Consider the following 56756-nt stretch of genomic DNA (forward strand, 5'->3'; position numbering starts at 1 on the left):
GTTCCGGATCGGTGACATGATAGGCGAAAACTGTCGCGCCTTCGCGACGACTCGTGCCAGATTTCATGATTTCCGGCAAGCCGTGCCCGTAGAAGATGTTGTCGCCGAGAACGAGTGCCGAGCTGTCGCCGTGCACGAAGTCGGCGCCGATGATGAACGCCTGGGCGAGGCCGTCCGGGCTCGGCTGTACGGCATAGTTCAGCGAAATTCCCCATTGCGAGCCGTCGCCGAGAAGGCGCTTGAAGGCTTCGACGTCGTGAGGCGTGGTGATGATCAGCAACTCCCTGATGCCGGCGAGCATAAGCGTCGTCAGCGGATAGTAGATCATCGGCTTGTCGTAGACCGGCATCAACTGTTTCGAGACGGCCTCTGTGATCGGATGCAGACGTGTGCCTGTGCCGCCGGCGAGGATAATTCCCTTCATGCCAATCTCCTTAAAGACCTTTATTCAAAAGGTCTTGCATGACCACCATCATGGACTGCTTCCACTCCGGGAGTCGGATTCCATATGTTCTGGCGAGCTTGTCGCCGCTGAGACGCGAATTGGCGGGACGCATCGCCGCCGTCGGATAATCCGCCGTCGGGATGCGTTCGACCTCGACCTTTTTGCCGCCGGATTTATGAAGCTCCGCGAATATCTCTTCGGCGAAGTCCGCCCAGCTAGCTTCGCCGCTGCCGGTCAGGTGAAAGGTGCCGCGGAGCGATGGCGCAGGATCCGCTACGATGCGGGTTGCGATCGCAAGAATCGCGTCGGCGATGTCGAGTGCCGAGGTCGGGCATCCTGTCTGATCGGCGACAACGCGAAGATGATCGCGCGTCTCGGAAAGCCGCAGCATCGTTTTCAGGAAATTGGTGCCAAAGGGCGAATAGACCCAGGCAGTGCGCAAGATGACGTGGTTCGGGTTCACCGCCGCGACGGCCTTCTCGCCCGCGAGTTTCGAACGCCCATAGACGGAGATCGGCGCCGTGGCATCCTCTTCGGAATATGCGGAGGCCTTGTCGCCGCTGAAGACGTAGTCCGTCGAAATGTGGATCACCGGGACCTCGATCCGCGCGGCAGCCTCGGCAACCGCCCCGGCGCCGGTCGCGTTGACTGAGAAAGCAAGCTCGGCTTCGCTCTCGGCCTTGTCGACCGCCGTATAGGCGGCGGCCGAGACGATCAGATCTGGGCGCAGAGCCGAGAAGGCGGCCGCAATGCTTGTGGGATTCGCGAGGTCCATTTCCGGGCGCCCGACCGCACTGATGTCGACGTCCGTTTCGGCGCCACGTCTGAGCAGCGACTGAACGAGCTGGCCCTGTTTGCCGGTGACGGCAATGCGCATCGCTTATTGTCCTTTGAGAACGCCGAGGCGTTCGCCGGAGTAGACGTTCTCGCGCAGCGGCCTCCACCACCATTCGTTTTCCAAGTACCAGTGCACCGTCTTCTCGATGCCGGTTTCGAAAGTCTCTTGCGCCTTCCAGCCGAGTTCGCTTTCGAGCTTCGAGGCATCGATCGCATAGCGTGCGTCGTGTCCGGGCCTGTCCGTGACATTGGCGATCAGATGTGCATGAGGTGCTTTGTCAGCGTAGACGCTGTCGAGGATCGCGCAAATGCGATGAACGACATCGATGTTCCGGCGCTCATTGCGGCCGCCGACATTGTATTTTTCCCCAGGGCGTCCTCTGGATGCGATCGTGAAAAGCGCGCGGGCGTGGTCTTCGACATAGAGCCAGTCGCGAACATTCGCGCCATTGCCGTAAACCGGAAGAGGCTTGCTCTCTAATGCGTTCAGGATCATCAGCGGAATGAGCTTTTCCGGGAAATGGAACGGGCCGTAGTTGTTGGAGCAATTGGAGACGACGACGGGCAGGCCATAGGTGCGGTGCCAGGCGACCGCCAGGTGGTCGCTCGCGGCCTTGGAGGCGGAGTAGGGCGAGGACGGATCGTAAGGCGTCGTCTCCGCGAAGAGGCCCTCGTCGCCGAGCGAGCCGTAGACCTCGTCCGTCGAGACATGCAGAAAGCGGAAGGCGCTCTTGCTGCGCGCGTCCAGCCCGTCCCAATAGTGCCGCGCGGCATCCAGCAGGCTGAATGTGCCGACGATATTGGTCTGAATGAAATCGGCAGCGCCCGAGATCGAGCGGTCGACATGGCTCTCTGCGGCGAGATGCATGACGATATCAGGGCGGAAGGACGCGAATGCTTCCTGCATCCTGGCGTGGTCGCAGATATCGGCGCGCAGGAATTGATAGTTCGGCGCCGATTCGACGGATTTCAGCGATGCCATATTGCCGGCATAAGTCAGTGCGTCGACATTCAGCACCTCGGCGCCGATCTCGCTGACAAGATGGCGCACCAATGCCGATCCGATGAAGCCCGCTCCGCCCGTGACCAGTATGCGCATCGACGATCAATCCTTGGGTTGCTGTGTTGAATAAGAAAAATGGCTTGGCAGATCGGCGAGCCGCGGCAGTGTCTTGTCTTTGTCGGACGACACTATCTCTCTCTCATCGAACGGCCAGCGAATGCCGATCATCGGATCGTTCCACGCGATGCCCCGATCATGCTGCGGGCTGTAGGGTGCGGTTACCTTGTAGCTGATAACGCTGTTCGGCTCGATCGTTACAAATCCGTGCGCGAAACCGGCCGGTATCCAGAGCTGCTTGCCAGTTTCCGGCGAGAGTTCCTGAGAGAGCCATCTGCCGAAGCTCGGCGATCCCTCGCGGATATCGACGACGACATCCATGATCCGACCGGCAAGGCAGCGCACCAGTTTGCCCTGGGCAAAGGGCGGGATCTGGAAATGCAGCCCCCGGACGGTTCCAGCCTGCGCCGAAAGCGACTCATTGTCCTGGATGAACGTGACGTTGGCCACATTTTCCCGGAACCAGGCATCCTTGAATACCTCGGAGAAGTAGCCGCGGTGATCGCCGAAGCGTGGCGGCGTGATTGCAACAATGCCCTCGATGGCTGCGGTCTCAATGCGCATGACTTACCTTTTCTGCGGCCTTCATGACGCTCATCAGCATGTCCGCCTGCGAGCGGCTCCGCATGGCCGCAAGGCCAGTCGCGGCAGTGGCATCGCGCTCGTCTGCGTCTGCGATCAGCTTGTAGCAGCGGTCGATCATGTCGTCATAGCGCTCAATTGCCAAGCCGCCGATAAAGGGCTGGAGGTCTGGATCGCGGCTATCACCTTCCGTCAGCACGCAAACGCGATTGGCGAGCAGATAGGAAATACGCACGATCTCGAAAACGCCACTCGCATAATGATGGATGTTTATGACGATCTTGGCGCGGGCAATCGCCGCATCGCGTTCCGCACCATAGATGTTAAAGAGATGCGCGACCTTGAGCCCGCTGTCGTTCAACGTCTTCAGGATATGGTGGCGGCGTTCGTTCATCGAGCCGTAGAAGAGGACGTCGATATCCTTGACGGGGTTGTGCTGGATTTGGCTCAGGCAACCGCTGTAACCGATTTCGAGGACACCGGCGTGATCGATGCCCTTGGCGGCAAGGTTTTCGCGGTTGCGCGGGCTGTAGTCGAGCACCGGCATCGCCCTCAGGATCGACATATAGCGCGAATTGATCCAGCTGCTTTCCTCGGACACCTGCTCGAGGTTGATGATGACGCTGTCCTTCGGCAGATGGGCGGCGATTTCGGCGGGGAGAAGATTGCCGCCGTAGATGATCGGCGCACGGCCTGCGAACGCGTTCATGTCGCGGACGATCGGTGCCGAGCCGCCGAGTTCCTCGAAGGCGCCTTGCAGGCCGAGCGCGACTTCGTCGAAGGCGTGGCTGTGATTGTAGTTTTCGGGCGTCACGATCCAGATGCAGTGACGGTCCTTGTGCGCCTGCCATCCGCCGGCAAAGGGCTGCAGCGGGTTGCGGAGCGGCTGCTCGATTTTCGGCGCGGCTGATATAGCGGGCCTTTCCATCCGTATCGGCTGCTGCGGCGTCGGGGTGGCGCCTGATGCCTGCGGAGCATAGGCGCGCATCAATTCGCGGCCGCCGATGAACTGGCCGCGCGGCATCCAGGCGGGCGGATCATCAGCCATCCAGATCAGATGCGGCTGCTTGATGAGCGGCTGGCGGCCTTCCTGCCACGAGGTCAGGAGCGCCTCGTCAAGGCTCTTCAGAAAGGCTTCCTTGGCGGCGAAGAGCCCATGCAGCAGACGGCCGAGGCGGATACCAAATTTCCATTCGAAATCGGCAAGGGCCGGCACGAAGGCGGCGATTTTCAATCCGGAGGCGGCAGCCTGCTGGACATAAAGCCCGAGCAGGCGCTCGATCACGAAGGGGCGCATCTTCGCATTGGCATCGCGCGAATAGTGAGCCGTGCCGGCATAGGCAGTACCCGCCGGCGTGCCGGCACGCGCTTGGTGTTCCAGCGATTCGAGAATGCGTTCGCAAAAGGCGAAATACCCGGACCAGAATTTCCGGTTGCCGCAGAAATAGTTGCAGAACGCGAAGGCAGTCTTGTCCTGAGGCGGCGCGATCGGATAGCCGAGGTTCTGGATATGCAGGAAGATCGGGTCCATGCCGGGATGACCGCCAAGCAGCGAATGTTCCCAAACGTTGCTGTAGATCGCCGCGTGGCCGATCAGCGGATTGTAAAGATAGGCGTCCGCACCTTCTGCCCTGGCCTTTTCCGCCTCCGTGACAAAGGACGGGAAGCTCGTCACCGACTTCATCTCGAATTTGCTGGAGAGCAGCCCCCAGAATACGTCGTCGCCGAGGCCGATCGCCTCGTGATGCTGATACAGGGTGCGGAAGAGTTCATATTCGCGGGTCGTGGCCTGCGTATTGAACGAGATATCGAGCGGCATGGCCGCTGCGTCGATCTGGCTGCGTTGCGAAGGGTCGAGATAAGGTTGATAGATAATGACAGATCCCGTCCCGGCAGCTTTCTCCGTGAGAAGCGCCAGATCAGGAAGACCGGCCGGCAAAGAAGAAATGGGCTGATTGATCGTCAAGGTATCGTCCTTCGCGAATGGCTGCCGTCTTCGTGATTCACGATACGGCATTCGTATGGGGGTCGACTATTGGACGTGAAGCTTGCGCCACACTGTTGACAGGAATTTCGCTGGTCAGCTTCGCAACAGGTTAAGCCCTGATGTTCGTACCAGGCCCATTTCCGAGATAGGGCCCAACCCTGGACGGCGTCATGAAAAACGAAAAGATCTACGTAACGAAGCCCAGCCTGCCGCCGCTTGAAGAATTCATTCCTTCGCTTGAAGCGATCTGGAGCAATCGCATCCTGACCAATGGCGGGCCGTTCCATGAGCAACTTGAGCAGGAGCTCTGCAATCATCTCGGCGTGAAGCACATCAGCCTCTTTTCAAACGCTACCGTTGCGCTGCTGACGGCGCTTCAGGCGCTCCGCGTCACGGGCGAAGTCATCACCACGCCTTATTCCTTCGTGGCCACTTCGCATTCGCTTCTCTGGAACGGCTTAAAGCCCGTCTTCGTCGACATCGACCCGGTGACCCTCAATCTCGATCCAGCGAAGATCGAGGCGGCGATCACACAGCAGACGACGGCGATCATGCCGGTGCATTGCTACGGCCACCCTTGCGACGTCGATGCGATCCAGAAGATCGCCGATCTCTACAATCTCAAGATCATCTATGATGCCGCCCATGCCTTCGGCGTGGAAGACGAACGGGGAAGCGTTCTCAATCACGGCGACCTCTCCATCCTGAGCTTCCATGCGACGAAGGTTTTCAACACATTCGAAGGCGGAGCCATCATCTGCCCGGACATCAAGACGAAGACCCGCATCGACCAGCTGAAGAACTTCGGTTACGTCGATGAAGTGACCGTGGTGGCGCCGGGCACGAACGGCAAGATGAGCGAGTTCAACGCTGCGCTCGGCCTGTTGCAGCTGAAATACATCAAGTTTGCACTCGAAAGGCGGGAGCTCATCGACGGTTTATACCGCGAGCGGCTCCGCGGCGTTGCGGGCATTGAATGCCTGGACCGTTCCGGCGAGACCGTCTCCAACTTCTCTTATTTCCCGATCCTCGTCCGCGCTGGCTATCCCATTTCACGCGACGGGCTCTACGAGTTACTGAAGGAAAACGGCATTCATCCGCGCCGCTATTTCTATCCGCTGATTTCAAGCTTCTCGATGTATCGCAGCCTGCCTTCCGCCCAGCCGTCGAACCTGCCGGTCGCAAGCGAAGCAGCACTACAGGTGCTCTGCCTTCCTATCTATCCGGACATGGAGATGGAGATCGTCGACAAGGTCTGCGGGCTGATCCAGTCGGTTTAAAACACGATCTTCCGGATGTCATGTCGCACCGCAGATAGAAACGATCTGCTGTGCGGTATCCCTCGCCAATAGGCCAGGCGGCCTCCCTTGTCAGCAGGATTTGGAACGCGGGCTCGGCCTGCCAAACAAGAAATTGCGAAACCGCGCATGCAGCCGGCAACTCACAAGAAAACGGCGTGACCATCGATCACGCCGTTTTCTTTATCCTGTAGACGACAGATTAGAGTGCCAGTTGCGGAGCCTGGATTTCGAGCCGCTCTGTCACAGGGCGCCGTACGCCCCGCGGCTCAATTTCGATCCAGCGCTTTTCCAGCCGCGAGCATTCGATCGCTTCCAGCAGCCGCAGTCCTTCTTCCGCCTCATCGAGCCCGAGCACATAGGGATGGGGCAAGCGTGCGCTATTGGTCTTGCGCTGCAGGAGGGCGTCCGCAAGGTCGGCATAATAATTCGCGAAGGCTTCGATGAAGCCCGAAGGATGACCCGCCTTGAACCGCTCATAGCGGCTAGCGTTGGCGATCATGATATCCGGGCTGGCGCGATCGAGGATCTGCTTGCGGCCGTTGCGGTCGTAGAAATGGGCAACTTCGGGGGTTTCCTGAAGCCATTCGATTGATGCCTTGGAGCCATAGAGCCGCACACGCAGGCCGTTGCGTTGCCCGAGGGCTGTCTTGCCGTACCACATGCTGCAATGCAGGCCGCCGGCGCATCGCACGAGCGCCTGCACATTGTCGAGCACCTGCGGGAAGTTGCCGAAACTCTGGCTGGTCGCGCAGACTTCTTCCGGCTCTCGCTGGGTAAGAAAATGAAGCAACGAGTGCACATGAACGCCGAGATCGAGCGAAACCGTCGGCACGGGACCGTCGCGCAAGCGCCAATCTTGTGGCGTCATCGGTGTCCCGTCGCGGCGGAAACGGAGGAAGCTCTCCTGCGGCATCTCCATATGGATCTGCTGCAATTCGCCGAAAACACCATGCTCGACCATGCCACGGATTTCGCGGAGCATGGGGTATCCCGTGTAATTGTAGGTTACGGCCAAAAAGGTCCCATTACTGCGCGCATTGTCGATCGTGCGCGTCTCGGCGCTCGAACCGGCAAGGGCCTTTTCCGAGATCACCGGAATACCCGCCTCGAGTGCGCCGACAACCTGCTTCATATGCTGCTGCGTCGGCGTAAGCACGACGAGAGCATCGATGTTGCCGGCTTCTTTCGATAGCAAAGTATCGAAGTCGCCATGGCAGCGCTCCGGTGAAATGCGGTACTGTTCCGCCGTCTCGCGATTGATCTCCTCATGGCGGCTGAAGCAGCCAGCGACAAGATCGAATTTCTGATCAAGCTCGATTGCATCCCGATGAGCGCGGCCTACAGCAGAATTGACGGCGCCGCCCAGAAACGCGAGGCGCAGCTTTTCCGGTACTCCTTGGCTTGATCGGCTCATGCGAAGTCTCCTTGCATCGTTTGGAGCGAAATGAAGGTCTTGAAATCCGGCACCACCTTCAGCATCTCGTCTCGCGTCTCGAAGCGGGCGTAGAGGATGGCCAGCTTGTCGAACGGTGCCGAATTCATCGGCTTGCCGGTGGTCTTGAGTTGCGCGATGCGGACATCGGATGATGGAATGGAATGTGAGAAGGAAAACGGCGTCGAGGGCGTGTCAGAGGTGATGGTGTGGCGCCCAAAAAACAGCGGCGGTTTGAAGCGCGGATTGACCGAAAATTCCTCGCCCAGCAGCAGCGTTATGACGAGGTCGGCATAATCGATGCCGAGAGACTGATCGACAAGTGAGCCGTAAAGATCACCCGGGCAGCGTCGCATGCATTCGACGATCCAGACATCGTCGCCATTTGACAGGAACTGCGTATGGATGAGGCCGTCCTGCAGTCCGAGCAGCTTGACGACACGCGCCATAATGGCACGCGTCTTCGAACGAACAGTTTCGGAGAGCCGCGATGGATGATTCGATGAATCGACCTGGTATGGGTAGATTGTGCAATATTCGTCGACGAAGACGTCGAAGACGATTTCCTGATCCTTGATGAAGGCGGAATGGCTGTGCAGGCTGCCTTCGACGAATTCCTCTATCACGATCTCCGCCGCGCGCGAGTTGCGCCGGGCGTCGGCGACGGCGTCGGTAAGTTCTGTCCTGTCGAAAACCTTCGTGACGCCACGACCGCTGAAACTGTCGCTTGGCTTCACAAGCAGCGGATAGCGCAGTGCGCCGGTCTCGACCGGCGAGTCGCCATGCAGGCGCACCGAACGTGGGGCAGGGATATCGTACTGCTCGGTGAAGCTGCGGAACGCCTGCTTCGTGTGAATGATGGTCGCGGTTTCCATGGAATCGAAGCGCGGGAATCCGAGCTTTTCGGCGACGAAGGTGGTCGACATATAGGCAACGTCGTTGCCGGTCGGCACGATGAAATCGAAATCGCCGTTCTCGACGAGGGAGAGCAACACGGTCGGATCGCTGTAGTCGATGAAATGCGACTGATCCGCATGCGCGTGGCAGGGCTCATCCGGCCGGTTTCCGCACACGGAAATATGCAGGCCGCGCCTCTTCAGGGCAAATAGAAGGGGAACTGCGCTGAAGTTGCTGCCGACCAGCAATGCTCTCTTGGTCATTCTCAAATCCCTCCCACATCCCCTGACGAGTTAGGGGCGTTGCGCATCAAACCGCTGGAGCTGCAGATCAACAGCTCTCTTCCATCCGCTTGCGGTGTTCAAAGACTCGAAAACGGACGCGGTGATCAAAATCATAAGCTGCGGGCGTTTCCCGAGGCTTGCTGATCGAGGCGGTTGACTTCCTATCGCTTCGATCAGAGTTTCAGCGCTACAGGATGACTTTCTGCAGAATCCGCTGGGGGCTTATGCCGAGGGCCTCAATCTGATCATAGATTTCCGGCGCGCTTTGCACGGCGCCGATCATGATCGGCAGGTCATCCGACAGGGCGGAATGAGGGGCGCGCACTTCGATGCCGCCGAGCCTCTGGCCGATCATTTCGGGGCGCGGATCTATGAAATAGGCGATCTTGCTCGTTTTGAAGAACTGCGACTTGCGGCGAATGATCTGAGCTTGTCCGCCAATCCCCCAAACCACAACGCCCTTAGGATGGACCGGCTCGAATGCCGTCTCCAGCACCGAAGGTTCCAACTTGGATTTCAGCAATTCCAGAGTATCCGGCGTAACCGTCAAGATCCGCTGCCAGACGAGATCGTCAAGGAATATGAGACGCGCGCCGCGAACTCTCAGCAGATGGTGAAGTTCTACGATCGACACTAACTGCTCATCGGTCACGCGATCCGTTTTGAAATCGCAGCTGATTTGGAAGTTGCAATCGGTCAAGCCATTCTCGACGATCAGGTCGGCATATTGCCGGAGTTCGTCCGAGGAGCTGTTTTCCGGCAAGAGAATATATTTTATGACGACGTTGCGCGAAGAGCAGGCAGCATAGCGGCGGAGGTTTTCGAATACTCGCTCGAAATGTTTGTACTTGCGAATCTCGTTGAAATTCTTGCTGTTTCCGGCGTCGATGCTGGTAACGATATGAGCCTGATCCTTCCGGAGAAGGTCTGCAAGGGGCTCCGAATACATTGTCGCGTTGGTGATGACGCGCTGCTTAACATTGGAAATGCCCTCAGCCAGTTTGCTGAGCAGCTCGTCGAAGCGCGGCTCGACCGTCGGTTCGCCGCCGCCCCAGACGATATATTCCATGTTCTCGAGGGCCTTGGCATCCTTTAACGTGTCAATAAATGCGCCCGCATCATAAGCAGGCTTCTTGCCGCCAAAATACGTCTCGCTGCAATAGGTGCAGCGCATGTTGCAAAGCGAGTGATGCTCGAAGGAAAGATACTTGACGCCCTGATTGAGCGGCCGCCCCCAATCCTCGAATTTCAAGAAGGGACAACCGCGGCATTCATCTGAGTTGTCTCGGTTGATCTCGAGGAACAGGGCATCCTTTGCCTGCTTGATATCGCCGTAGGTGAACTCGAAGTCCTTGCCGTTACCGCCAAAAAGAACCACATCGCCTTTCAGCTCGCCTTCATAGGTGAAGCGCTTGCAGCAGGTGCGCACCTCGCCGGGTCCGAGCAGAATGGAATGATGAAGGTCGTAGCAGCTCCAGAGCTTCGGCGCGATTTCCGCGAAGACTTTCAGCATATCTTCGGTCGTATCGCCTTTTTCCATGCCGTTCATGAAGGCATCGAAGGTGATCCGGTATTTGGTGCGGAAGCCGGATGGCGGAACCGGCAGGGGATAGACGATCTCGGCAAGCTTCATTGAGCGCACGACACGGTCGTGAAGCGTGGAGAGGATCTTGCCGGCATCCTCGAGCTTGACCACCTTGCCGGGCAGCAGCCTGAGCAGGCGAGACGCGGTCACGTTGATGATGCCCGTCAGGAAAGGATTTTTCAGGTCAGGCCACATAGGCGTGTCCGCCACGAGCGCATGCATGGCGTCGAGCGCATCGAAGAAGCCGTCGACGTGACGGGTGCTGAGAGAATTGACGATTGAGCCCTGTGTATCGAGCTTGCGGTAGATCTGCCGGTCGAGACTCTTGACCGAACGCGCGCGCATCAGCGCGTGAAACATGTAATCGACGTCCTCGTGAAGGCCGCCCCGGAACATGATGTTGTTGTCGAGGAGGAAACGGCGGCGGAACAGATGGAAGATGACTGATCGATCAACACGATCCTGAAGATAATCCGCCAGCCTGTCGGCGCCCTCGACTCGGGCGAGATCCTCGCGGATGCTGGCTTTCAGGCTATTGCCGGTTTCTGCGTCATGAAGGCTGGAGTTGAACGCGAGGATATCCGTGAGGTCTTCGACGGATGCTTGAAGCATCTCCAGAAAGTTGTTCTCGACGACGTCGTCGGCATCGACAAAGCAAATCCATTCGCCTTTTGCTCTGAGTACCCCTGCATTCCTGGCGATACCGGGTCCGCCGTTGCCGTCGAGGCGCAGGACACTAACGTTATTATGCCCACGAGCTATCTCTTCGGCTTTAGCGATCGTGTCGTCCGCCGAGCAATCGTCGACGACAATAATTTCAAATGCCGTCTGCCCCTGCTGACTTAATAGGCTCTGCAGGCATCGCCCAATGACGTTTGATGCGTTGAAGGCGGGGACGACGACGGAAAAAGACGCCTGCACGATCTGCTCGCGTCCGCCGATACCCGCCATTGTAGCATCCATCAACTGCATCATTTGAAATCCTCTGCCTGCATGATCGCTCCATGTCGACCATCAATTAAATCGTGAGAATTGTGCGAAACCTGCGGGTACCGCGAAGCTCGCCGGAATCGAGCGGCCCCAAACCGCTACGCGCTCCATCGCCCGGTATCATCAAGCAGTGTGCTCAGGCGAGCGATCCTCGCCTCAAGTTCCGGAAAGGCGGCGCGCCAATACTGGTAGACATTGATCAGATTGCGATAGGAGACCGGCAAATCCTGCGGGCTGAGGAAGCCGTTGGCGTGCGCATAATTCAGAATGTCTTCGTAAAAGATGATGGCGTAGATGAAGATCGGGTTCGTGGTATGGTTTGATTTGGAATTGGAATGTTGCCGGAAATAGGAAAGCGGGTGCGGATGGGCGACGAATGCGCCTTCCTTGGCGAGCTCCATCCAGCCTGAGAGATCAAGAAGGCCGCGGAAGATACCGTTTTCCGGTCTGAAAAGCCGGAACTCGCCGTTCTCATCGAAGCAGTCCGCCTTGCGCATCATCACGGTCGAATATTCGCCGATAAGGTTGAGGTGATGCATGGCTGTCAAGCGGATGAAATCCCGGCCTTCGATGACCTTTAAACCCTGGGCAACCTGGAAATGGTTGATCAGGTTGATGAAATTGTTCCTCTCGTCGATCACATGCCGCGGTGAAAAGGCAAGTTTCGTCCCTCTGCCGCGCGTTGCCTCCAGCGCTTCAAGAAGAAACTGCACGCAGAAAGGGCTAAGCACATCGTCATCGAACAGAAATTTGATGTATTCGCCCTCGGCGAGACCGGCGAGCCTCATGATATTGGTGTATTCGCCGGGATGGGGATTGCGGCTATAAGTAATGAGGCTGGAATACCGTGAACAGATTGCCTCGATGGCGTCCGTCGGGCAATCGTCCGAGACGATGATCTCGACATCCGTATAGCTTTGCGCGATTGCACTCTTCAGGGTGAGTTCAAAGAAATCAGGCTTGTAGGCCGGTATACAGATCGACACGCGCGGCAAATGTTTCTCCCCTTGAAACGCTTTTCTCCAGCCTCAGCCGGCGAAAGCGGTGATCGCCTCGCCGGAGGACCGAAGCAGACGGCTTGCCATCACCATAGAACTCGGGCGTTACGCGAGGCTTGCGCGGAAGGACAGGCAAAATCGGCAAAAGACGCCGCGGATCTCGCCAGATAGATAAATGATTGCTGGGAGAAAGGTGGCACGCCCTCGGGCATTCGCAACTCCGCGTTCCACGAGCATTGGGCCTGCGCGGTGGACTCTCTGCGTTGCGTTCCCCGCTTGGCTGAATTCCCTAACGCGAAAACTGAATGATCTCGCCGTTGTACTGCGTGCGCGTGGTCTCGCGGAAACCGAGCTTGGCCGCGACCCGCAGCGAGGCGTAGTTCTCGGGACTGATGATGCAGCTCATCGGCTGTCCCGGAAAATGCGCCTCCGCCCAGCCGATCAGAGCCGTCAGCGCCTCTGTGGCATAACCGCGGCCGTGGGCTGCGGGCAACAGCGCCCAGCCGATCTCCATCGTTCCCTCGATCGACGGTTCCATATCGCGCCGGGCTTCGAGGAAACCAGCTTCGCCGATGAACCTGCCGCTTTCCTTTTCCACGATGGCCAGAAAGCCGAAACCCATATGGTGCCACATGCCGGCGATGCGCAGCATGCGGCTCCAGCTCTGCTCGCGTGTCGACGGCGCGCCGGTAATGAAGCGAACGACGGTTTCATCCGCCCACAGCGCCGCATGCGCCTCGAAATCGTCGAGGCGGTGAGGGCGAAGCGTCAGCCGCTCCGTTTCTAGGGTGGGGATGTCGATCACGATAGGTCCTTGGGGTATCGCGTTCAGGCGCCGGGCTCGCCGTCCCAATAGTCGAGATCGCCTTCAGTCTTTCCGATATGGCGGAAGCGCCCGGTTTCTGTCGCCTCCCTGTTGGTCTTGGCAAGGAACTTTCCGGAATCGGGATATTCGACGATTTCGGTTTTCGCCATCGTCGAAATGCCGAGATAGACGAGCGTGGTTGTGCCGGTATTGATAAGCTGATGCGCCGTTTCCGGCCCGCCCGCGGGTGCGCCGAGTACGTCGCCCGCCCGGACCGGATGGCGCTCGCTGCCGAAGCGGTATTCGCCGGCGCCTGCGATCACGTAGAACAACTCGTCCTCGACGTGGTGATTGTGGAAAGGGCAGCTCGATTTGCCGGATGGCACCTCATTGTAGCTGATGCCGAGGCCCGCAAGGCCGAGCAGCGCGCCGAACGAGACGTCGGCGCCTTCGTAGAACTCGCCCTGTTTCCAGTGGTCGAGCTTGAGATCAGCGATATTGATGATCGCTTTCGATTCCGCCGCCATGATGTCCTCCTGTTGCAGGAAGAGAAGCTATCATCTTGCCGGAAAATTCAATGGCAATCGCGCGCTGACCCGGGAAAATCCTCGGCATGGGCGGAGAGGAGAACGCCGCCCATGCTTCGAGCTTGCAACAGGTTGTGATCTCAGCGGACGTAGAAAGTCACGCTTCCGTCCGCCGCCTGTTCGGCGTTGACGATGTTGCGTACATCGACGCCCTCATTGTTCAGACGGTGTGCAAGCGATCTGTTGGCATGGATCGAGGCCTGGATTCCGTGTATCGCCTGGCCGGAACGTTCCGGGGCCGAGCGCGGACCTGTCGTCTCGTCGTCGAGATTGTGCCAGTTTCGGACCTGCTCGACATTGAAGTCATTGCCCCGGAAGGTCCTGAGCGTCTGCTCGATGCCCTGGGCGGAGTTCATTCTGAAGCTCTCGGCCCGACTGACGCCGGCAAAAGCGAGTGAGGAGAGGGCTGCGGCGATGGTTATTGTGACAACGCGGTTCATGATTTAATCCTTTCATCTGCTTTGACGGTCGGCTGTCGTGCAGGGGATCGTCTGCGTCACGAGATGGAATTGGCGTTGTCACTTTCGCGATTCAATGGGATAAGTACCTGAAAAAGAATTAAAAATTCGTCATGAAAACCGCCTTCGAATTGCCGTTTTCCACGCCCCCGGAAAAGCGGATTTCGAAGGCTTGGCAGGCTCGGCAGGGACGGTGCGGCTATCCCGCTGTCGATATTTCCTCTTTCGCTTTTGCAGCACTGGCCGAAAGTGCTTGCCATTCTGATGAAGGCATGTTTTGACCGCGGGCTGTCGAGTGGAAAAATTCCCGCCAACCGAAGGTAAACAATGTCGAGAGAGACCGCTCCCCATATTTTGATCGTCGAGGCCCGCTTCTATGACGACATGGCCGACGCGCTGCTCGAAGGCGCGACCTTTGCGCTCGAACAAGCCGGCGCCACCTATGAGGTTGTCACCGTTCCCGGCGCGTTGGAAATTCCGGCAGCGATTGCCATGGCGCTCGATGGGGACGACAATGGCGGCACGCATTATGACGGCTATGTCGCTCTCGGCATGGTCATTCGCGGCGAGACCTATCATTTCGATATCGTATCGAACGAATCCTCGCGCGCGCTGATGGATCTCGCGGTCAGCGAATCCCTTGCCATCGGCAACGGCATCCTGACCGTCGAAAATGACGAACAAGCTTGGGCGCGCGCCCGCCGTTCGGACAAGGACAAGGGCGGGTTTGCCGCCCGCGCGGCTCTGACGATGATCGCGCTGAAGCAGAAACTGGGTGCATAACGAATGAACGACGACAAGACGGAACGGCCGGTCAAGACTGCGAACCAGCGGGGCGCTGCCCGCCTGGCGGCCGTTCAGGCGCTTTATCAGATGGATGTCGGCGGCACCGGCGTTCTGGAAATCGTCGCCGAATACGAGGCGCACCGCCTCGGTCAGGAACTCGACGGCGCCACCTATCTGAAGGCCGATGCCGCCTGGTTCCGCTCCATCGTCTCCGGCGTCGTGCGTGATCAGGTTCGTCTCGACCCCCTGATTGCCGCGGCATTGCAGGATGATTGGGCGCTGTCGCGCCTCGATAGCACGGTGCGGGCCATCCTGCGTGCCGGCGTTTTCGAACTCCTCGATCGCAAGGACGTCCCGGTGGCGGTCATCGTCACCGAATATGTCGAGATCGCTCGAGCCTTTTTCGATGACGACGAGCCGAAGCTCGTTAATGCCGTGCTCGACCGCATCGCCAAGCAGGTCCGCGGCGAGGCGAAGAAGTAACTCTTTAGCCGCCGAACAATCTCCCTACGTCTTTCTTCGTACCGCAATGGTTTTCGGCCTTTGCGGGCTTGACGCCACGTGATCGACCACGCAATCTCCGCACCGCTTAGCTGTGCATTTCTGTGGAGAGGAAGGCGAGTCGGCGGCGTATCTGCCGGAGAAGGAGTGAGCTCCGGCCTATGGGAGGAAAGAGCGAAATGACCATTCTTTTATGCGTAATCGCATCCGGTCTGCTCTCGGTGGTCTATGCCGCCTGGGCAACCCGGTCGGTGCTTGCCGCCGATCAGGGCAACAGCCGGATGCAGGAGATCGCGGGCTACATCCGCGAGGGCGCCCAAGCCTACCTGACGCGTCAATATAGAACCATTGCGCTTGTCGGCGTCGTTGTTTTCATCGCAGCCTGGCTGCTTCTCTCCGCCACTGCCGCCGTCGGTTTCCTGATCGGCGCCGTTCTGTCAGGTGCTGCCGGTTTCATCGGCATGCACGTCTCCGTCCGCGCCAACGTGCGCACCGCCCAGGCGGCGTCCGCCAGCCTTTCCGCCGGTCTCGACATCGCCTTCAAGTCGGGCGCCATCACCGGCATGCTGGTGGCGGGCCTCGCGCTGCTCGGCGTCTCCATCTACTATACGATATTGACAGTCGGGCTCGGACACGAGAGCGGCTCGCGCGAAGTCATCGACGCGCTGGTGGCGCTCGGCTTCGGCGCCTCGCTGATCTCGATCTTCGCCCGTCTCGGGGGCGGCATCTTCACCAAGGGCGCCGATGTCGGCGGCGACCTCGTCGGCAAGGTGGAGGCCGGTATCCCCGAAGACGATCCGCGCAACCCGGCGACGATTGCCGATAACGTCGGCGACAATGTCGGCGACTGCGCCGGCATGGCGGCCGACCTGTTCGAGACCTATGCCGTCTCGGTCGTCGCCACCATGGTTCTCGCCGCGATCTTCTTTGCCGGCGCGCCGATCCTTCAATCAGCAATGGTCTATCCGCTGGCGATCTGCGCTGCCTGCATCATCACCTCGATCATCGGCACGTTCTTCGTCAAGCTCGGCTCGAACGGCTCGATCATGGGTGCGCTGTACAAGGGCCTCATCGTCACCGGCCTGCTGTCGATTGTCGGTCTCGGCGCCGCCACCTCGCTGACCGTCGGCTGGGGCTCGCTTGGCACGGTCGCCGGCGCCGACGTCACCGGTACCAACCTCTTTGTCTGCGGTCTCGTCGGCCTCGTCGTCACCGCGCTGATCGTCGTCATTACCGAATACTATACCGGCACCGGCAAACGCCCCGTCGTTTCGATCGCCCAGTCTTCGGTGACCGGTCACGGCACCAACGTCATCCAGGGCCTGGCAGTCTCGCTCGAATCGACCGCTCTGCCGGCCATAGTCATCGTCGGCGGTATTCTGGCCACCTATCAGCTCGGCGGCCTTTTCGGCACCGGTATCGCCGTCACCGCCATGCTCGGCCTCGCCGGTATGATCGTCGCCCTCGATGCCTTCGGTCCGGTCACCGACAATGCCGGCGGCATCGCCGAAATGTCCCATCTGCCGCCGGAAGTGCGCAAGTCGACCGACGCGCTCGACGCCGTCGGCAACACCACCAAAGCGGTCACCAAGGGCTACGCGATCGGTTCGGCCGGTCTCGGCGCACTGGTGCTTTTTGCCGCCTACGCCAACGACCTGCGGTATTTCGCGGCTCATGGCGACCAATATCCCTATTTCGCCAATATCGGCGAAATCTCGTTCGAGCTGTCGAACCCTTACGTCGTCGCCGGCCTGCTTTTCGGCGGCATGATTCCCTATCTGTTCGGCGGCATCGCCATGACAGCCGTCGGCCGCGCCGCCGGCTCGATCGTCGAGGAGGTTCGCCGGCAGTTCAAGATGAAGCCCGGCATCATGCAAGGCACGGAAAAGCCGGATTACGGCAAGGCCGTCGACTTGCTGACCAAGGCCGCCATCCGCGAGATGATCGTGCCTTCGCTGCTGCCGGTGCTCGCCCCCGTCGTCGTCTATTTCGGTGTGCTTCTGATCTCCGGCTCGAAGGCCTCGGCCTTTGCCGCCCTCGGCGCATCGCTGCTCGGCGTCATCATCAACGGTCTCTTCGTCGCCATCTCGATGACCTCGGGCGGCGGCGCCTGGGACAATGCCAAGAAGAGCTTCGAGGACGGTTTCGTCGACAAGGACGGCGTGCGTCACATGAAGGGCTCGGATGCACACAAGGCCTCCGTCACCGGCGATACCGTCGGCGATCCCTACAAGGATACAGCCGGCCCCGCCGTCAACCCGGCAATCAAGATCACCAATATCGTCGCGCTGCTGTTGCTGGCCGTTCTCGCCGGTTGATGGTCCAAGCACCGCGGTGCGCCGCGGATGCTACCCCGAACATATAAAAACCCGCCGGAGCGATCCGGCGGGTTTTTGTTGGAAATCTGTCCGATCAGCGCAGGCTGCTCGGATTTTGCGGCGTGCCGCCGGCGCCGCCGCCGAACAGGCTGCGGGCAGCACTTGCTGCGCTGCCGCCGGAGAGCATCTGCTGCAGGAAGGTGAGTTCCTTGCCGCCGGTCGGCGTGACGCGCGAGACCGTATCGAAGACCTTGCCGTCCTGCAGTGTGTAGTTGGCGCGGCGGGTGACGACGCCGTCCTTGTCGAAATAGATGGCCAGAACGGTCTGGTCGACGACCTTCAGCTTCTGGAAGGCGACGGCGCGCGTGCGCCGCTGTGAAATATAATAGAAGACCTCGCCGTCGAAGGTCGCCGTCGTCGATGGCGTGCCGAGCGAGAGCAGGACCTGTTCGCGGCTGGAACCTTCCGGAACGAGATTGAGCGACTGCTGATCGACGACATAGCCGCCGTTGAGCACGGTGCCGGTCTGGCAGCCTGAAAGAGCTGATGTGGAGGCGATTATGAAGGCAATGGCCGCGCTGCTGAAGAATTTCATGTCAGACTTGAAATACCGTTTCTTCAACGACATCTACTCCCTTGGGTGTCGATAGCAGCCATTTTGTGCCTTGCACGCTTTCCTCCTGCAAAACCATTGTGGCCATTCCGGGTCGAGTTTCCCGAATTCGCTTCGCTGGCGGCTCGAAGGCGTCGTCCCGAAGCAGGCCACGAACGGCATTGCAATTCGCGCCTGCTTCGGTAAACCAGCTTTCGAAATCATGCAACAAGGCCGGACGCTAGCCGGCGTGAAGAATGAGGCATTTCCGGAAAAAACAATGATCCTCGGGCTCTTCCGCAAGAAAAACAACAATCAGGCGATCGTCGACAGGCAATATGCGACGCTGACCGCAGCCGCGCGCATGCCCGATCTCTACGAGCGGCTCGATGTACCGGATACGGTCATGGGCCGCTTCGAAATGCTGTCGATCGTGATGATTCTGTTTTTTCGCCGCACGCGCGCCTCGGCCGTCAGCGGCCAGGAGATTGCTCAGGAGATCGTCGATGCCTTCTTTCAGGACATCGACTATTCGATCCGCGAGCTCGGCATCGGCGACAACAGCGTGCCGAAACGCATGAAGAAGCTCGCGGGCATGTTCTATGGCCGGCTCGAAACCTATTCGAAGGCGATGGACGCCGGCGACGCCGAGGCGCTGGCGCTTGCATTGATGCGCAATATCCACCCGGAAACCGAGACACCGGCGGATATGTCCGGCCTGGCCAGCTGGATGATGGCCGCAGAATCCCATCTGTCCGCCGTTCCGGAGGAACTGATCGCCAGCGGTTCGGCAACGCTGCCGCCGGTCGCCTGAAGGAGGAAACGATGAAGAACGATCGGGACGATGTTCCCTTCTCCTATCGCGTCAAGGTCGGCCACATCTCGGCCAATCCCGTCGAGGTTCATATCGAGGCCGATGCCAGCGAGTTGAAGGCGCTTGCCGAGGCCTGGAGCGTTGTCTCCGTCGACGATCTCAGCGCCGATCTGCAGATCGCCCGCTGGAAACGCGACGGCGTGCGTGTCAAGGGCCGCGTACAGGCGAAGATCGTCCAGTCCTGCGTCGTGACGCTGGAACCGGTCGAAGCCGTGATCGACGAAAGTTTCGAGCAGATCTTCGTGCCCGAGGGTTCCAAGCTTGCCCGCCAGCCCGGCAACGACGCCGGCGAGATGCTGCTCGATCCCGACGGTCCCGACCTGCCCGAGGCCTTTGTCGGCGACACGATCGATGCCGGCGAGGTGGTTGCCGAATTCGCCGCGCTCGCCATTGATCCCTATCCCCGCAAGGAGGGTGTCGAGTTCAAGGGCCATATCGAGGATAGCGGCGAGAACGATAAAAAGCCCTCCGCTTTCGCGGTCCTCAAGGACTGGAAAAAGGACTGAAGCACCTCTGGCATTTGACATAATTCAGTTGTATGCGACGCCAAAACCGGTATTTTGGCCGAAATTTCGCCCCTCGGCGAAAAGAAGGATCAGGGACGCGTGATCAGAATATCTCTCGACCTCATGGGTGGCGACTTTGGTCCCCAGGTTGTCATCCCCGGCGCCGCCAAGGCGCTGGACCGGCATCCGGATATTTCCTTCGTTTTCTACGGTCTTAAGGAACAGTGCGATTCCGTTCTCGCCAAGTTCCCGAAACTCAAGGAAAAATCAGTCTTTCACGACTGTGAGCTTGCTGTCAGCATGGAAGAGAAGCCGAGCCAGGCGCTGCGCCGCGGCCGCTATGTCTCGACCATGTGGCGCTCGATCGAGGCGGTGAAGACGGGCGATGCCGATGTCGCCGTTTCGGCCGGCAATACCGGCGCACTGATGGCGATGGCGAAATTCTGTCTTCGCACGATGGCCAATATCGAGCGCCCGGCGATCGCGGCGATCTGGCCGACGCTGAAGGGCGAGAGCATCGTGCTCGATGTCGGTGCGACGATCGGCGCCGATGCACAGCAACTGATGGATTTTGCCCTGATGGGCGGCGCCATGGCGCGCGCGCTTTTCGAGATCGAACGCCCGACGATCGGTCTTCTGAACGTTGGTGTCGAAGAGGTGAAAGGCCAGGAAGAGGTCAAGGAGGCCGGCCGGCTGTTGCGGGAGGCGAATATCGATTCGCTCGAATATTCCGGCTTCGTCGAGGGTAACGACCTCGGCAAGGGCACGGTCGACGTCGTGGTCACCGAAGGCTTCTCTGGCAATATCGCGCTGAAGACGGCCGAAGGCACCGCAAAGCAGATCGCCGAATATCTGCGTGCCGCCATGTCGCGCACACTGCTCGCCCGTATCGGCTATCTCTTCGCCAAGAGCGCCTTCGATATGCTTCGTGAGAAGCTCGACCCAAGCAAGGTCAATGGCGGCGTGTTTCTCGGCCTGAACGGCATCGTCATCAAGAGCCACGGCGGGGCGAATGCCGAAGGCATCGCCGCTGCCATCGAGGTCGGCTACGACATGGCTAAGAACGGCCTCAATCAGAAAATAGAAAACGATCTTAAGAAATATCATGCCAAGCGGCTGCCTCCCATTGGCCCGGAAGCGGCATGAGCTATGGGGTTCAATCGAATATGATCCGTTCAGTGGTTCGCGGGTTCGGAGCCGCACTTCCGAAACGCGTGATGACCAACAGTGATATGGAGGCTATCGTCGATACGTCGGACGAATGGATCGTCCAGCGCACCGGCATCCGCCAGCGTTACGTGGCCGGCGACGACGAGACGACGGCCTCGCTTGGCGAAGCCGCCGCGCGTGCGGCGCTTGCCAATGGCGGCCTGACGCCTGCCGATATCGATCTTATCATCTGCGCCACCTCGACGCCGGACAACACCTTTCCGGCCACCTCGGTCAACATCCAGAACCGTCTCGGCATGAGCCACGGCTTTGCCTTCGACGTCCAGGCCGTCTGCACCGGCTTCGTCTATGCGGTCACGACCGCCGACGCCTATATCCGCGGCGGCCTTGCAAAGCGCGTTCTCGTCATCGGTGCCGAGACTTTTTCGCGCATTCTCGACTGGAACGATCGCACCACCTGCGTGCTTTTCGGCGATGGCGCCGGCGCGATCGTGCTCGAGGCGGCAGAAGGTGAGGGCACGTCTGCCGATCGCGGCGTGCTGACCGCGCATCTGCGCTCCGACGGTTCGCACAAGGACAAGCTTTATGTCGATGGTGGACCGTCGACGACGGGCAGCGTCGGCAAGCTGCGTATGGAAGGCCGCGAAGTCTTCAAATATGCCGTCGGCATGATCACCGATGTCATTCAGGCCGCTTTCGATTCGACCGGGACAACGGCCGAAGACCTCGACTGGCTGGTGCCGCACCAGGCCAATCGACGCATCATCGACGGTTCGGCGAAGAAGCTGAACATCGATGCGGACAAGGTCGTCGTCACCGTCGACCTGCACGGCAATACCTCGGCCGCCTCGATCCCGCTCGCGCTTGCGACCGCCGCCGGCGACGGCCGGATCAAAAAGGGCGACCTCGTGATGCTCGAAGCGATGGGCGGCGGCTTCACCTGGGGCGCTGTTCTGCTGCGCTGGTAAGCACGAATCCTAAAAAACTGGCGGCGAACAAGAGCTTGACCGTGAGGCGCAAGACAAATACTCTTCGTTCGCTTTCAAAAAATATTTTGTAATGGGCGGGGAAACCATGACCGGAAAAACAGTGACGCGAGCAGACCTGGCGGAATCCGTTTTCCGCAAGGTTGGTCTTTCCCGGACCGAATCCGCTGAACTTGTGGAAACCGTCATCGACGAAATCTGCAATGCCATTGTGCGTGGCGAAACCGTCAAGCTTTCCTCCTTCGCCACCTTCCAGGTTCGCGATAAGAACGAGCGGATCGGCCGCAATCCGAAGACCGGCGAGGAGGTTCCGATCTCTCCGCGCCGGGTGATGACTTTCAAGGCTTCGAACGTGCTGAAGACGCGCATCCTCAAGGCGCATGTCGCCCGCAAGATCAAGCTGAAGCCGCAAAATTCGGCTCCCTGAGATCGGACTTCCTCCTCTTGGAGCGGTGTTTTTTTCTCGCACTGGTCGATCCCCTGTGCGCAACGTCGAGACATGACTTGAATTGTCGACGCCAAACCTTTGAAATATGGTGAGTCGCTGTTGGATCGAGCCTGCGAGGTTGCGTAGCATATGACGTTGGACAAGAGCCCCGATGCCTTTCGCACCATCAGCGAAGTCGCAGACGATCTTGATCTGCCGCAGCATGTGCTGCGCTTTTGGGAGACACGGTTTCCCCAGATAAAGCCGATGAAACGAGGTGGCGGCCGTCGCTACTACCGGCCGGAGGACGTCGACCTCCTCAAGGGCATCCGGCATTTGCTCTATGATCACGGCTATACGATCAAGGGCGTGCAGAAGCTTCTGAAGACCAACGGCAACAAGTTCGTCATCTCGGTCGGCCACGGTGATCTCGCCAGCGTCGAGGCGCTTGCCTCGGGTGCGCAGGAGATGGGCGCCGGGGAACCGCGTGTCGGCATGGCGGAGGAGGATCAGATTGTCGGCCGCGCCAAGCCGCCGATCACCCGCCGGTTCTTCAATTTCGTCGCCGGCGACGACGAGCAGCCGGAGGTCTCGATCGGCAAATCGAGCGTCGGCAAGGAAGACAGGGCGCTGCTTCAGGAGGCGCTCTACGACCTCCTGGAATGCAAACGTCTGCTCGATCAGGTCCGCTGATTATGGAGAGCCTTTCCGGGTTAGATTGAAGCATTCTGTTGGCTCAAACGGAGTCGGATGGTCGACCGGCCGGCGCGTGTCGTAGCCCGTCTCTACGGCCAAGCCGGCCGGTCGAGCAGGCGGCCCGTTTCAGCCAACCCTCCCGCAGATTTGCCTGGATCAAGACTTTGGAATCGCCGGACGCACTTGTCGCTTCGCCACGGCGAAGCGGTGCGGCCGGTGGGCCGGACGAAAACCTGCTCCGGCAGATGCTTCAAGCTGACCAGAAAAGGCTTGTCTTATGATTTCCACGCTTCTTGTTGAGATAAAGAAGCGCCGGAGAGGACGGCCATCCTTCTCCGGCGATGGGGGACGGATCGTGAAATGGCAGGTCGACGTTCTTGCGAATGCCGGGCCGAGCTAGAGTTTGATCGCCCCCATCTTTTCCTATCGTCCTGAACGGATACCTGAGCTTTGGGCTCGGATGGCAAGCATAGGAGGCGGAAAAGATGACGGATATTACCATCGGCGCGGACATCTCGAAAGACCATATCGACTTGCACCGCCTGCCGGACGGCCAAACGCTGAATGTTACCAATGACCGCAAGGGCTTTGCTGCCATTCTCAAATGGATCGGCCCAAAGGGCGCGGGGCGCATTGTCTATGAGCCAACCGGCCCCTATCACAAGGCCTTCGAGCGCTTCATGGCGATGCAGGGATTGCAGCTCTGCAAGGTCAATCCCCGCGTTGCCCGGCGCTTTGCAGAGGCCACCGGCCGGCTTGCGAAGACAGACAGGATCGATGCCGCACTGTTGGCCCGCTTCGGCGCGCTTCTTGAACCGCGCATCCTGCAAGCCAACACGCAAATCCACAATGATCTGAAAGAGTTGCATATGGCGCGGCTGGCCCTCATCAAGGACAGGACCGCCGCGAAGAACAGGGCGAAGAACCTGTCCAATCCACTGTTGAAGAGACATAACACCCACCGGCTCAGGCAGATCGAGCGCCAGATCAAGGCCGTGGACGAGGCCATCATGGCGCTCATTGCCGAAGACGCGACCCTGAAGGCCAGGCTCGAGATTCTCATCTCGATCCCTGGCGTGTCGCGGGTCACGGCCTTTACGCTGCTCATCGAGATGCCCGAACTGGGGGAACTTGACGAGAAGGCCGCAGCCGCGCTCTCGGGACTGGCGCCGATCTCCCGTCAGTCCGGACGATGGACCGGACGCGCTTTCATTGCCGGCGGAAGGGCAGCCATCGTCCGGCAAGCACTCTACATGCCGGCCCTCGTTGCATGCCGCTTCAACCCGGAACTCAGCGCCAAATACGACCTCCTCATCAAAGCCGGCAAGCCGCCGAAGGTCGCCATCACAGCCATCATGCGAAAGATCATCCTGCTGGCAAACGCACTCCTGCGGAAAAACCAAAAATGGACACCAAAAGCCGCTTGATCAAAACGGATACTCTAGCTTTCGCAAAGCTGCCTCATCGCCTGTTCGAGCTCGCTGAGCTGGAACGGCTTTCGCAGCACCGGGAGCGCGCTGGGGCTGCTGCCTTCCGGGGCGCTGCCATACCCCGTTGCATAGAGATAGGGCTTGCCACGTTCATCGAGAAGCTTTGCGACCGGCAGCGAGCTCCGGCCGGCGAGGGAGACGTCGAGAATTGCAGCGTCGAATTCTGCATCCCTGGCGGTTGCGAGCGCCCGTTCCAGATCCGGTGCGCTCGCACAAACCCGATAGCCGAGATCGCTGAGCATGTCCTCGAGCAACATGGCGATCAGCGCATCGTCCTCGACGATGAATATGTCTTTCATGATCCCGTCCACCCATTCCCCTGCCGGGCATGAAGATTTATGTGGACCGCTTGCGAAGCTCGTCAAGACGCCACGCGCGGCGGTGGTAAAACTTGTCACACAAAACACTGCAGCGGTTTTGAAACGCCGATATGTGTAAACATAAAAGTCTAAGGCGCGGCAAGCGAATCTGGAGGATCGCGCCGCGCTTTGGAAACAGCATATTGCCCGGCGAAATTCGATATGCAAAAGCTGGGATGTCGTTTTCGCGACGGCCGGGAAGGGGTGTGGAATGGATTTGTTGAGTGCCACGGATTGGCTGCGTCACAGGCCGGGCTATACCTATCCGCTGGCCGTTGCCTTCGTCGGCCTGACCTTTCTTCTGAGACTTGCCGCCAGTGATTATCTCTCCGGGTTTCCCTTCCTGAGCTTCCTTCCGGCGGTCTTGCTCGCAAGTTTCATGGGCGGCGCCGGGCCGGGCCTCGTGGCGGCCATGCTCGCCGGTTTCCTCGTCCAGCAGTTTTTCGTCGAACCGGACGATGCCTTCTGGCCGGTGAGCGCCGGCCAATGGATCGGACTTGCGACCTTTCTCATCAATGCGGTGATCATCATTGGCCTGATGGAGACGATTATTGTCGCCCATGGCAGGCAAAGTCGCCTCCGTAGCGAACTCAACAGCTTCAACGCGCGCCTTGAAGAGACGGTGGTGCAGCGCACTGCCGAACTCAGGCATGAGATGGAAGAGAATGCCGCCGCCCAGGCGCAGGTGCGACAATTGCAGAAGATGGAGACGATCGGTCAGCTCACTGGCGGCGTCGCCCATGATTTCAACAATATGCTGGCGATCATCATCGGCAATCTCGATCTCGCCCAGCGGCGGATGACCGGACATGAGGATCCCCGCCTGCTGAACTCCCTTCAGAATGCCAGAGACGGAGCCCAGCGGGCCGCGGTATTGACCGCACGGCTTCTGGCCTTCTCTCGCCAGCAGCCGCTGGCCCCCGAGGTGATTGATGTCAACAAGCTGGTCGGCGGCATGTCGGAGTTGCTGCGGCGCACGCTCGGCGAACATATCCGGATCGAGACCGTGCTTGCCGGTGGCCTCTGGCCGACCTTCGCCGATCTCAGCCAACTCGAAAACGCCATGCTGAACCTTTCCGTCAATGCGCGCGACGCCATGCCCGGTGGCGGTCATCTGACGATCGAGACCGCCAATACCGAACTTGACGAGCGATATTCGCGTATGCATTCGGAGGTCGAGGCGGGCCAATATGTGATGATCAGCATCACCGACACTGGCACCGGCATGTCGCCCGATGTAATCGACCGCGCCTTCGAGCCGTTTTACACCACCAAAGGACCCGGCAAGGGAACCGGTCTCGGGCTGAGCCAAGTCTACGGCTACATCAAACAGAGCGGCGGCCACATTAAGATCTATTCGGAGATCGACCGGGGAACGACGGTGAAGATTTATTTGCCGCGTCATGTCGGCAAGGCGGATGCCCGCCTGGCCGCCGCCGGCGCCCAGCCGATTCCCCAGGGAAGTGTCAACGATACTATCCTGGTAGTGGAGGACGACGAGCATGTCCGCACCATGACCGCCGAAAGCCTCCACGAACTCGGCTACAGCGTGTTGCAGGCGGCAAGTGGCGTGGAGGCGCTTCTCCTTTTGGAGGAGAATCCCGGCGTCGACCTGATCTTCACCGATATCGTTATGCCGCAGATGAGCGGACGTCAGCTTGCTGATGCCGTTCAAGAAAAATGGCCGGCGATCCGGGTCCTTTACACCACCGGTTACACGCGCAATGCCATTGTCCACAATGGCGTGCTCGACCATGGCGTTTCGCTGCTCGCCAAGCCATTCAGCCTGGAGCAACTCGCCCACAAGATCCGTGAACTCTTGAACGTGCCAGTGAACGCGGGAGATGAGGGGACGTGAAGTCGTGCAGGACTGCGCGTCTCCAGCCCCCAATCCCCTACTCGAGAATCTGGATCACGCGATGCGTCTTCGGCTCGACGATCACGCGCCGCTCGTTGACGACCGTATAGGCATAGCCATCGGCATTGGGCACGGTATGGACTTCAACGGTATCCGGCAGCGTCGCGCCAACGGTGATTTCGCCGTCATAGACGACGGATGGTGTGTTTTGCTCCATGACATAGGTGCGCACCTCCCCGGGCAGGACGACGGAGCCGGTTGGTGCCGGATCGGTGACAACCACGGTGCTCTGTGCGAAGGCGGCCGAGCAGATGGTCAGCATGGCGGCCGTAGCCAGCATGATCTTGCGCATGGGGTGTTCTCCTTTTTGAACTCTAGACCTCAGGGCAACGCCGGCCATACGGCATGGTTCCGCAACCGCCTTGATGTCCTGGCAGGGGCCAGCGCGCCGATTGTTTGTTGCTAAAGTGGCTTGTGCACCATACGGTTGAACCGTCCGAATCACGTTCAACGCGAGTCGTCTGGTGGCATCTGGGTCGGCTCTTTACTCTTCGTTAACCATGTCGGCGATTTATGTCAGGCGAGCGGTCGGATGGCCGTTGATTCGACGGTCCGTCGCGTTTCGGTCTGCGAACGGATATCTGGAAAGACCATTACGGCGGCTCGAGACATGCGCTTGGGGAAGACGATATCGCTGTTGGCCGTGGCGGGTCTGATGGCCGGCTGCACGTCGACAGGCGGTGTGCGACAGCTTTCCGGACCGGAGACGGTGGCGCCTGAAAAGGCGCTGGTCCTGCCGCCGCCGGGCGGCCCGTCGATTGTCAGCGTCGTCGAGCGCAAGCGCGGCAATGGCGTCGAGCAGGCGATCTCGCTGTTCACCTCCTCTTCAGTAGCCGGCCAGAATTTTATCAAAGCTGAGTTCTTTGGCGCTTCCGGGAGAAATCCCGGGATGGGCAATGCCAGCTTCAGCATGATCAACGACAGCGGCATTGCCCGCGAGGTAGCCCGTTCGGCTCCCGGCGTGCCGATGGCGACATCGGCGACCTTCCTGCAGAACACTTATGGCCCCTTCGGCTATGCCTCCGGCCGCAGCCGCGCCGGCGATACCTGCATTTATGCCTGGCAGCAGATCCGCTCGAGCGCGGCCGCCAATACCCAGGCGCGCAATTTCGGCATGATCCAGCTGCGCGTGCGCCTCTGTGACGCCCGCGCGACCGAGCGCCAGCTGCTCGGCGTTGTCTACGGCTATACCATCACCGGCACCTTCGACGGTCCGACCTGGAATCCGTACGGTAACCCGCCGCCCACCAGCGCGGCGCTCGGTCGTACCGGTGAACCGATCTACCCCGATGAGGGCGGATATCGCGCCAGCCCGATGCCGATCGGCTATGAGCCGGCGCCTGCCGTAGTCCGCCTGCCGCGGACAGCTCCGGTTCGCAGCGCCCCAAGCCAGCAACCGGCGCAGGGCGCTGCGCGCTTGCCCGCGCCCATCGGGCCGCACGTGCCGCTGCCGAGCGAGGCCCCACAGACGAACGCAGCGCCGGATCCGGCCGCGCCGCTGGAACAATCGGCAAGAGCAATCGGCGTCACCGTGCCCTCGCCGGACTGCATAGGCGACGCGGCCATGACGGCCGTCTGCCGGAGATAACGAGAATGCCAGCGGCCGAACGGTGCCCGGTGGAGCAATTTCGAAGGAACGTCGATGCGCAAAGCCCGCAGTGTCTTCATATGGGCCGTTGTTTCGCTCTGTATGATCGTGCTGATCACTCTGCCGGTTAATCTGCAGACCCAGCTCATCACCAGCATCACGGTCGTCACGGTGATGGCGCTGATTAAAATTCTGAAGGGCGAGGGGACATGGCGCCTGGTGGCGCTGGCCTTCGGCACGTCGATCGTGCTGCGCTACGTCTATTGGCGCACCACGAATACGCTGCCGCCGCTGAATCAGCCTGAGAATTTCATTCCCGGCTTGCTGCTCTACCTTGCCGAAATGTACAGCGTCGCGATGCTGGCGCTCAGCCTTTTCATCGTTGCCACGCCGCTCCCGCCGCGCCCGTCGCGTGCCGCCAATCCCGGTCGCTTGCCGCATGTCGATGTCTTCGTTCCCACCTATAACGAGGATGCCGGCCTTCTCGGAAACACGCTGGCTGCCGCCAAGGCGATGGACTATCCGGCCGACAAGCTGCATGTCTGGCTGCTCGACGACGGCGGCACCCTGCAGAAGCGCAATTCCGGCAAGTTGCTCGAGGCGCAGGCGGCGGCGGCCCGCCATATCGAGCTGAAGCAGCTCTGCCAGGATCTTGACGTCACCTATCTCACGCGCGACCGCAACGAGCATGCCAAGGCCGGCAATCTCAACAATGGTATGAAACATTCGACCGGCGAACTCATCGCCGTCTTCGACGCGGACCACGCGCCGGCCCGCGACTTCCTGATCGAGACCGTCGGCTATTTCGAAGACGACCCGAAGCTCTTTCTCGTCCAGACCCCGCATTTCTTCATCAATCCCGATCCGCTCGAACGCAATCTGCGCACTTTCGAAAAGATGCCGAGCGAGAATGAGATGTTCTACGGCATCATCCAGCGCGGCCTCGACAAATGGAATGCCGCCTTCTTCTGCGGTTCGGCCGCGGTTTTGAGCCGCAAGGCGCTCGAATCCCAGAACGGCTTTTCGGGCATTAGCATTACCGAGGATTGCGAGACGGCGCTGGCTCTCCATGGCAGCGGCTGGAACAGCATCTATGTCGACAAGCCGCTGATCGCCGGGCTGCAACCGGCCACCTTTGCAAGCTTCATCGGCCAGCGCAGCCGCTGGGCGCAGGGCATGATGCAGATCCTGCGCTTCCGCTTCCCGCTTTTCAAGCGCGGCCTGTCGATCCCGCAGCGCCTGTGCTATATGTCATCCACGCTTTTCTGGCTCTTTCCGTTCCCGCGCACGATCTTCCTGTTTGCGCCGCTCTTCTACCTGTTCTTCGATCTGGAAATCTTCACGGCCTCCGGCGGTGAATTCCTTGCCTATACGCTTGCCTATATGCTCGTGAATCTGATGATGCAGAACTACCTCTACGGATCCTTCCGCTGGCCCTGGATTTCCGAGCTTTACGAATATGTCCAGACGGTGCATCTGCTGCCGGCCGTCGTCTCGGTGATGCTCAATCCGAGGAAGCCGACCTTCAAGGTTACCGCCAAGGACGAATCGATCGCCGTCAGCCGCCTGTCGGAGATCAGCCGTCCCTTCTTCGTGATCTTTGCGGTGCAGATCATCGCGCTGATCATCACCTTCTACAGGATTTATGCCGAGCCCTATAAGGCCGACGTCACGCTTGTCGTCGGCGCGTGGAACATCATCAATCTGATCATGGCCGGCTGTGCGCTTGGTGTCGTGTCGGAACGCGGCGAGCGCGCTTTGTCCCGCCGCGTCCGCGTCAACCGGCGCTGCGAGTTTTACGCCAACGGCAAGTGGTATGCCGCCTCGATCGAGGACGTCTCCGTCCACGGTGCAAGGCTGCATATCTTCAACAAGCATCTCGATGAGCTGCTCGTCGGCGCCCCCGGCGAGATGCGCTTCCGGCCCTATAGCGGCGCAGATCTGGAAACCCTGCCGCTGATCGTCCGCAACATCGAGCCATCAGGCGATATCAGCAATGTCGGCTGTCAATACGTGCCGAAAAGCGCGCTTGATCATCGCCTCATCGCCGATCTGATGTTTGCCAATTCCGATCAGTGGACCCAGTTCCAGGAATCGCGCCGCCGCAATCCGGGCCTCATTCGCGGTACCATCTGGTTTCTCGGCCTGTCGCTCTATCAGACCAGCCGCGGCCTGGTTTACCTCTTCCGCAGCATGCGGCCGGAGCGGGAGGCGCAGCAGCGGGCGGCAAAGGTCAATGCCGGATGAGAAAGATCGTCGCCGCCGCGCTTCTCCTGTTGCATGCCCCCGCTGTCACCCAGGCGCAGACGGCGCCCTTCGATATGTCCGGCGAGCGGCCGCCCGGTGGGTCCACCGCCCCGAGATTGACGCCGCCCGCTCCGCCCGCAGCGGCGGCGCCGGTACCTGTCACGCCACCCATTTCCGTAACGCCCGCGCCCGTTCCCGCGCCGATCACTGCCGTGCCGCAGCCGGCGACGCCGGCGCCTCAGCCTGGCGCGGCGGCGAATGCCGCTTCGCAGCCGCGCCACCGCGATAGCAGGCGTTATCTTGTGCCCTTTTCGAAATTCAGCCTCAGCGGCGAATTTGACCGCCGGTCATGGTCTGTCTATCTGACGCCCGAGCAGGCGGCCGCCAAGGCAAGTTTCACCTTCGCTTACCAGAATTCGATCGTCGTCGCGCCTGAAGCTTCCGCGCTGACCGTCTATCTCAACAATCGTCCGATCGGTCAGCAGCGGGTCGGCTCGGCGGACGGCTCTTCCGCCGTCACTTTCGAGGTTCCCTCCGGCCTGCTGCAGCCGGGCGCCAATCTCGTGACCTTCCAGGCAGAGCAACGCCATCGCACCGATTGCAGCATCCAGTCCACCTATGAATTATGGTCGAATATCGATCCGGCCGGAACTTTTCTGAGCTTTGCCGGCGGGAATGCCGCGGAGCTTTCGAGTGCCGACGCGATCCGCGCCATCGGCGTCGATGGCGCCGGCAGGACAGAGTTCGATATCGTCGTCCCGGCGCTGGAGCAGCCGGGGACGACCAAGCCATTGTTGCGGCTGGCACAGGGTTTGTCGGTGCTGAGCAGCATGCCGAACCAAATATTTGCCTTCAACACCGCCTCCCTTGCAGCCGCCGGTCCTGGCAAGCTCGGGGTCCTCGTCGGGACCGCCGCGGAGCTGCGGCCGTTCTTTCCCAGCCTGCCGCCCGGCGCCGAAAGCGCGCCGCTGGCCGCTTTCGTGATCGATCCGCGCAGCGGTTCGCCCGTGCTGCTGATCAGCGGTCCCTCCTGGCAAGCGGTTTCCTCGGCGATCGATACCATTGTGTCGCCAACGGACAGGTCCGCAGATGTCCGCCGCGATGCACTGACCACCGAGCGATGGAGCGCGCCGAATGCGCCGCTGGTTTTTTCCGACACCAGCATCGCCCTCTCCCAACTCGGCGTGAAGACCACGGAATTTTCCGGCCGGCGGTTGCGCGCCAGTTTCAATGTCGCCGTGCCGGCCGACTTCTATGCCAATGCCTATGGCGAGGCGAAGGTGCTGCTCGATGCCGCCTATACCGACAATGTGCTGCCCGGCAGCCATATCGATATCTACGTCAACGACAACATCGCCTCCACCGTACCGCTTACCTCGACCACCGGCGGCATTCTTCGTCATCTGCCGATCCGCGTGACGATGCGCCACTTCAAACCCGGCCTCAATACGATTGGGATCGAGACGATCCTGATGACGAAAAACGATACAACTTGCGCTCCCGGTGCTACCGCCGGCGCCAGTCCCCGTTTTGCCCTGTTCGACACCTCCGAAGTGCACATTCCGGATTTTGCCCGCGTCGGGCAGCGTCCGAACCTGGCCGCCATGTCCGGCACGGCTTATCCCTACAGCCGGGCGACGGAGCCGACGCCGCTGTTCATCGATCGCGTCGATGCCGATACGCTTTCGGCCGCCGCTACGCTCCTTGGTCAGATGGCGGTAATGGCCGGTCATCCGATCGCCGTCGAAACCGTGGCTTCGCCGAATACGATCGGCGATCGGGACGCCATCTTTATCGGCTCGATTTCGCAGATGCCGGCAACCGCGCTGACGCAGGCCAACATCTCGGCGGCGAGCCAAGCCTCATGGCGTCCCGTCGCCGACCCGCAGCCAGGCGTCGTCGATACCGGCACGGCCTTCGAGGAGTGGAATTCCAAGGTGGGCGGCGGTATCTTGCGCAGCCGCATCACTGCCTTCCGTGAATGGCTGGGGCGCAATTTCGATATCACCCGCAGTTCGCTGCAGTTCATCCCCGTCGCCGAGAAGGTCTTCACCCCGTCCAACGCCGACACCCTCATGATTGCGCAGGGCTCCAGCCCCCTGGGAGAGGGTTCGTGGACCGTGGTGGCAGCACCCTCGGCGAAGGATCTGCGCGAAGGGCTCGAGGTGCTGACCGGTCAGCTGAACTGGCCGCAGATGTCCGGGCATATCACCACCTATTCGAGCAAGACGGGCAAGATCGATACCGTGCCCGTCACCCGCTTCGATTTCGTCGCGTCCACGCCTTGGTCGATCGCCAATTACCGCTTGATCGCCGCCAACTGGTTGTCGACGAACATCCTCTCCTATGCTTCGCTGCTCGTCGTCTTCGTGCTGCTGATCGGCGTCGCTACCTCGCGCATGCTAAAAACGCTGGGTCGGTCCAAATGAGGTGGTGGTGCGTGCTTCTGCTTGCGGCGACGGCTGCGTTCGCCCCCGCAGGCCCGTCCGCCGCCGCACAGCAGGCGATGATCAATGCCGATGCGTGGTCCGCCTACAAGGCGAAGTTTCTCGATGCGAGCGGCCGGATCATCGATAACGGCAACAGCAATATCAGCCACAGCGAAGGGCAGGGCTACGGCATGCTGCTCGCTTATCTCTCGGCAAGCCCCGCGGATTTCGAGCAGATCTGGTATTTTACCCGCACCGAGTTGCTGTTGCGCGACGATGGCCTGGCCGTCTGGAAATGGGATCCCAACGTCAAGCCGCACGTGACCGATACCAATAATGCCTCGGATGGCGACATATTGATCGCCTATGCTCTGGCGCTTGCCGGCACCGCATGGAAGCGCAACGACTATATCCTCGCCGCCTCTCGCATGGCGCAGGCGCTGCTTGCCGAAGCCGTCGTCCGCTCGGCGGGCCGGACCCTGCTGATGCCGGGCAGCGCAGGTTTTGGAGCCGCCGATCGTGACGACGGTCCTGTCGTCAATCCTTCCTACTGGATTTACGAGGCAATGCCTGTCATGACGGCGCTTGCTCCCTCCGATGCCTGGAAAGAGCTGTCGGACGATGGCGTAGCGCTGTTGAAGACGATGCAGTTCGGTCCGCGCAAGCTTCCTGCCGAATGGGTCAGTCTCAGTGGCCCACCGCGACCGGCAGAGGGTTTCGATGCCGAATTTGCCTATAATGCCCTTCGCATCCCGCTCTATCTCGCGCGCGGCGGCATCACGGATAAGGCGCTGTTGAACCGCCTGCGAACGGGGATGTCGCAGAATGGCGTTCCGGCCACCATCGATCTGACCACAGGCCGGCCGAAGACCGTGTTGCTGGACCCGGGTTATAGAATTGTTAACGATGTTGTGGCCTGTGTAGTCGACGGGACCAGGCTGCCGGTCTCGGCTCTGCAATTCGCACCCACACTCTATTTTCCGTCCACGCTTCAACTGCTGGGGCTGGCCTATATCGGGGAGAAGCATCCGGAGTGTCTGTGAAATCTTCTCTCGTGGCGATTTCAGCGGCAGTCGTGGTGGCGACCCTCATCACCGGGCTGAAGGATCGTGGCGCCCTGCAGCAAAATTTAGGCCTCGGCTCTGCAGCCAGGCCGGCGCCGGAGCTGCTGCTGATGGGTCGCATCAAGCCGGACGACGCTCCCGCGGGCAATTCCGAATTCAATGCCGAGACCGTCGCCGACAAGATCGAAGCGATCACTTCGTCGCCGCCACCGGCACCGGGCAGCGGTGAGCCAGCACCACAACCCGACGTCCCCCGGACAGCTGCAGAGCCGACTCCGGTCGCACCGCCGATCGTCTCCAATCCGCCAGCGCCTCAACGGGCCGCCGCGTCCGCGCCGCCTGCCGTCGATGAAAGCGCGCTTCGCTATTTTGCCAGCCGCGGCGACAAAGTGCGCCTGCAGGCTGAAATCTCCCGCCTTCAGGCGCTTTATCCAAACTGGGTTCCGCCGGCCGATCCGCTTGCCGTGCCGCAAAACGGCGACAAGCAGCTCGAGGCTATGTGGAAGCTTTATTCCGATGGCCGCTATGCGGAGTTGCGCAAAGCGATCGCCGACCGCCAGGCTGCCGACGCCGGGTGGCAGCCACCGGCCGATCTGCTCGAGCGGCTTGGTGTCGCCGAAGCCCGCTCTCGCCTCATCAATGCTTCGGACCTCAAGCAATATGCGACCGTGGTCGATATCGCCGCCGCGACGCCGAGCCTGCTCACCTGCAGCGAGGTCGACGTGCTCTGGCGTGTCGCCGAGGCCTTCATCCGGACGGAGAGGCCGCAGCGCGGGCAGGATGCTTATGCCTATATCCTGAAGAACTGCACCGACGCTGCCGAACGGCAGGCGACGGTCGAAAAAGCCTCGACGCTGCTTGACTACCAGCCGATGCAGGCGCTGCTGGCGCTGGAAGAGCCAGCTGTCGACGGCAGCAGGGAATTCGATGCAATTCGTGATAATCTTGCCCGACGCTTCGTCGCTGAAAGCAATGACGATCCGAAGCTCGCCATCGCGCCGAATTATATCGCTCACCTCGAAAAGCTCGCCGAAAGCCAGGGGCTGGCCTCCGATGCGCTGCTGCTCGGCTGGCACCAGCTTCGCCGCAACAATCCTGCCGATGCCGAAAAGTGGTTTCGTGCCGCCCGCGACAGGGAGGATACGGCGGCCGCCTCGCAGGGGTTGGCGCTGGCGCTGATCGCCCGCAAGGCGCCTCAGGAAGCCGAGGACGTGATGTTCCGCTGGCGCGCCGTTTCCGATGATGCGACCGCGACCTATCTTGCCGCTACCGCCAATCTGATGGCGCTGCAGCCGCCGGCCGATCTCAGCGAGGACGTGCTTCATCGGATCGCAGCCGAGGTCATCGCCCGGAAATATGTGCCGACGGCGCAGCAGTTCGGCTGGTATGCCCGTTCTCTCAACCAGTTCCAGACTGCCGCGCGCTGGTTCGAAACCGCGCTTGCCTGGAAACCGGATGACGAACCGTCCGCCTATGGCCTTGCCGTCACGCGTGAGCAGCTGAACGACCGCAAGGGTGTCCTCGACCTCCAGCGCGGCTGGGCCGGCCGGTCGGCGCGCATCGCCAATCTTCAGGACACTTCCTTGTCGGTATCGAGCGCCGATACGCAGTCCGCAAAGGCGCCGCTCGCGCCGCAGCAGCCGGGCCAGCCGGTAGAGACGCCGCAGCGTTCGGCCGCTTCCATGGCGCCGCTTCCGGCCGAGCCGGAAGCTATGCAGCAGCCGGAACCGGAAGTCGCCATCCGCGCCGCAAGGCCGGCGATGCAGACGGTGACTGTCAAGCGCGGTCCGCGCCAGGCGCGGGACTGCTCGACGACCATCGACGCATCACGACTCGGGCCCGGCGAGGCGCTGTCGCGCGGCTGGTGCCTGATGGATATTAACCGGCCGATGGAGGCGGTCTCGGCGTTCGAGACGGCGTTGCAGAGCCCGGTCCGCAAGATCCGCGAAGACGCAGCCTATGGTCAGAGCCTCGCCTATCTGCGCGCCGGTCTTTCCGGCAATGCTGCCGTTGCGGCAACCAAGGCGCCGCAGAGCCGCCAGCGCGCTGCCGAACTGCAGGTGGCGATCCTCGCTGATCGCGCCTTGTCGGCCTTCGACGCGGGGCGTTACCGTGAAACCCTCATCTATCTCGATCAGCGCGCCCAGCTGCAGCAGGAGCGGATCGATCTGATGGTTCTGCGCGGCTACTGCTATCTCAATCTGAAAATGTACGATGACGCGATGCGAATCTTCGAAGCCGCCGCTGCGACCGGCAATCGCGACGCCGCACGTGGTCTGGCCGATGTTCGCAACGTCACGCATCCTGATGTCAACGACTGACGTTGACGCCGTCGCTGCTCTCGGCTACTCGCCTGCCGGAGAGGCCCCCACTGCCTCGTGCTCGCAAGGAAACACCCGTGCCCGGTCACCACGACGTCCTCGACAGATCCTATGACGCCTTCCTCTTCGATATGGACGGAACGCTGCTGAATTCCATTGCCGTCGTCGAGCGCGTCTGGAGCGAATGGGCAAGACGCCACGGCTTTGAGCCGGAAGTTTTCCTGAAAACGATCCACGGCATCCGTGCCTCCGACGTGATCCGCGGCCTCGGCTTGCCCGATGTCGATCCGGTGCACGAGGCGGATCTGCTGCTGGCCGAGGAGATGGAGGACGTCTCCGGCATCGTCGAAATCCCCGATGCCGTCCGCTTCCTCAACGCCATCCCCGACGGCAGATGGGCGATCGTCACCTCGGCGCCGATCGAACTCGCCGAGCGCCGCATGGCAGCGGCCGGCATCCCGATGCCGAAGGTGATCGTCAGCGGCGAAACGGTCAAATCGGGCAAGCCGAGCCCCGAGGGTTATCTGCTCGGTGCAAGCCGCCTCGGGGTCGACCCCGCGAACTGCCTGGTCTTCGAAGATGCCGTTGCCGGCATTCTTGCCGGGGAGGCCGCCGGCGCCGACGTCACCGTCATCACCGACACCCACGCCACGCTTTTCGAAACCCCGCATTTTTCGATTGCCAATTATCGGGCGTGGCAGCCTCGCCAGACCGCCGAAGGTCGGCTGAAGGTCGCCGCGATCTGACCGTTGCAAGCGAACTGCTTGCTTTTTGTCGGATGCAGGTTTTTTCTGCTTGCATTGCACGCGCCGAAAAACTAAACGATGCAAGCCGTTTCGGCAGGTCGGGGCGTAGCGCAGCCCGGTAGCGCACTTGACTGGGGGTCAAGGGGTCGCTGGTTCGAGTCCAGTCGCCCCGACCATTTAACTCCTTGAAGACCCTAGTCACAACATCACGTTAACGGTGAGTGCAGCGCGTGCCTGGCTGCGGTAGAGAACGGGTTGTCAGTGCGGTTTCTGCGCGATCGCGATCATCGATTTTGCCAGAAGCGGAATTCTCCCGACATATTCGAAGTCGACGTCTTCGAAACCTGTGTCGAGCAGCAGCGTGCTGAGCGTCCCCGGGGACCAGAATTTGATGTGGCCGTGCTCCTTGAGCGGCATGAAATGATCATCCATCTTTCCGCTTACCGCCAAAGCCAGATTTTTCCAGTAACCGTGAAAAGGCGTCGATACGACCGCGATGCCCCCCGGTTTCACCAGATCGTACATGGTCGCCGAGAAAGCCTTCGGGTCGTAAACATGCTCCACGACCTCTATGCTGATCACCGCATCGAAGGTCCCGTAGCGGCTGGAAAGATCGTCGTAGCCGGAACCGATTTCCAGCGGAAGACCGGGATGGACCGCTTTCGCTTTCGCAATGCCGTCCTCCGACGGATCGACGCCGACGACATCGTAGCCTTTCTCCACAAGCACCGAGGCAGCGCCGCCGGTGCCGCAGCCGAGATCAAAGACCGCCGTTTCGTTTGCCTCGTGGAAACTATTTTCAAGAACGTCGACAACGGCCGGCAGGATATAGGAATGAGCGGTCGTCGGCTTGGCGTGAACATAGGTAGTAGCATCCAGTTCAATAGACATTTTACCTCCTGAAAAAATTGAACGCGCCGAGGCAATGGTACGGCGGACTTTGACGCCAGTGTGGTGCCGTTATGGTAATAAGGTGATCACGCCGGTCGGCATTCGCCGCTATCCTCCGATGCCCAACGGCCGAACCGCTTTAAGATCCTCTTCACCACGACGCGATTGAGGGTCATGCTCGCGCCGGGAATATCCCGAAGCTAATTGACAGGGTGGCGCGAAGATGCTGAAAACGGCCGGACTTCGGGTCTATGCCATTGGGCAGAGAAAGTGATCAGTGTATCGAATTCGATTTTGACCATTTGAAGTAAATTATCCAATGAAATACACTCTTAACGGGAGTGCTTGGAAAATATTTATTCTTGTCCATTTTCGGGGTCCATCAATAATATGGACTGATATTTGTACATTTTGTTAAGGATATACAGAATTCTACGCTGGATAGTCTGCTTTTAAATTTCAGAGAACCTTTTGGTGCTTCGCATTTTTGCGAATATGTGTAGATTAGGATTGTTCCTCTCAGTGATGGCCTGGTGCGAGCGCATGGCGGATATGAACCAGAACCTAACTTGCAGGCAGGCCCTTGCCGATGCTTTCCAAGCTCTGTCGGACGAGGCGGTCAAGGCCGGCTGGCCAGAGGGCGACGTTGCCCTCGCGCTTGCCGAACTTGCCGAGGAACGAGTGATCGAGCTGACCGCCAAGGTGATCATGGAAGGCTTCATCGATCCGCCGTTCATCGCCGCTGGAGGCCGCCGCAACGGCTGAAGAATGTTGCGGTAACGCCAGATCAGGATGAAGCCGAACGGCGAATCTGAAAAATCGCAACACGCCTGAGCCGATTCGGATCCCTGCTGCAAAATGCGCCAGACGCGCGGAAGAAATTTTATTCCGCAGGAGTTTGCGCAGTTGCTAAAGTTCGGACCCTCACGCATAATAACTTCATTGCCGGTTGCGGAGGGCGGCCGGCGATGCAAGCGTGTAGGCGTTTGCCCTCGGAGGGAAGTGCGGCGTGATGTTACGGTCATCAATTCATCCGCATGATTTACCGCTCTTTTCGGAAGATCTCGATCTGCTTTCGCAAGTGCTCGACAAGGTCTGCGACGAACGCGGCCTGGTCAGAACGACGCCGGAAGCCGAGAGGATCGGTGCGGTTATCATTCAGCTTTACAGACAGGGCGTGAGAGACGGCGGCAAACTCGCTGACCTTGCCAAGGCCTATCTCTGACCCGTGGTTCCCGCGATAAGGGATCAGACAGCGAGACGCGACGGACCAATCTGGTCAGTCGTCATTGGCGGCATTGAGATTTTCCGGCCGGATGCCGTCATCGGTTGATGTGCGTGCCCGCAACCGGATGCCGGGGCCGCCTTCATCCTGATTGCCGCTCGACAGGAAGATGATGCCGTGCGCTTCGAGAGTGCTGCGCACGTCGAACAACGCATGCGGCTCACCCTCAAACTCGCCCTTTTCCAAAGCCGTCACGATCTCGACCGGCAGGCCGCTTGCGGCGGCGAGCTCTTCGATGCTCATTCCGATCATGGCGCGCGCGCCGCGTATCTGCGTTGCTGTGATCATGACGCAAAATCTAGCGCATTTGCCGCGCTTCGCAAGTGGCGCAGCGGCTGATTGCGAGCTGCTGCGATCTTCAAGCGTCCTGCAATTTTACACCGAACAGATCGTCATGCATGCGCTCGACGGCGATACCCATGCCTCCCATGAGAGCGGCGCGGTTGCCGAATCGGCTGATCTCGATGCGCGGCGGGTAAGGGGTGCAACGCGGCAGAAAAGCGCGGATGGCGTTTACGAGCTCCGGCCTTGCACCGATACTGCCGCCGGTGATCACCAGTTCCGGGTCGAGAGTTGCTCCGATGGTGGCAATAGCGATCGCCACCAGCCTCGCCGTCTCTTCGATTGCGGCGATGGCGCTCGTTTCGCCTGCATTGAACGCAGCGAAGAGGTCGGCCACGGTAGAGGCGTTGCGCCCGCCGAAACCGGTATAGCGCCGCAGCATGGCGACGCTGCCGACCGCGCTCTCGAAGGTTCCCAGTGTAAAACCGCCTGGATCGAAAGCATCGCCGCCGAGTGGAAGATAGGCGATTTCGCCGGCCGCGCCGCGGGCACCGCGCAACAGCGCGCCATTGGCGATAATGCCCATGCCAACGCCCGTCCCAAGCGCCACGAAAGCGAAATTGCCGACCTCGATGCCGTGACCCCGCCATCTCTCCCCTTGCGCGGCGAGGTTGACGTCATTTTCAATGATCACCGGTATGCCCATCTTGTCGCTGAACGCTTGCCGCAGATCCATTGCGTCCACGCCGGGAATGTTCGGCGCGACGTTGATATGTCCGGTAGCCGGATCGAGGACGCCGGGACTGCCGAGAACGACGAGACGCAGCTTGTCGGCAGTCGTCCCCGCCGCAAGCGCGAGTTGAGTGATCAGGTCGCTGAACTGGTTGACGAGATGCGGTCCGCCGCGTGGGTCAGTGGGCACTTTGGTTTCCGCAACGACGTTACCCAACAGATCGCAGATAGCCGCAGCGATCTTGGTGCCTCCGAGATCGATGGAGACAGCCAGGCCCGCTCTTGCGTTGATTTCATAGATGATCGCATTCCGGCCGGGACGACCATCGGTCTGCCCGACAGCTTTCAGCCACCCATCATCCTCAAGATCGCGCACGACATCGGAAATCGTCTGTTTCGACAAGCCTGTCAGCTTGGCAATATCGGCGCGAGAGATCTTCCCCTTGGCTAACACGGTCCGGATCACCGTATTGGTCGAGATTTTTCGTGCGATGGGAGTCTGTACGATAGACGACGTCGTTGCCATCCGGCTGCGCGTTCCAATTAGTTCGAGGCGTATCCCTAATGTAAGGTCGGTCCGGTTCTCAACCATCGCGAAATGATGGGTTTAGTGCTCAATCCCCATCTCCGTAGCCCAGTTCAGTACACGGAAGCCGACAATTTGTCTACGTCCTTGACAAGAGAGGAGCCGCCTGTAGGCTGGGATCAACGCGTAGTCAAATGCGCGATTGAAACAGGGTCGAGGACAAGTATGCACCGTACATATTGTCTGGGTCGGCGCGTACGCGCCAAGATCGCCCAAAGAGGAACCGGCTCAGGCTGGTTCAGCTGTTTCTTCGTTTCGCATTCTGCAGGTTCCTCAATGCGGCTGTCGGGGACCTGTCTATGATTAAGCCCTCGACCAACGGGCAGCTTTCAGCCGACGCCGGTGTCTTGCTGCCTATAATGGCGCCACGCCTCCAGGCGGATGTTCATCCGGACGGATATGCCGATCTTGCCCTTTGGGGTGCCGGCAGCCTGGGGCGTGTGCGGTTTTCTCCGATCGCCGGCCCCTATAGCTACGCTCCGAACCGACTCGTCTCGAAACAGGGCGGCGTTTTCGTCGCGCAGTCGCTGCCGGTGATGCTGATCAATGGAGTGAGCCTGCAGGGCGTCTATCCAGCGCGCCGTTGCGCCTGGTGGCACGAGCCGGATGGGCGAGACGCGAAAGCGAAGGTGTTCCGCAGCGGTCATCGGAAGATTTTCGAAATGGGCTGGGGCGTCCTTATCGTGGAAGCTCGAGATGCCGATCTGCGGATTGCCTGCGGCGCCTCGAGAGACGAAGCCGAGAGAGCGCTCGATCTCAGCAGTGAAGCCATTGTGACCCAAGCCGCGGAATATGTGGCGCGTTGCGACATGATGCCTGAGGCCGACCCGCTGATGCGCACTATGGTCAGCCAGGGGATCCATGCGGCCCTTTCCAGCATAAGGCGCGACGAAAATGGCGCCTTCGCCGGCCTTGCCGCCGGACAGGCCTATAGCGCTCCGGCGCGGACCTATTACCGCGACGGCTATTGGACGATGCAGCCTCTTTTGACGATTGCTCCGGAGGCGGTGCGCGACGAGATCCGACTGCTCGCCAAGGGAATACAGCCCGACGGAGAGGCCCCGAGCGGAGTTATCCTGACGGGACCGGCGCAATCGGATGCCTGGCAGCGCTTCGTCGCCGACTGCAAGGCTAATCCCAAAAGCCATAAAAGAGCCGTTCCGGAGTATCATAACCGTCCGCAGGATTGGTGGAGCGACCACTTCGACAGTCCGCTTTTCTTCATTCTTTTTCTGGATGACTATTTCGGCGTGACGAAAGACGCGGCCGAGGTGCAGCTTCATTGGCCGACAGTGAGGGCGATCATGGATCGCTATGTCAGTATGGCCGGTCCCGACAGCGTTCTGCCGCTGAAGCCGCGCAACGACCGAGATTGGGCCGACAATGTCTTCCGTGACGGCTTTGTCTCCTACGATCTCGGCCTTTTCGTCGGCGCTATGGATGCGGTGGCGAGACTGGGCGAGGGGCATGATCCGACCCTTGCCGAACATGCGCGCAAGACCGCAATTCTTGCTCGGCGGGAAATCGAAGCCAAGCTCTTCGTCCCGGCAACGGGAGGATATCTCGACTACGGAACGCCTGGCTCTTTTGTCGAGGATCATCTGGCTCTCGACAGCCTGACCTTATCGCGATTTAGTGCTATTTCAGAGGAGAAGGCTGTCGGCCTGCTGAGAGCGTTCGAAACCAGACTTGAAACGCGCAACAATCAGGAACAGCCCTATGGCAGCTGGGGTGTGATGTGCGCCTATCCACCATTCAAGCGGCAAAGTGATTTGCGGTCCAAGACCGCTTTTCCCTACCGCTACCATAACGGCTCGGACTGGCCTTATTGGGACGGCGCTTATGCCGAAGAACGCCTTCGCCACGGGCTTGGAGGCGCCCGCTACGCATTGACACGCTGGTGGGAAACCTGCCTCGACAATGGCTGGATAGGCGCAGTGGAATACTTCTCGCCGCCTTATGGACGCGGCTCCCTGCTTCAGGGCTGGAGCGCCATGCCGGCGGCCGTCGCTTTGAAATATGGGATTCACGCTGCAAATGCGGAGCCGATGTCATGAGCGGTTTGGCGCCGGCGGTTTCAACGGGATCCCTGATCGATCCGCATAGCAAAGGCGACGGCGCCATCGCGTTCGAATTCGGAAAAGCCAAGGTGACGGTAGAAGCCTTTGGCGCGTTCGTTTGCAGGGTCGACCCCGAGATGCACGGCCGTGACCCCATGATTTCGAAGTGCCTGCAGCTCGGTGTCGATCATCTTTCGTCCCCAGCCGCTTGCCTGAAGGCCGGGAAGGACGTTGATGTGGAGATGCGCCGGGTACTGGTGCTGAAGCCAGACCGTTCCACTGCGCGGATTTTGGATTCGTTCCAAGACGTCGGCGTCGCGCGGACGGGTCGGCGCCAGTCCGGCGACCTCTCGGCGCACCAGCGGCCACCAGCTTGCCGCCAAGTCCTGATCGAACCGGCTGGTGTCGGGTGCGGCCACGACATAGCCGGCCGGTCGGTCGTGCTGGACGAGAACAAAGGCAAAGTCTTTGGCGAACTTGAGATATGGCACCGACCAGATGTAACCGGGCAGACGCGGGTCACTATAGAGAGCGCTGGCATCGTGACCGCCATTCGCAGTTTTCAGGCAGATTTCAAAAAAGGCTTCGATATCCGCTTCAGTCGCGGGACGGATGAAGCAACCGGTGTCCATCACTTTGCCACCTCCTGCGTGGCGCTTTGTCGTTTTGGGTCGCGAGAGGAGCTGATGCACTGACGATTACCTCAGATTCGCCGGTCAGGCAAAGCTCTGGGGGAAGAAAACGTTCGGCGGCGCCTGGCGCAAGGCTCGAGCGGGGAGTGGAGAATAAACCAAGTGAGGTGGAGCAGATGAAAAGAAGCGTGAAATCGATCAACATGCTGCCGGCATTTCAAATGAAAACGGCCGTCGCGCTTGCTGGTGCAGCGCTTATGAATCTTGGCCTTTCGGCAGCCGTCAGGGCTGACGATCTGGCTGTTTGGGATGACCAGACCTACGAAGGTCAGAGTGCGGTCATAGAGCAGTTGAACAAAGAGTTCGAGGCTGCGCATCCCGGCGTTACGATCAAGCGTACCGCCCGCACCTTCGATGACATGAAGTTGACGCTGAAGCTCGCGGTTTCGGCAGGGAACGGCCCGGTCGTCACGAAAGTCAACCAGGGCGCCGGCGATATGGGCGCAATGGTCAAGGAAGGACTGCTCCTGCCGGTTGACGACTACATCAAGAAATACAGCTGGGATAAGCGCCAGTCCGATTCCGTCCTGGCGCGAGATCGCTGGGATGGGCCAAAGTTCGGGGTCGGCAAAACCTACGGCATATCAGGCCTCGCCGAGATCGTCGGCCTCTATTACAACAAGAAGATCCTCGACGACGCCGGCATAGCACTGCCGAAGACCTTCGAGGAGCTTTTGGCCGATCTCGACAAGCTGAAGGAAAAAGGCGTGGCGCCCTTCATGATGGGCAGCGCAAAGCAGCATCTCGCCCTGCACATGATCGGTGCCATCGATCAAGCCCATATCGACGCGGGCAATCGCGCCGAACTTGACGATCTGATTTACGGCAGGGGCGGTTCCTGGAATACCAAAGGCAACATCGAATCCGCAAAACTGGTGCAGAAATGGGCGCAGGGCGGCTATTTCTATCCCGGTTTCGAAGGCATTTCGGGTGACGACGCCGTTCAGCTTTTCATATCGGGGCAGGGCGCCTTCCTGATCTCGGGAACCTGGTATTTCGGTGATATGCAGCACAACCAGGATATCGGCTTCATGGCCATTCCTGCCCCGAAAGGCATTACAAAGCCGCTGAGCGTCGGAGGCGTGGATCTTGCCTGGGCAATAACAAGCCTTGCCAAAGATCAGAAAACGCAGGACCTGGCCGGTGAATATATCGACTACATGGTTTCGGAAAAAGCTGCCGAAGCCTGGGCCAATGCCAGCTATCTTCCGGCAACGTCGCTTGCGGCGGATGCGAAGCCAAAGCTCACGCCGCTGCTGAGCTCCGGCATCGAGATGTGGAAGACGCTCAACGCCAACGACGCTCTTGGCCACTATCCCGATTGGTCGAGCCCGACGATGCTGAAGACAATCGACGATAACACGCCGCTTCTCCTGTCCGGCAAGATCACGCCTGAAGCCTTTGTCGACGCTATGGACAAGGATTATCAGGCTTACCTGAAAGGTCAGAAATAAATGGCGCGGACGCAGGCCGCGACCGTCCGCGGCCTGCGTCTCGTCGACATCATCTCAAGAAATCAGCGCCGCGATCTCAGGCTTGCTGCACGACGACGATAGCGTTGGCTTCATGGAGTACCGGAATGAAGCGCTCCCCACTTGATGGCTCCGAACATACCAATTGGATCTATCTATTCCCCGGATTGCTGCTTTACGCGGCCTTTGTCTTCGGGCCGATTGTCGCGGCTTTGGCGTTGAGCCTGACCAGTTGGGACGGCTTGACCGTGCCCAAGTGGGTTGGCCTCGGCAATTACATCGATCTCTTTTCCGATGATCGTTTTTACATCGCCTTGCGCAACAATGCCGAGCTGATGATATTCTATTGCGTCCTGCCGCTCGGGCTCGGCATAGGTCTTGCCGCCTGCGTCTGGAATCTGAAGCAACGGGAACAACTCGCCCTGCGGACATTCCTGTTCCTCCCATATATCATGCCGACTGCCGTGTTGGGCATCATCTGGGCATGGCTCTACAATCCTGCATTCGGTCCGTTCAACCAGTTTTTGAGAGCGGTGGGCTTGGGCATGTTCGCACTCCCTTGGCTGGGAGATTTCAACTTCGTGCTTCCCGCGGTCGGGATCGTTGCCACCTGGTATTTCTTCGGTTTTTGCATGGTGATCTTCCTCACGGGAATCCAACGCATCGATCCCTCGCTCTTTGATGCTGCGAAGGTCGATGGTGCTTCGGCGCGAAAGACGTTTGTCTGGATAACGCTGCCGCTTCTCATGCCGGAGATCAGGGTGGTTTTGCTGCTGACGGTTATCGCGTCGATCAAAAGTTTCGACCTGATTTTCACAATGACCCGCGGCGGGCCCGCCAATGCCACGCTCGTGCCGAATATCTACATGTACCAGCTCGGTTTTGAGCTCAATCGGTTTGGCGCGGCGGCGGCCATCGCCATTGTCGGCGCGCTGCTGACATTCGCCATCAATTTTGCAATTCACCGGCTGGTGGGCTCAAAAAGTAAAGGAATGGCTTGATGAGCCGCAAGTCCAACATTCCCGCTGCCCCGCTCTTCCTTCGCCTTGTCCTCTGGCTTCTTGCATTCGTAACGATTACGCCGTTCCTGCTTCTGCTGCTCACCTCGATCAAGAGCAAGGCCGACGTTCTGCAGGGCGCGTTCGCGCTCCCGGCATATCCGCATTTCGAAAATTACCTCGATGCCTGGAACGCCGGCCATTTCAACATCTACTTCTGGAATTCGATCATCGTTGTCATTCCCGTCGTCGCGGCAAGCGTCTTTCTGGGCCTGCTGACGGGTTTTGCCTTTGCTTATCTGTCCTTTCCGCTCAGGCGCAGCCTGTTCGCTATCCTGACGCTCGGCATGATGGTGCCGGCGGAGGCCTTCATCATTCCGCTTTATTATGAAATGCGGTATCTCGGGTTGATCAACACCTATGCGGCCGTCATTGTGCCCCAGATCGCGATGTCGATCCCATTCTCGACGATCTTCCTTGCCAGCGCGATGCAGCAATTGCCAGAAGAAATTCTGGAAGCGGCCGTTCTCGATGGTGCCGGGCGCTTCTATATTTTGCGCAAGATCGTCGTTCCGCTGATGATGCCGGCAATGTCGACACTGGCGCTCTTCCTGTTCATCTGGACCTGGAACGAGTTTCTGATCCCCTTCATTCTGGTGAACGACGATGCCTATCGGACACTGCCCCTCGGCATGCTGTTTTTCCAAGGACGTTATACTGTCAACACGCCGGTTCTGACCGCCGGTGCGGTCATTGTCATTGCCCCACTCATCCTGACCTATCTCGTTTTCCAGCGACGGTTTATCGCCGGTTTGACGGCCGGCGCGACGAAATAGCCCGCCATAATGCGGCAAGACTACGCCATTCCTCCGGGCATTCGGCCGCGCCTGTGACGCGCTTCCAGCGCCGCGCAGCCCCAGACCGTGCCGAAGAGCAGATAGACATGGCGCCAGTGGTCGATGTCGATAACATTGCCGATCGTCGCATGGCCGAGAACGGAGATCCAGGCAATCATCAGGAAGGGTTGCCACGGCCGGTCGTGAAGCAGGTTCCGGAAACCCAGGATGAGCGTCCAGAGGAGCATTCCGACATAGCTGACGAAGCCGAGCCAGCCATAGGAGGTGAGCGACTTCAGCCAGATGTTATGCTCGTCCTCGGGAAACATGGTGCCGAACACGAGCGGACCGATGCCGAGCGGGCGCTCCATCATCATGGTGAAACCGATCCTGTGGCGCTCGAAGCGGCCGAGATGTTCGCCGTCATACTGCTGCACCAGCTGAGCGCGTGTTGAAAACAGCTCAGCGACCTTCGGAATCTGCAGCGCCACGAGCAGCGATGCGACCAGCATGACGATCGCCGCCAGTGACAGGATCAGCACCCGCAAGCGGAAGGCGCCGCTGCGCTCCTTCAGCAGCATGATGAAAATCAGGAGCACCACGCCGAGCGCAAAGAGACCCCAGGCGGCGCGGGAAAAGGAGAGGAAGATGCCGAGGGCAATCACGAGAAGGGCGGCTGCCTTCAACGGCGATTTCTTCAGATCGCCGACCAGAATGCCGTGGATGAGATGGAGCGACGGCGGCACCAGGAAGGGGCCGAAGACGTTCGGATCCTGGAATGCGCCTTTGGCGCGGTCATAGAGAGTGAACACTTCCGAGCCGGGAAAGGCGTGGAAATAGCCGAGTACGCCAAGCGCCGACGTGACGACGGCAGCCAGGCTCCAGGCGTTGAAGATCAGCGGCAGCCGCTTATGGCTGTCCTCGATGATTGCCCCGTAGAAAACCGCGGTCAGCGCCAGGAAGGTCGAGACAGCGATATACATCGGCGCCGTCGCAAGATCCTTCATCTGCGTCAGCGACAGCATGCCACCGAGATTGAATGTGAGCAGAAGGGCAAGCAACGGCGCGACGCTGCGCGAAATCCTGAGACCCAGGATGAACCAGAGGCCGATCAGCCCCGCCATCCAGAGTTCATAGGGCGCCGGCTCATCGATGACGAAGCCGGAAAGGAAAACACCGAAAGCGACGAAGGCGGAGCCGATCAGCCGCAGCGTTGCCCGCTGCGGCTGGGCGACGCGCGAATATGTCGCCTGGATCGCGCTCAATAGGCGTTTTCCGTGTTGAGCAGCCGGATCGGCGTCAGGAACAGGATTTTGAGATCGAACCAGAGCGACCAGTTCTCGATATAATAGAGATCGTAGGCCGTGCGGAACTTGATTTTCTCATCGTTATCGACCTCGCCGCGCCAGCCGTTGATCTGCGCCCAACCGGTTACACCAGGCTTGACGCGGTGGCGGGCGAAATAGCCTTCGACGACATCAGCGAAGGCGCGGTCGCGCGCCTGTGCAAGAACCGCATGGGGACGCGGACCGACCAGCGAGAGCTCCCCCCGCAGCACGTTGAAAAGCTGCGGCAGCTCGTCGATCGAGGTCTTGCGGATGAACCTTCCGACACGGGTGACGCGCGGATCGCCCTTGGTCACCGCGGCCTTGCCTGAGGGGTCGGCCATGTTGGTGTACATCGAGCGGAACTTGAAGACATTGATGACTTCGTTGTTGAAGCCATGACGCTTCTGCATGAAGAAGACAGGACCTTCCGAGGTCGCCTTGATGGCGATCGCGGTTGCGGCCATCAGCGGCCAGAGCAGCGCAAGCGCGACCAGAGTGAAAAAGATGTCGAAGCCGCGTTTGGCGACGGAATCCCAGTCGCGGATCGGCATCTTGAAAATGTCGAGCATCGGCACAGCGCCGACATGCGAATAGGCGCGTGGCCGGAAGCGCAGCCGGTTGGCGTGCGCCGCAAGCCGGATATCGACCGGCAGGACCCAGAGCTTCTTCAGGAGATCGAAGATGCGGGCTTCGGCCGAAAGCGGCAGGGCGATGATCAACATGTCGATGCGCGTCAGCCGCACGAATTCGACGAGTTCCGCCACGGTGCCGAGCTTTGGGTAACCGGCGACCATGATCGGTGAGCGCTTCTCGCCGCGGTCGTCGAAGATGCCGCAGATGCGAATGTCGTTGTCGGCCTGTTGTTCGAGGATGCGGATCAGCTCCTTGGCCGGTTCGCCGCCGCCGACGATGACAGCGCGCCGCTCCATGATGCCGTTGCGCGCCCAGTTACGGATGCCGTAGGCGACAAGGAAACGCTCGGCCGCGAGAAAGAGCACGCCGACGGTGAACCATGGGACATAGGCATCGACCATCGCCCATGTGGTGCCACGAATGAGCGCGAACAGGCCGATCGTGAGGACAAGCGCAATCGTCCAGGAGGCGAGAATGCGGGGCATCAGCCGTAGCTTCGCCCGGAGTGCGGGAATGGTGTAGGTGTCGGCAAGCTGCAGGGCGATGACGGTCGAGGCCGAAGCAATCGCTGCCATGCCCGTCCGGACCAGCAAGGGATCGCTGCCGTCGCCCGGCCAGAAGTAGCGGACGATCAGGGCAATCGAAAAGAGCGCCAGGAATTCCAGGAGCCGCAATTGGCCGATAATAATGACAGGCGAACGAGTGCCGTCGCGGAACTGTTCGGCGATCTGCCGGGCATAGGGGTTGATTTCGATCGGGTCGGCGGAGTGGGCCTGACCTGCGTCGCCGCGCGCCTCGATGTCGGAAATTTGCTTGCGCAGCACTTCCACGTCGAATTGATCGCTTTTTTCCAATTTGTTCATGGGGTTTTGTCGCTCGTTGTCAGCAAGCGAAATACCAGAAAGCCCCTAAGAAATATTTACGGGGTAACGAACACTGCTTGTTCGGCGGCGGGACTGACGAGCTCATGGTATAATTGCAGGACATCCCGCGCCATCACGGTCGAGGAAAACACGGCCTTTACTGCCTCATGCGACGGCATAGTTCTGGCGTGCCAGCCGGGCGTGCTGAGCGCTTCCGCCATGACGCGAGCGAGATCGTCGGAATTGCCGGGCTCTACAAGAGCCGGACTGTCCTTGCCGAGCACCTCGGGAATGCCGCCGACGCGGCTGGCTATGATCGTTTTGCCGGCCCCCAGCCCTTCGAGCACGATATAGGGCATCGCTTCGGCGCGAGACGGGACGACGAGATTTTGCGCCATGGCAAAGGCTTCGTGGATACGCATTGCCGGCAGCATGCCGATCCGTTTTCCGAGGCCGCGTTCGATCATCATCTCGCGATAGCGGTCGCGGTCAGGTCCGTCGCCGATCATCAATGCCGAAAGCGGCCTGCCGAGCAGCCGCTCGGTCTTGGCGAAGGCATCGACAAACAGATCGGGACCCTTGAGGTCCCGAAGCATCCCGACATAGATGAAATGCACGGCATCCGACCGGGTGTGGATCGGCTCGAATTCACGCTCTCCGATGCCGTTATAGATCAGTTTCGTCTTCGTCCGCGGCTTGCCCACCTTGCGGGCATAGGTGTCGCGCTCGTATTCGCAGATGAAGACCAGCGCATCGGTGAAATATTCCTGCAGGCGCTCCATCCTGAGGACGAACTGTCCTGTGAATGAGGAGCGCGAATAATGCAGGCTTCCGCCATGCGCGGTATAGAGGCGGGCTACGCGATACCTGTTCACCCGCAGGGCTGAGCCGGCAAGTCGCGCGAGCACGCCGCCCTTGGCGCCGTGCCCGTGCAGCACATCCGGCCGCAAACTTTTAATCTTCTTGTACGTATCCCACATCGTCGCGATATCGGACGGGCTGACCGAGCGGCGGATCGGCACGCGCGTCAGGCCGAGCGACAGATATGGGCGGATATCGTCGAACAATCTGTCCTCGTGCTCGCCGCCGGTCGAGCTGTCGCAGAGAATGCCGATGTGATGCCCGGCCTTGCTGTGTTCCTCGACCAGGTCGCGGACATGGCGGAAAATTCCGCCGACCGGCGATCTGAAGCAGTGAAGAATGCGGAGCGGCCTCTCTCTTGCCATTGCTCAGAAGAGCCGTTCGCGAACGTAGATCGTGTCGCCCGCGATGATCGGGCCGGATATATTGATGCGGCCGGTCAGCACCTGTCCGTTTATCTTGCGGGTGACATCGACCATGCTTTGGTTGGCGCGGCTGGAGAAGCCGCCGGCAACGGCGATGGCATTCTGCACGGTCATGCCCGGAACATAGGCATATTGGCCGGGCTGGCCGACTTCGCCCATGATGAAGATCGAACGGTAACGGTCGACGTCGATGGTGACATCGGGATCGCGAAGATAGCCCTGCTGCAGTTTCTGGGCGATCTGCCCTGAGAGTTGCTGGAGGGTTCGGCCGCGGGCAGGGACCTGACCGATGAGGGGGAAGGCGATGTAACCGGCCTGGTCCACCGTGTAGGTATTGGTTAGGCTCTGCTGGTCGAAGACGGTGATGCGCAGCCGATCGCCGCTATCAAGCGTATAGGGCTGGATGGTTGCCTCGTTGAAGGCTTTCGGAGCCGGCTTGTACGTCGTGCAGCCGCCCAATGCCGCCGTCATGGCTGCAAGGCTCAGGGCCAAAAGGATCTTAGGCGGGGCGACAGACATCCGCTTGTGCTCACAGAAAATGAACTCGGTGCAGCCGTTATCGATCCGTTAGGGTTAATACCCGGTAAAAGGCGCATGGCAATCCCCCAATTCTTTGCCGATCTCCTCTATTTCTTGGCGAGATCGAATTAACCGTTGCGTTACCATGGTCGTTTACGCTTGCGGCACCTTTGTTGTGGAGTAAGAGCATGTCCGGGGTAGTGCGTGATCAGGATGTGGACATCGACCTCGGCCAGTTGGTTCGCGCCGTGTGGGCGCGCCGGCTCAGGATTTTGACGATCACGCTTGCGGCGGTCGGCGTCGCCTTTGCCGGCGCCAAGATCATCTCGCCGCAATATCGCAGCGAAACACGCATCCTCATCGAACCCCGCGCGCCAGCCTTCGCCAGTACCCAGCAGGCGAACGAAGCCGGCGGCGGGCCGCTGATGGACGAGCTGAATATCGCCAGCCAGGTGCAGCTCCTGCAATCGGCCGATCTCCTCAAGAAGGTGATCAACGACCTGAAGCTCTACAATCTGCCGGAATTCGACGATGCCGCCAACGGCTCGGCGATGAGCAGCATCCTCGTGAATCTGCATCTGAAGAAGAATCCGATGGAGAACCCGCCGGAAGAACGAGTAATCGATGCTTTTGTCGAGCGGCTGCAGGTCTATCAGGTGCCGGGTTCGCGCGTCATCGGCATCAACTTCACGTCGAAGGATCCGAAGCTCGCCGCCGCCATCCCGAACGCCATGGCGAATGTCTACCTTTCCACCCAGAGCGGCGCCAAGCTCGCTTCCAATTCGGAAGCGACGCGTTGGCTCGAGCCGGAGATCGAAAACCTGCGGAAGAAGGTCAGCGATGCCGAGAAGAAGGTTGCCGAGTATCGCACCACCCACGGTCTGCTGCAAACGAACGGCACGACCACATTTCCCGCCCAGCAGCTTAATGACATCTCCGCAGAACTCACCCGCGTGCGGGGCGACAAGGCCAATGCCGAGGCGAGGGCGCAGGCGGTGCGCAATGCGCTGTCATCGGGCGAAGCCTCCGATACGCTGCCTGACATCATGTCTTCCCAGGCGATCCAGCGGCTGAAGGCTACGGAATCGGGCCTGCAGTCGCAAATATCAGATCTGCAGACCAGCCTTCTCAACAGTCATCCGAGGCTGAAGAGTCTGCGCGCCCAGCTCTCCGATATTCGCGGCCAAATCCGCCAGGAGACGCAGAAGATTCTGGCCAGCATCCAAAATGAGGCGAAAGTTGCCGACCTCCGCGCAAGCGAGCTCGAGCGCCAGAAGGACGCGGTACAGGCTAACAGCGCCCGCGCCGGCGAAGACGAGGTCGGCCTCAACGCGCTCGAGCGCGAGGCAAACGCCCAGCGCCAGCTGCTCGAAACCTATCTGGTGCGCTACCGCGAGGCCGCCTCGCGCGCCGACAGCAATTCCAGCCCGGCTGACGCCCGTATCGTTTCCCGGGCCATCGAGCCGGTCGATCCCTATTTCCCGAAGGTGGTTCCGATCGTCGTCGTCGCGGCCGTCGCAACGCTGATCCTGAGCGCCATCGTCACAATGCTCGCCGAACTCTTCAGCGGTCGGGCGCTTCGTGCTGTCGATGCGTCCCGTGACGCGGTCGAGGCGGAAACGGTCGTCGGAGACAAGGATGTGCCGCAGGCAGCACCGGCCGCCGGAAGGCCCGTCCAGCCGAGCATGCTCGCCGTTGTCACGGAGGATGACGGAAAGGATATGATCGAAGAAACGGCGGCCGCCGAAGAGGCGCCGGAGGACGACAATGAATTTTCCATTGCCTCCGTTGCGGACTACCTCACGGGCAGCCGGGCGCCGCTGGCAATCGTCGTATCTCCAACTGGTGATAACGGTTCGGCGGCGACGGTTTCGTTGACGCGCATGCTCGCCGATGCCGGCCGCCGCGTCATTCTGATTGATATGACCGGCTCCGGCTATCCCACAGAACTGATGGCCGAGAACCAGGTCGCGGCTGGCATCACCGATCTGCTGTGCGGCGAGGCGGCCTTCGGCGACACGATCCACAGCGATCGTCTTTCCGATGCTCATCTGATCCCGCAGGGTCAGAGCGACGTGCGCCGCGCCATGCGCGGTGTCGACCGGCTGTCGCTGCTGCTCGATGCGCTCGCCGCCGCCTACGACCTCGTGGTGGTCGAATGCGGTGCGGCCGACGTTGCCGGCGTCTCGCGGCTCACGCGCAGCCGGGATGTTGAAATTATCCTCTCCCTACCGCGGCTAGAGGAGACGATCTTCGTTGCCCTGATGACGGAATTCCAGGCGGCGGGCTATGACCGCGTCGTGCTGATGTCGGGCGGCCAAGTGGACGAGCAGGCGCTCGGCCAGGCCGCCTGAAGCATGTCGCGCAAAACTGTGCAGCGGTTTTGCGAAGAACGACATGCGCAAGACCAAGAACGCTCAGCCAATCCGTGCGCGGATGCCCTGGGCGAATTTATAGAGCTTCGGCCGCGCCTTGATATGCGCCTTGCTCCGGGTAACGATCCGGTGTGCCGCGCCGGCGGCGAGGCCAAATGGCGAAACCGGCAGCACCACGTCGTAATGAGCGGTCTCAACCGGCGCCCAGGATCGTTTGTAGGTCTGATCGCCGAGGCCAAAATCGAACAGCGCGACGCCTTTGCCGTGCAGTCCGGAAATGGTTTGCCAATAGAGGAATTCGCCGGGGCTGGTATCGGGCACAAGATCTTCGTCGATCGCCCCGAACTGGCAGATGACGTGATCACCCTTGCGCGAAATGCCCGAGACCGCAGCGATCCGGTCCTTGTTCTCGCCCTTCAGCCGCAGCGCATGCATCTGCAGGCCGAGATACTGTCTCGCATCATCCCGCTTACCGATGAGGCCGTGCAGGAAGGCCTGTGTTTCCCGATCGGCAAAGACGTCGGGCAGGCCAAGGCTGGCGAAGCGAATACTCTTCAGGCGGAAGAAGATATCGAGCAGGCGGTGCTGTTCTTCCGATGTTTCCGGGATGGTGTGTTCGACGCCGCCGGCCGCCTCCAGACGCCTCGATTGAACGCGGAATTTCTTACGCCGGCTTTTGGCGTTGAGCTGCTTCAGCGTCTCCTCGAAATTGGAGAGCAACGGCAATTGATAGGCGTGGTTCTGGTTTTGCACCATCGGCAGTCCGGTGAGTGGGGTCTGCCTCCCGCGCCATTCCAGCGGAAGGTTTTGCAGCAGCAGCAGATCGGCATGGCCCTTTAAGGCCTGCCGAAGCTGCGCCGCGAACTTCTCCGCATCGATGCTGCCGCCACTTTCCGCAAAATTGCCGGAGAACAGACCGGTATTGATATTGCTGTGATCGGCAGCGACGAACTTTGCGACGGCCAATCCGCGGGATCTGACGATCTCGATCGGCAGAATGAAGGCCGTCTCCCCGGCATAGGTGCCTTTGAGGATCGCCAGCGGCTGGCGAAAGGCATTGACCCAGGCAGCGCACCAATCATAGCTCTGATGAAGCGAATGGAGATCATCGGTCTCCAGAGCCCGCCAATCATCCTCCAATGGCTCCATCGCGTCAAAAACCGTAATGTCGATTTTCGCCATGGCAAGTTTCATGCTCGCCTGGCGTAGGCGTGAAATCGCCATATCGGCCGGCGCGCCATCGTCCGACGACTGTTCATCAAAATCGAGCTTTTGCGTCTGCACGGGAACTCTCCGGTCAAAATGCTGAACGGGAAAGTAGGTGTGCAGGACGTATATTTGGTTTAATCGCCGCCCATCGACGAGGTTTTCCGCCGATCACGGTTATTCGGTCGTTAATGGTCTACTGCTGCCGCGGTCCGGCCATCCACTTGATGATGACCATTGCCGGCAATACCCAAAGCAGGCCGGTCAGCAAGAAGTAGAGCAGGTGCCCCCACCAGGGGGCGTTGCCGAGCGTCACCACCGCGATCGTGTTCGCCACCAGTGCGTAGACGAGCACAAGCACGATGATAAGGATCGTGCCGATGAATTTGCGGAGGCGGACGGGCATTGTTTATCTCTTGTGTGGGTAGCGCGGAGCGGCGCGACGGCATGCCGCAAAGCTTCGGGGCTTGTTTTGCATGAGCCGGTGGGGCAAATCAACTGCCGGATAGAAGGAGACATCATGGCCGTCGCGAACCTCACCACGGAACAGGCGATCCTGAGCGAAGTACGCAAGCAGAACCGCAACCGGCGCGCATTGCGGCTGTGGCTCGGCTTTGTGCTTTTGGCGCTCTTTTGTCTCGTGCTCGTTGGAGGGGCAACGCGGTTGACCAATTCCGGTCTGTCGATCACCGAGTGGAAGCCGATCCATGGCGTCATTCCGCCGCTGACAGCCGCGGAATGGGAAGAGGAGTTCCGCCTCTACCAGCGTATTCCCGAATTTCAGCAGTTGAACAGTTCCATGAGCGTCGACGAGTTCAAAAGCATCTTCTGGTGGGAATGGGCGCACCGGCTGATCGCCCGCGGCATCGGCGTGATCTTCGCGCTGCCGCTCCTCTATTTCTGGCTGACGGGGCGGATTGAGAAACGCCTGCGCTGGCCGCTCGTCGGCATCCTGGCGCTCGGCGGTCTGCAGGGTTTCATCGGCTGGTGGATGGTGTCCTCGGGCCTTTCCGTTCGCACCGACGTCAGTCAGTACCGGCTGGCGACGCATCTCGTCATGGCCTGCCTGATCTTTGCCGGCTGCATGTGGATCATGCGCGGGCTGTCGCCGCACTCCAACGATCCGGCGCCGGCACGCAGTTCGCGCGGCTTCGCTGCCGCAATCGCTGTTTTCGCGCTGTTCCAGATCTATCTCGGCGCCCTAGTGGCGGGACTCGATGCCGGTTTTTCCTACAATACCTGGCCGCTGATGGATGGCGCCCTCATTCCCTCCGATCTGCTGATTCAGCAGCCCTTCTGGATAAATGCCTTCGAAAATCCGAAAACCGTGCAGTTCATCCACCGCATCGGCGCCTATACGCTCTTCGCAGTGGTGCTCATCAACAT

General features: G+C 60.1%; 52 protein-coding genes and 1 tRNA gene (2 of these 53 running past the window's edge). 28 read left to right on the forward strand and 25 right to left on the reverse strand.

All coding sequences use genetic code 11. The features are described from left to right. The 5 genes in view from rfbA to NL154_RS06700 are tightly spaced (at most 10 nt apart) and all read right to left on the reverse strand, a layout consistent with a single transcriptional unit that may run on beyond the window. Nucleotides 1-424: the 5' portion of a glucose-1-phosphate thymidylyltransferase RfbA gene (gene rfbA, locus NL154_RS06680; RefSeq protein WP_210628365.1), read on the reverse strand. The gene continues 446 nt to the left of window position 1, outside the view; the window shows 424 of its 870 coding nt (coding positions 1-424); the start codon lies at nucleotides 422-424; its stop codon lies off the left edge, out of view. A 10-nt stretch (nucleotides 425-434) separates the two neighbouring features. Then, a complete protein-coding gene (gene rfbD, locus NL154_RS06685; protein ID WP_221147283.1) occupies nucleotides 435-1322 on the reverse strand; it encodes a dTDP-4-dehydrorhamnose reductase in 888 nt (295 codons plus the stop codon). A gap of 3 nt (nucleotides 1323-1325) precedes the next feature. Further along, nucleotides 1326-2381: a dTDP-glucose 4,6-dehydratase gene (rfbB, locus tag NL154_RS06690; RefSeq protein ID WP_210628363.1), complete on the reverse strand. Its 1056-nt coding sequence runs from the start codon at nucleotides 2379-2381 to the stop codon at nucleotides 1326-1328. Between the two features lie 6 nt (nucleotides 2382-2387). Beyond that, nucleotides 2388-2966, reverse strand: a complete 579-nt coding sequence (rfbC, locus tag NL154_RS06695; protein ID WP_210628362.1) for a dTDP-4-dehydrorhamnose 3,5-epimerase — start codon at nucleotides 2964-2966, stop codon at nucleotides 2388-2390. Beyond that, nucleotides 2956-4950 (reverse strand): glycosyltransferase family 1 protein, encoded by a 1995-nt coding sequence (locus NL154_RS06700; protein WP_221147281.1) that lies wholly within the window; start codon nucleotides 4948-4950, stop codon nucleotides 2956-2958. Before NL154_RS06700 ends, rfbC begins: the two co-directional genes overlap by 11 nt. Before the next feature lie 191 nt (nucleotides 4951-5141). Between NL154_RS06700 and NL154_RS06705 the strand changes: the two genes are divergently transcribed. Further along, complete coding sequence (locus tag NL154_RS06705) at nucleotides 5142-6251, forward strand: DegT/DnrJ/EryC1/StrS family aminotransferase (protein WP_434733818.1); 1110 nt, start codon at nucleotides 5142-5144, stop codon at nucleotides 6249-6251. Nucleotides 6252-6471: 220 nt separating this feature from the next. On the opposite strand, the gene NL154_RS06710 is transcribed toward NL154_RS06705, so the two are convergent. From NL154_RS06710 to NL154_RS06740, 7 genes are all read right to left on the reverse strand, one after another. After that, nucleotides 6472-7686, reverse strand: a complete 1215-nt coding sequence (locus NL154_RS06710; protein WP_434733819.1) for a Gfo/Idh/MocA family protein — start codon at nucleotides 7684-7686, stop codon at nucleotides 6472-6474. Further along, nucleotides 7683-8864, reverse strand: a complete 1182-nt coding sequence (locus NL154_RS06715) for an ATP-grasp domain-containing protein (protein WP_221155841.1) — start codon at nucleotides 8862-8864, stop codon at nucleotides 7683-7685. The genes NL154_RS06710 and NL154_RS06715 overlap by 4 nt, the downstream gene beginning before the upstream one ends. A gap of 208 nt (nucleotides 8865-9072) precedes the next feature. After that, nucleotides 9073-11445, reverse strand: a complete 2373-nt coding sequence (locus tag NL154_RS06720; protein WP_434733820.1) for a glycosyltransferase — start codon at nucleotides 11443-11445, stop codon at nucleotides 9073-9075. 113 nt (nucleotides 11446-11558) lie between these two features. Then, nucleotides 11559-12455, reverse strand: coding sequence for a glycosyltransferase family 2 protein (locus NL154_RS06725; RefSeq protein WP_210628356.1), 897 nt, complete (start codon nucleotides 12453-12455; stop codon nucleotides 11559-11561). Between the two features lie 292 nt (nucleotides 12456-12747). Next, nucleotides 12748-13263 carry a GNAT family N-acetyltransferase gene (locus NL154_RS06730; protein WP_210628355.1) on the reverse strand — a complete coding sequence of 172 codons (516 nt, stop codon included), beginning with the start codon at nucleotides 13261-13263 and terminating at the stop codon, nucleotides 12748-12750. A gap of 23 nt (nucleotides 13264-13286) precedes the next feature. Further along, the gene (locus NL154_RS06735) at nucleotides 13287-13790 is read right to left on the reverse strand and encodes a cupin domain-containing protein (protein ID WP_210628354.1); all 504 of its coding nucleotides are present in this window, start codon (nucleotides 13788-13790) and stop codon (nucleotides 13287-13289) included. Between the two features lie 140 nt (nucleotides 13791-13930). Continuing rightward, the gene (locus NL154_RS06740; protein WP_210628353.1) at nucleotides 13931-14290 is read right to left on the reverse strand and encodes a hypothetical protein; all 360 of its coding nucleotides are present in this window, start codon (nucleotides 14288-14290) and stop codon (nucleotides 13931-13933) included. Between the two features lie 131 nt (nucleotides 14291-14421). On the opposite strand from NL154_RS06740, the gene NL154_RS06745 reads away from it, so the two are divergent. The 4 genes from NL154_RS06745 to NL154_RS06760 all read left to right on the forward strand — a co-directional run bounded on the left by NL154_RS06745 (nucleotide 14422) and on the right by NL154_RS06760 (nucleotide 17913). Beyond that, nucleotides 14422-14589, forward strand: a complete 168-nt coding sequence (locus tag NL154_RS06745) for a hypothetical protein (protein WP_210628352.1) — start codon at nucleotides 14422-14424, stop codon at nucleotides 14587-14589. Between the two features lie 46 nt (nucleotides 14590-14635). Further along, nucleotides 14636-15091, forward strand: coding sequence for a 6,7-dimethyl-8-ribityllumazine synthase (locus NL154_RS06750; protein ID WP_011424856.1), 456 nt, complete (start codon nucleotides 14636-14638; stop codon nucleotides 15089-15091). Nucleotides 15092-15094: 3 nt separating this feature from the next. After that, a complete protein-coding gene (gene nusB / locus NL154_RS06755) occupies nucleotides 15095-15577 on the forward strand; it encodes a transcription antitermination factor NusB (RefSeq protein WP_064706868.1) in 483 nt (160 codons plus the stop codon). A gap of 197 nt (nucleotides 15578-15774) precedes the next feature. After that, on the forward strand, nucleotides 15775-17913 hold the full coding sequence (locus NL154_RS06760) for a sodium-translocating pyrophosphatase (protein WP_434733821.1): 2139 nt from the start codon (nucleotides 15775-15777) through the stop codon (nucleotides 17911-17913). A 94-nt stretch (nucleotides 17914-18007) separates the two neighbouring features. Here the strand turns inward: NL154_RS06760 and NL154_RS06765 are convergent, their stop codons facing one another. Beyond that, nucleotides 18008-18541, reverse strand: coding sequence for an outer membrane protein assembly factor BamE (locus NL154_RS06765; RefSeq protein WP_210628350.1), 534 nt, complete (start codon nucleotides 18539-18541; stop codon nucleotides 18008-18010). Nucleotides 18542-18728: 187 nt separating this feature from the next. On the opposite strand from NL154_RS06765, the gene NL154_RS06770 reads away from it, so the two are divergent. The 7 genes from NL154_RS06770 (at nucleotide 18729) to NL154_RS06800 (ending at nucleotide 24591) form a co-directional block, all read left to right on the forward strand. Then, a complete protein-coding gene (locus tag NL154_RS06770) occupies nucleotides 18729-19319 on the forward strand; it encodes a ubiquinol-cytochrome C chaperone family protein (RefSeq protein ID WP_210628349.1) in 591 nt (196 codons plus the stop codon). An 11-nt stretch (nucleotides 19320-19330) separates the two neighbouring features. Further along, the gene (locus tag NL154_RS06775) at nucleotides 19331-19885 is read left to right on the forward strand and encodes a YceD family protein (RefSeq protein ID WP_210628348.1); all 555 of its coding nucleotides are present in this window, start codon (nucleotides 19331-19333) and stop codon (nucleotides 19883-19885) included. 99 nt (nucleotides 19886-19984) lie between these two features. Then, the gene (plsX, locus tag NL154_RS06780; protein WP_210628347.1) at nucleotides 19985-21031 is read left to right on the forward strand and encodes a phosphate acyltransferase PlsX; all 1047 of its coding nucleotides are present in this window, start codon (nucleotides 19985-19987) and stop codon (nucleotides 21029-21031) included. A gap of 20 nt (nucleotides 21032-21051) precedes the next feature. Next, on the forward strand, nucleotides 21052-22023 hold the full coding sequence (locus tag NL154_RS06785) for a beta-ketoacyl-ACP synthase III (RefSeq protein ID WP_210631655.1): 972 nt from the start codon (nucleotides 21052-21054) through the stop codon (nucleotides 22021-22023). 106 nt (nucleotides 22024-22129) lie between these two features. Further along, nucleotides 22130-22468, forward strand: coding sequence for an integration host factor subunit alpha (locus tag NL154_RS06790; RefSeq protein ID WP_434733822.1), 339 nt, complete (start codon nucleotides 22130-22132; stop codon nucleotides 22466-22468). Nucleotides 22469-22618: 150 nt separating this feature from the next. Then, the gene (locus tag NL154_RS06795; RefSeq protein ID WP_207608344.1) at nucleotides 22619-23161 is read left to right on the forward strand and encodes a MerR family transcriptional regulator; all 543 of its coding nucleotides are present in this window, start codon (nucleotides 22619-22621) and stop codon (nucleotides 23159-23161) included. Nucleotides 23162-23649: 488 nt separating this feature from the next. Further along, on the forward strand, nucleotides 23650-24591 hold the full coding sequence (locus tag NL154_RS06800; protein ID WP_434733823.1) for an IS110 family transposase: 942 nt from the start codon (nucleotides 23650-23652) through the stop codon (nucleotides 24589-24591). Between the two features lie 14 nt (nucleotides 24592-24605). Here NL154_RS06800 and NL154_RS06805 read toward each other — a convergent pair whose 3' ends face one another. Beyond that, nucleotides 24606-24953, reverse strand: coding sequence for a response regulator (locus tag NL154_RS06805; RefSeq protein ID WP_210628345.1), 348 nt, complete (start codon nucleotides 24951-24953; stop codon nucleotides 24606-24608). A 271-nt stretch (nucleotides 24954-25224) separates the two neighbouring features. Between NL154_RS06805 and NL154_RS06810 the strand changes: the two genes are divergently transcribed. Next, nucleotides 25225-26871, forward strand: coding sequence for an ATP-binding protein (locus NL154_RS06810; protein WP_210628344.1), 1647 nt, complete (start codon nucleotides 25225-25227; stop codon nucleotides 26869-26871). A gap of 37 nt (nucleotides 26872-26908) precedes the next feature. Here the strand turns inward: NL154_RS06810 and NL154_RS06815 are convergent, their stop codons facing one another. After that, entirely contained in the window at nucleotides 26909-27223 is a 315-nt protein-coding gene (locus NL154_RS06815; RefSeq protein WP_210628343.1) for a DUF1236 domain-containing protein, read from the reverse strand. A gap of 318 nt (nucleotides 27224-27541) precedes the next feature. Between NL154_RS06815 and bcsN the strand changes: the two genes are divergently transcribed. The 7 genes from bcsN (at nucleotide 27542) to NL154_RS06850 (ending at nucleotide 37502) form a co-directional block, all read left to right on the forward strand. Then, nucleotides 27542-28519, forward strand: a complete 978-nt coding sequence (gene bcsN, locus NL154_RS06820) for a cellulose biosynthesis protein BcsN (RefSeq protein WP_434734154.1) — start codon at nucleotides 27542-27544, stop codon at nucleotides 28517-28519. A gap of 54 nt (nucleotides 28520-28573) precedes the next feature. Beyond that, nucleotides 28574-30766, forward strand: a complete 2193-nt coding sequence (gene bcsA / locus NL154_RS06825; protein ID WP_221123462.1) for a UDP-forming cellulose synthase catalytic subunit — start codon at nucleotides 28574-28576, stop codon at nucleotides 30764-30766. Next, the gene (locus NL154_RS06830) at nucleotides 30763-33195 is read left to right on the forward strand and encodes a cellulose biosynthesis cyclic di-GMP-binding regulatory protein BcsB (protein ID WP_434733824.1); all 2433 of its coding nucleotides are present in this window, start codon (nucleotides 30763-30765) and stop codon (nucleotides 33193-33195) included. The genes bcsA and NL154_RS06830 overlap by 4 nt, the downstream gene beginning before the upstream one ends. Further along, the gene (locus tag NL154_RS06835; RefSeq protein ID WP_434733825.1) at nucleotides 33192-34238 is read left to right on the forward strand and encodes a glycosyl hydrolase family 8; all 1047 of its coding nucleotides are present in this window, start codon (nucleotides 33192-33194) and stop codon (nucleotides 34236-34238) included. Before NL154_RS06830 ends, NL154_RS06835 begins: the two co-directional genes overlap by 4 nt. Continuing rightward, nucleotides 34235-36580: a cellulose synthase gene (locus tag NL154_RS06840; protein WP_434733826.1), complete on the forward strand. Its 2346-nt coding sequence runs from the start codon at nucleotides 34235-34237 to the stop codon at nucleotides 36578-36580. The genes NL154_RS06835 and NL154_RS06840 overlap by 4 nt, the downstream gene beginning before the upstream one ends. Before the next feature lie 77 nt (nucleotides 36581-36657). Beyond that, complete coding sequence (locus tag NL154_RS06845) at nucleotides 36658-37326, forward strand: HAD family hydrolase (RefSeq protein WP_221123466.1); 669 nt, start codon at nucleotides 36658-36660, stop codon at nucleotides 37324-37326. Between the two features lie 99 nt (nucleotides 37327-37425). Then, a tRNA-Pro gene (locus NL154_RS06850) sits at nucleotides 37426-37502 on the forward strand. 82 nt (nucleotides 37503-37584) lie between these two features. Here NL154_RS06850 and NL154_RS06855 read toward each other — a convergent pair. Next, nucleotides 37585-38217: a class I SAM-dependent methyltransferase gene (locus tag NL154_RS06855; RefSeq protein ID WP_221147486.1), complete on the reverse strand. Its 633-nt coding sequence runs from the start codon at nucleotides 38215-38217 to the stop codon at nucleotides 37585-37587. 543 nt (nucleotides 38218-38760) lie between these two features. Here NL154_RS06855 and NL154_RS06860 point away from each other — a divergent pair. Beyond that, complete coding sequence (locus NL154_RS06860) at nucleotides 38761-38982, forward strand: hypothetical protein (RefSeq protein ID WP_064806073.1); 222 nt, start codon at nucleotides 38761-38763, stop codon at nucleotides 38980-38982. Nucleotides 38983-39229: 247 nt separating this feature from the next. After that, complete coding sequence (locus NL154_RS06865; RefSeq protein WP_210628336.1) at nucleotides 39230-39442, forward strand: hypothetical protein; 213 nt, start codon at nucleotides 39230-39232, stop codon at nucleotides 39440-39442. Nucleotides 39443-39496: 54 nt separating this feature from the next. Here NL154_RS06865 and NL154_RS06870 read toward each other — a convergent pair whose 3' ends face one another. Together NL154_RS06870 and NL154_RS06875 are read right to left on the reverse strand one after the other, a co-directional pair. Continuing rightward, nucleotides 39497-39790, reverse strand: a complete 294-nt coding sequence (locus NL154_RS06870; RefSeq protein ID WP_097598408.1) for a helix-turn-helix domain-containing protein — start codon at nucleotides 39788-39790, stop codon at nucleotides 39497-39499. 70 nt (nucleotides 39791-39860) lie between these two features. Continuing rightward, the gene (locus tag NL154_RS06875; protein WP_210628335.1) at nucleotides 39861-41042 is read right to left on the reverse strand and encodes an ROK family transcriptional regulator; all 1182 of its coding nucleotides are present in this window, start codon (nucleotides 41040-41042) and stop codon (nucleotides 39861-39863) included. Between the two features lie 359 nt (nucleotides 41043-41401). Here NL154_RS06875 and NL154_RS06880 point away from each other — a divergent pair, with 359 nt between their 5' ends. Continuing rightward, nucleotides 41402-43159 carry a glycogen debranching protein gene (locus tag NL154_RS06880; protein ID WP_434733827.1) on the forward strand — a complete coding sequence of 586 codons (1758 nt, stop codon included), beginning with the start codon at nucleotides 41402-41404 and terminating at the stop codon, nucleotides 43157-43159. 20 nt (nucleotides 43160-43179) lie between these two features. Here the strand turns inward: NL154_RS06880 and NL154_RS06885 are convergent, their stop codons facing one another. Continuing rightward, nucleotides 43180-43794: a GNAT family N-acetyltransferase gene (locus NL154_RS06885; protein WP_210631653.1), complete on the reverse strand. Its 615-nt coding sequence runs from the start codon at nucleotides 43792-43794 to the stop codon at nucleotides 43180-43182. A gap of 176 nt (nucleotides 43795-43970) precedes the next feature. Between NL154_RS06885 and NL154_RS06890 the strand changes: the two genes are divergently transcribed. From NL154_RS06890 to NL154_RS06900, 3 genes are all read left to right on the forward strand, one after another. Continuing rightward, complete coding sequence (locus tag NL154_RS06890; protein ID WP_221123470.1) at nucleotides 43971-45308, forward strand: extracellular solute-binding protein; 1338 nt, start codon at nucleotides 43971-43973, stop codon at nucleotides 45306-45308. 125 nt (nucleotides 45309-45433) lie between these two features. Beyond that, nucleotides 45434-46327 carry a carbohydrate ABC transporter permease gene (locus tag NL154_RS06895; protein WP_210631652.1) on the forward strand — a complete coding sequence of 298 codons (894 nt, stop codon included), beginning with the start codon at nucleotides 45434-45436 and terminating at the stop codon, nucleotides 46325-46327. Continuing rightward, nucleotides 46327-47160: a carbohydrate ABC transporter permease gene (locus tag NL154_RS06900; RefSeq protein ID WP_210628332.1), complete on the forward strand. Its 834-nt coding sequence runs from the start codon at nucleotides 46327-46329 to the stop codon at nucleotides 47158-47160. Before NL154_RS06895 ends, NL154_RS06900 begins: the two co-directional genes overlap by 1 nt. A 20-nt stretch (nucleotides 47161-47180) precedes the next feature. Here the strand turns inward: NL154_RS06900 and NL154_RS06905 are convergent, their stop codons facing one another. Genes NL154_RS06905 through NL154_RS06920 form a run of 4 tightly spaced genes read right to left on the reverse strand, consistent with a single transcriptional unit; the run spans nucleotide 47181 to nucleotide 51789 of the window. Further along, nucleotides 47181-48425 carry an O-antigen ligase family protein gene (locus NL154_RS06905; RefSeq protein ID WP_210628331.1) on the reverse strand — a complete coding sequence of 415 codons (1245 nt, stop codon included), beginning with the start codon at nucleotides 48423-48425 and terminating at the stop codon, nucleotides 47181-47183. Next, a complete protein-coding gene (locus tag NL154_RS06910; protein WP_434733828.1) occupies nucleotides 48422-49984 on the reverse strand; it encodes an undecaprenyl-phosphate glucose phosphotransferase in 1563 nt (520 codons plus the stop codon). Before NL154_RS06910 ends, NL154_RS06905 begins: the two co-directional genes overlap by 4 nt. 56 nt (nucleotides 49985-50040) lie before the next feature. Then, entirely contained in the window at nucleotides 50041-51210 is a 1170-nt protein-coding gene (locus tag NL154_RS06915; protein ID WP_210628329.1) for a glycosyltransferase, read from the reverse strand. Between the two features lie 3 nt (nucleotides 51211-51213). Further along, nucleotides 51214-51789 (reverse strand): polysaccharide biosynthesis/export family protein, encoded by a 576-nt coding sequence (locus NL154_RS06920; protein ID WP_012483394.1) that lies wholly within the window; start codon nucleotides 51787-51789, stop codon nucleotides 51214-51216. 188 nt (nucleotides 51790-51977) lie between these two features. Here NL154_RS06920 and NL154_RS06925 point away from each other — a divergent pair, with 188 nt between their 5' ends. After that, nucleotides 51978-54143 carry a GumC family protein gene (locus tag NL154_RS06925; protein ID WP_434733829.1) on the forward strand — a complete coding sequence of 722 codons (2166 nt, stop codon included), beginning with the start codon at nucleotides 51978-51980 and terminating at the stop codon, nucleotides 54141-54143. 63 nt (nucleotides 54144-54206) lie between these two features. Here NL154_RS06925 and NL154_RS06930 read toward each other — a convergent pair whose 3' ends face one another. Both NL154_RS06930 and NL154_RS06935 read right to left on the reverse strand, forming a co-directional pair. Then, a complete protein-coding gene (locus NL154_RS06930) occupies nucleotides 54207-55448 on the reverse strand; it encodes a GNAT family N-acetyltransferase (protein ID WP_434733830.1) in 1242 nt (413 codons plus the stop codon). Between the two features lie 118 nt (nucleotides 55449-55566). Then, nucleotides 55567-55776, reverse strand: coding sequence for a DUF2842 domain-containing protein (locus NL154_RS06935; protein WP_221123474.1), 210 nt, complete (start codon nucleotides 55774-55776; stop codon nucleotides 55567-55569). Nucleotides 55777-55890: 114 nt separating this feature from the next. Here NL154_RS06935 and NL154_RS06940 point away from each other — a divergent pair, with 114 nt between their 5' ends. After that, nucleotides 55891-56756, forward strand: partial view of a COX15/CtaA family protein gene (locus tag NL154_RS06940; RefSeq protein WP_434733831.1) — the 5' portion only. It continues 238 nt past the right edge of the window; only the first 866 of its 1104 coding nucleotides appear in the window; its start codon is at nucleotides 55891-55893; its stop codon lies off the right edge, out of view.

This window comes from Rhizobium sp. YTUHZ044 (assembly GCF_051123975.1).
GTDB lineage: Bacteria > Pseudomonadota > Alphaproteobacteria > Rhizobiales > Rhizobiaceae > Rhizobium.

What these genes read in the sequence shown, in the direction of transcription:
- NL154_RS06870 (WP_097598408.1), bottom strand. Translation starts at nt 39,790, where the DNA reads ATGATCACAGCAACGCAGATACGCGGCGCGCGCGCCATGATCGGAATG.
- bcsA (WP_221123462.1), top strand. Translation starts at nt 28,574, where the DNA reads ATGCGCAAAGCCCGCAGTGTCTTCATATGGGCCGTTGTTTCGCTCTGT.
- NL154_RS06815 (WP_210628343.1), bottom strand. Translation starts at nt 27,223, where the DNA reads ATGCGCAAGATCATGCTGGCTACGGCCGCCATGCTGACCATCTGCTCG.
- NL154_RS06795 (WP_207608344.1), top strand. Translation starts at nt 22,619, where the DNA reads ATGACGTTGGACAAGAGCCCCGATGCCTTTCGCACCATCAGCGAAGTC.
- NL154_RS06885 (WP_210631653.1), bottom strand. Translation starts at nt 43,794, where the DNA reads ATGGACACCGGTTGCTTCATCCGTCCCGCGACTGAAGCGGATATCGAA.
- NL154_RS06715 (WP_221155841.1), bottom strand. Translation starts at nt 8,864, where the DNA reads ATGACCAAGAGAGCATTGCTGGTCGGCAGCAACTTCAGCGCAGTTCCC.
- NL154_RS06935 (WP_221123474.1), bottom strand. Translation starts at nt 55,776, where the DNA reads ATGCCCGTCCGCCTCCGCAAATTCATCGGCACGATCCTTATCATCGTG.
- nusB (WP_064706868.1), top strand. Translation starts at nt 15,095, where the DNA reads ATGAACGACGACAAGACGGAACGGCCGGTCAAGACTGCGAACCAGCGG.
- NL154_RS06775 (WP_210628348.1), top strand. Translation starts at nt 19,331, where the DNA reads ATGAAGAACGATCGGGACGATGTTCCCTTCTCCTATCGCGTCAAGGTC.
- NL154_RS06925 (WP_434733829.1), top strand. Translation starts at nt 51,978, where the DNA reads ATGTCCGGGGTAGTGCGTGATCAGGATGTGGACATCGACCTCGGCCAG.
- NL154_RS06875 (WP_210628335.1), bottom strand. Translation starts at nt 41,042, where the DNA reads ATGGCAACGACGTCGTCTATCGTACAGACTCCCATCGCACGAAAAATC.
- NL154_RS06810 (WP_210628344.1), top strand. Translation starts at nt 25,225, where the DNA reads ATGGATTTGTTGAGTGCCACGGATTGGCTGCGTCACAGGCCGGGCTAT.
- NL154_RS06920 (WP_012483394.1), bottom strand. Translation starts at nt 51,789, where the DNA reads ATGTCTGTCGCCCCGCCTAAGATCCTTTTGGCCCTGAGCCTTGCAGCC.
- NL154_RS06855 (WP_221147486.1), bottom strand. Translation starts at nt 38,217, where the DNA reads ATGTCTATTGAACTGGATGCTACTACCTATGTTCACGCCAAGCCGACG.
- NL154_RS06790 (WP_434733822.1), top strand. Translation starts at nt 22,130, where the DNA reads ATGACCGGAAAAACAGTGACGCGAGCAGACCTGGCGGAATCCGTTTTC.
- NL154_RS06735 (WP_210628354.1), bottom strand. Translation starts at nt 13,790, where the DNA reads ATGGCGGCGGAATCGAAAGCGATCATCAATATCGCTGATCTCAAGCTC.
- NL154_RS06910 (WP_434733828.1), bottom strand. Translation starts at nt 49,984, where the DNA reads ATGAACAAATTGGAAAAAAGCGATCAATTCGACGTGGAAGTGCTGCGC.
- rfbB (WP_210628363.1), bottom strand. Translation starts at nt 2,381, where the DNA reads ATGCGCATACTGGTCACGGGCGGAGCGGGCTTCATCGGATCGGCATTG.
- NL154_RS06745 (WP_210628352.1), top strand. Translation starts at nt 14,422, where the DNA reads ATGAAAACCGCCTTCGAATTGCCGTTTTCCACGCCCCCGGAAAAGCGG.
- NL154_RS06900 (WP_210628332.1), top strand. Translation starts at nt 46,327, where the DNA reads ATGAGCCGCAAGTCCAACATTCCCGCTGCCCCGCTCTTCCTTCGCCTT.
- NL154_RS06750 (WP_011424856.1), top strand. Translation starts at nt 14,636, where the DNA reads ATGTCGAGAGAGACCGCTCCCCATATTTTGATCGTCGAGGCCCGCTTC.
- bcsN (WP_434734154.1), top strand. Translation starts at nt 27,542, where the DNA reads ATGCGCTTGGGGAAGACGATATCGCTGTTGGCCGTGGCGGGTCTGATG.
- rfbD (WP_221147283.1), bottom strand. Translation starts at nt 1,322, where the DNA reads ATGCGCATTGCCGTCACCGGCAAACAGGGCCAGCTCGTTCAGTCGCTG.
- NL154_RS06800 (WP_434733823.1), top strand. Translation starts at nt 23,650, where the DNA reads ATGACGGATATTACCATCGGCGCGGACATCTCGAAAGACCATATCGAC.
- NL154_RS06710 (WP_434733819.1), bottom strand. Translation starts at nt 7,686, where the DNA reads ATGAGCCGATCAAGCCAAGGAGTACCGGAAAAGCTGCGCCTCGCGTTT.
- NL154_RS06915 (WP_210628329.1), bottom strand. Translation starts at nt 51,210, where the DNA reads ATGGCAAGAGAGAGGCCGCTCCGCATTCTTCACTGCTTCAGATCGCCG.
- NL154_RS06895 (WP_210631652.1), top strand. Translation starts at nt 45,434, where the DNA reads ATGAAGCGCTCCCCACTTGATGGCTCCGAACATACCAATTGGATCTAT.
- NL154_RS06720 (WP_434733820.1), bottom strand. Translation starts at nt 11,445, where the DNA reads ATGATGCAGTTGATGGATGCTACAATGGCGGGTATCGGCGGACGCGAG.
- NL154_RS06785 (WP_210631655.1), top strand. Translation starts at nt 21,052, where the DNA reads ATGATCCGTTCAGTGGTTCGCGGGTTCGGAGCCGCACTTCCGAAACGC.
- NL154_RS06760 (WP_434733821.1), top strand. Translation starts at nt 15,775, where the DNA reads ATGACCATTCTTTTATGCGTAATCGCATCCGGTCTGCTCTCGGTGGTC.
- NL154_RS06765 (WP_210628350.1), bottom strand. Translation starts at nt 18,541, where the DNA reads ATGTCGTTGAAGAAACGGTATTTCAAGTCTGACATGAAATTCTTCAGC.
- NL154_RS06740 (WP_210628353.1), bottom strand. Translation starts at nt 14,290, where the DNA reads ATGAACCGCGTTGTCACAATAACCATCGCCGCAGCCCTCTCCTCACTC.
- NL154_RS06805 (WP_210628345.1), bottom strand. Translation starts at nt 24,953, where the DNA reads ATGAAAGACATATTCATCGTCGAGGACGATGCGCTGATCGCCATGTTG.
- NL154_RS06705 (WP_434733818.1), top strand. Translation starts at nt 5,142, where the DNA reads ATGAAAAACGAAAAGATCTACGTAACGAAGCCCAGCCTGCCGCCGCTT.
- NL154_RS06830 (WP_434733824.1), top strand. Translation starts at nt 30,763, where the DNA reads ATGAGAAAGATCGTCGCCGCCGCGCTTCTCCTGTTGCATGCCCCCGCT.
- NL154_RS06770 (WP_210628349.1), top strand. Translation starts at nt 18,729, where the DNA reads ATGCAACAAGGCCGGACGCTAGCCGGCGTGAAGAATGAGGCATTTCCG.
- NL154_RS06865 (WP_210628336.1), top strand. Translation starts at nt 39,230, where the DNA reads ATGTTACGGTCATCAATTCATCCGCATGATTTACCGCTCTTTTCGGAA.
- NL154_RS06835 (WP_434733825.1), top strand. Translation starts at nt 33,192, where the DNA reads ATGAGGTGGTGGTGCGTGCTTCTGCTTGCGGCGACGGCTGCGTTCGCC.
- NL154_RS06880 (WP_434733827.1), top strand. Translation starts at nt 41,402, where the DNA reads ATGATTAAGCCCTCGACCAACGGGCAGCTTTCAGCCGACGCCGGTGTC.
- NL154_RS06860 (WP_064806073.1), top strand. Translation starts at nt 38,761, where the DNA reads ATGGCGGATATGAACCAGAACCTAACTTGCAGGCAGGCCCTTGCCGAT.
- rfbC (WP_210628362.1), bottom strand. Translation starts at nt 2,966, where the DNA reads ATGCGCATTGAGACCGCAGCCATCGAGGGCATTGTTGCAATCACGCCG.
- NL154_RS06890 (WP_221123470.1), top strand. Translation starts at nt 43,971, where the DNA reads ATGAAAAGAAGCGTGAAATCGATCAACATGCTGCCGGCATTTCAAATG.